The organism is Leucobacter faecis, assembly GCF_054456695.2.
Genome location: NZ_JBTJER020000007.1, coordinates 57,672 through 115,342, shown reverse-complemented (window position 1 = coordinate 115,342; position 57,671 = coordinate 57,672). Strand labels below are relative to the sequence as shown.

Sequence of the window (57,671 nt, the reverse complement as noted above, 5' to 3'; positions counted from 1 at the left end):
GAGTGAACGATGCAGCAAACAAGGTCTGCGCAGGAAAGCTGAAGGCCGACTGGTGGAGTGCTCCCTGCGCGCTGGAGAATTCGTGAGGCAGTGAATCCGCCCGGCAGGAGTCGTATCGAACTCTGAGGTTGCTCATGTCTTCCGTCTCTTCGACGATTAAATCTTCAATTCATTTGTGGACGGTGGTATCTCGATCTCATCCTGTGACCGTCGTGTACTCACGGACGTCTTCTGTGCTGTCTTTGCTGGGTATTCCGGTGGCACACCATGGGGCACACGACCGGCTCGCAAACATCTACTCCACGGTGGGCGAAACCGTCGGGGCTCCTCCAGGGTGAGCGTGAGGGTGAGCCGGCAGGCAAGTGCCCGGGCGCCGGCACGTACCCTGATCCGGCACTGCCTCGAATCTGGGCCAGCCGCGGGCGTGGCCTCACCCAAGACGAGTAGGCTTGAAGCGTGGCAGCACGAGGCGCAAGCACCAAGACACCGGCAATTTCGTGGCACGAGGCGCGACCCGCGCCGGTCGTGCTCGTGAGCGGCCCCGAAACCTTTCTCGCCGATCGCGCGGTGCAGGCCATCCGCGAGACGCTCGCGAGTGAGCGCAGTGACCTCGAGTTGCACGACCTCGACGCTGCGAGCTATGCGGGCGGGGAGCTGTTCACGATCGCGAGCCCGTCGCTGTTCGCCGAGCCGCGCCTCATTCGCGTGGTGAACGTGGAGCGCTGCTCCGACGCTTTCCTGGCAGACGCGCGGCGCTACGTCACCGAACCGGCAGACGATGCGACCCTCGTGCTGCGCCACTCGGGCGGGCAGCGGGGCAAAGCGTTGCTCGACCTGGTGCGTGGCGGGGCGGGCATTGAAGTCGCCTGCCCCGAGATGAAGAAGGACCAAGACCGGGCAGCGTTCGCGCAGGCAGAGTTTCGCAGACTCGGCGCACGCATCACTCCGGGGGGCGTGCGGCAACTGCTCGCCGCCTACGCGGGCGATCTCGGCGAGCTCGCTGGGGCGTGCGCGCAGCTCGTTGAGGTGAGCGGCAAAGACCTCAACGAAGACCACGTGACCCGCGCCACCGAAGGTCGCGTGGAGACGAACGGCTTTAAGGTCGCAGACGCTGCGACGGGCGGCCGAGCGGCCGAGGCGCTCGTGTTACTGAGGCAGGCGTATGCGGGCGGCATCGACCCGATTCCGCTGTTGGCGGCGCTCAACATGAAGGTGCGCGGCATGGCGCGCGTGTTTGGAGCACGCGGCTCAGCGGGTCAGCTCGCTAAAGAGCTCAGCATGGCGCCCTGGCAGGTCGAGCGAGCGATCAAAGACACGCGTGGCTGGCGTGAAGAAGACCTGGCCAGGGCAATCGACCTGGCCGCCGAGACCGAGTGGCTCCTGAAGGGCGGCACCCGCGACCCGCACTTCGCCCTCGAGAAGTACGTGCTCTTTGTGGCGCGGCGCGGACGGGCCTAACCTCACCCGCCGGGCCCTGCGCCACGCCGTCGGGTGTGACGCGCACCGCACAGGCAACAAAAAAGCCCCGCCGAAGCGGGGCCTTTTTGTTAGCCGAAAGGCTACCAGCTGCGAAGCTTAGAGTGCTGCGACCTGGGTAGCGAGAGCCGACTTGCGGTTCGCTGCCTGGTTCTTGTGGATAACACCCTTCGACACTGCCTTGTCGAGCTTGCGCGTAGCGAGCTGGAGCTTCTCCTGCGCAACAGCCTTGTCACCTGCGGCGATAGCGGTGCGGGTTGCACGAATCGCGGTGCGCAGCTCGCTCTTGTACGCACGGTTGCGCTCGGTTGCCTTCAGGTTGGTCTTGATGCGCTTGATCTGCGACTTGATGTTTGCCACGTTAAGTAGTGTCCTTAAAAACGTAAAAATTGACGGATTGTCCGGTTGGCGAGAGAGGGCACCTTCCGGGGTGTGTGGTTTTAGCCACACGCAAGTCAAGCACCAACACTACCAGACTCTGTGGCACGTTGGGTGCGCGCGTTAGCCGGTCACGGTGACTTCGTCTCCGATCCGGATCACGCCACCGGCAAAGCCGGTGTCGGTGGCGCCGGGCCTCGCCCCAAAAAGATCGAGGCCCGCGGGCAGCAGCAGCCTGCCGAGACTCGGCTCGCTCATGCCGAGTGTGCCGGTGAGCGTTTTCAGTACGGGGGCGTCTCGTTCGCCCGAGTCGGGGTTCGCGTGGGTGGCGAGGCAGCGCACGATCGGCCCGCGAGCTACAAAGTCAACGTCGCCAATGCGTACGCCGCCAGCCCACGCGAGTTCCTCGCGCGCAGTAAGGCCCTCGACCACAATGTTCGAACGAAATCTGCGGTCGTCGATGGGAGTGCCGAGCGCCCCTTCGAGTTCGGCAACGCTCGCCTCACCGTGCAGCGAGACATAACCGCGTGGGCGGTCTTGAAACCGTGAGCGCTCACCGTCCCCCACAAGCACGAGGGGCAACCTCCCCGGGCGCGCGAGTTTGCGGCCCTCGGGGGAGGCAAGTACGAACTCGGTGATCGCGGCACAAAACTTCGCGCGGCCGGCGGCGTCCGCGAGCAATGCGTCGACGAGCAGCGTTTCGCCCTCGTGCACGGTCACACGCCCGGTCGAGTGCGAAAACGAAACGTGCAGTCGCGCGAGCGCGGGAAAGTCCTGCAGCGAAAGGCCCAGCGCCTTGGGCCAATAGTCGAGCCCGTCCTGCTCCTCGGCAGTTGCCGCGTCGCCAAACCGAAACGCAAAAAGCCTGTCGCCCGCGACCCGACCATCGGGCAGTATCGTGAGTGATCTGGCGGGCTCGGGAGTAAAACCCTTCACCGGGTATTTGTAGAGCGCTACGACTTTGGGCATGGGTACATACTGGCAGGCCGGCGCGAGTGCGCAAGCCTGCGACACCCGGGCGGGAAGCACACACCTCCAATTGGGTGTGCTCGTGCGATAATGACCGGTAATGTCTCCTCGCAGTGTGAACCCCCCAGTCCCGGCCTCGACCGAGCCCGCGATGATCCGCAACTTCTGCATCATCGCGCACATCGATCATGGCAAGTCAACGCTTGCTGACCGCATGCTGCAGGTAACGGGCACTGTCCCGGACCGAGAGATGCGCGCTCAGTACCTCGATCGCATGGATATCGAGCGCGAGCGTGGCATCACGATCAAGTCGCAGGCCGTGCGTATGCACTGGGACGCAGACGGCGGATCGTATGCCCTCAATATGATCGATACGCCCGGTCACGTCGACTTCAGCTATGAGGTGTCACGCTCGCTCGCCGCGTGCGAGGGCGCCATCTTGCTCGTTGACGCCGCGCAGGGCATCGAGGCGCAAACGCTTGCGAACCTCTACCTTGCTATGGAGAACGATCTTGAGATCATTCCCGTACTCAACAAGATTGACCTGCCCGCGGCAGACCCCGAGCGTGTAGCGCGCGAGATCACCGACCTCATCGGCGGTAACCCCGACGACATTCTGAAGGTGTCGGGCAAAACCGGTGCCGGCGTCGAGGAGCTGCTCGACCTCGTCGTCAAGCGTATTCCCGCTCCGGTGGGTAACGCTGATGCCCCCGCCCGCGCCATGATCTTCGACTCGGTCTACGACGCGTATCGCGGTGTGGTCACCTATGTGCGCATGATCGATGGCAAGCTGAACCCGCGCGAGAAGATTCAGATGATGTCGACGGGCACCGACCTCGAAGCGCTCGAGATTGGTGTGTCTTCGCCCGGCCCGACTCCCACGAAGGGACTCGCAGTCGGTGAGGTCGGGTACCTCATTACCGGTGTGAAAGACGTGCGCCAGTCGAAGGTCGGCGATACGGTCACCTCCAAGATCGGCGGCGCTACCGATGCTCTACCCGGTTACACCGATCCGAAGCCGATGGTGTTCTCAGGGCTCTACCCGCTCGACGGCAGTGATTTTCCGGTGCTGCGCGAGGCGCTTGACAAGCTCAAGCTCGAAGATGCGGCGCTGCAGTACGAGCCCGAGACGTCGGTCGCGCTCGGCTTCGGATTCCGTTGCGGGTTCCTGGGCCTGTTGCACCTCGAGATTATCTCTGAGCGCCTGCGCCGCGAGTTTGACCTTGACCTCATTGCCACCGCGCCCAGCGTGGTCTACGAGGTCGTGACCGACGACGGCAGCGAGGTCACGGTCACCAACCCGTCAGAGTACCCCGACGGCAAGATCAAGACCGTGAGCGAGCCTGTTGTGCGTGTCGCGATCCTTACGCCCAAGGACTACGTCGGTGCGATCATGGAGCTGTGCCAGTCGCGCCGCGGCAGCCTGCTCGGCATGGAGTACCTTGGTGAGCGTGTCGAGCTACGCTACAGCATGCCGCTCGGCGAGATCGTGTTCGATTTCTTCGATCATTTGAAGAGCCGCACGCAGGGCTACGCGAGCCTCGACTACGAACCGATGGGCCAGCAAGAGGCAGACCTGGTGAAGGTCGACATTCTGCTGCAGGGCGAGCAGGTTGACGCCTTTAGCGCGATCGTGCACCGCGACAGCGCCTACGCCTACGGCACACTCATGACCGAGCGGCTGCGCAAACTGATTCCGCGCCAGCAGTTCGAGGTGCCCATTCAGGCCGCCATCGGCTCGCGCATCATTGCGCGTGAGAACATTCGCGCGATCCGCAAGGACGTGCTCGCCAAGTGCTATGGCGGCGATATTAGCCGTAAGCGCAAGCTGCTTGAAAAGCAGAAGGAGGGCAAGAAACGCATGAAGATGGTAGGACGCGTCGAGGTGCCTCAGGAGGCGTTTATCGCCGCGCTCTCGGGCGATGTCGAAGGCAAGGAAAGCGGCAAGAAGTGACCGAGGGAACGCCAGCCCGCCGCGGCAGTCACGTGCAGATGCCCGCGGCCTACGCCGCGGTGGGCGCGTCCAAGCAAGCCGATGTCGTGCGGTTTCCGCCCGCTGGCTCGACTGCGTATGAAGAAAGTTTGCGCCTGGGCAGTGGCCAACCGAGATTTTTGATCGCATCGAGTGCCCTCATGACGTGGGCGGCGCAGCTCGGCGCTGGCATGCAGGTTGAACACCTCGGCGGCGCTGACGCGCAAACCTATGCCGGCCCAGAGTTTGGCGCCGACGGCACACCAGTGGCCCCCGCCCATCCCGAAGAAAAGTTCGCGGCCGACGGCACGCCCTATATCGCAGCGGGAAACCGCGTGCGCGTCACCTTTGAAAAGAACGCCACACGCGAACTTCTCGTGGTGTACACGGTCGATGAGCCCCGACGTGCTGGGTTCGCCTGGGGCACGGTCGACACTAACGGACCCGTGGGCGAGCAGCTGTTTGTGGTGGAGCATCGCGACGATGACTCGGTGTGGGCCGTCGCACGAGGTTTTCTTGAAGCGTCAAAGGACGGCCTGTTTGGTCGTAAGGGCAAGCAGGACCTGCAGGCTGCGCTGAACTCGATCGTTCCGCAGCTCCGGGGCCTCCTGCCGGGAGCTGCACAGTCCCGTTCCGGAGACGAGTCTGACCCGACGCCCGAGGCCGGCTAGGTGGGCGCCGCGCTCCCCGAGGGCGATCCGGCACCCGAAGATGGCCTGCTGCCCGCGAGCGCCGCGATTGGCAGCGACGATCGCCGCTTTGGCGTCTACGTGCACGTGCCGTACTGCCGCGTGCGCTGCGGCTACTGTGACTTCAACACCTACACGGCGCAGGAGCTGGGCGGCGCGCGCCAAGACTCCTACGCCGAAGAGGCTGCCTGGGAGCTGAGCTTTGGCGCCGAGGTGCTGCGGCGCTCGGGTGTCGCCGAACGCCAGGTCTCCACGGTCTTTTTTGGGGGCGGCACCCCCACGCTGCTGCCCGCAAGCGACTTGGCGCTCATGCTGCGCCGGATCAAGGACGAGTGGGGGCTGGCACCAGGTGCCGAGGTGACCACAGAGGCGAACCCCGACTCGGTGGATGCTGCCTACCTGCAGACGCTCGCTGACGCGGGCTTTACCCGCGCTAGTTTCGGCATGCAGTCGGCCGTGCCGAGCGTGCTCAAAACCCTCGACCGCACGCACACGCCCGAGCGGGTGCCCGTGGTTACGCGCCAGGCGCGCGACGCGGGCTTGCAAGTGAGTGTCGACCTGATCTACGGCACGCCGGGGGAGACACTGAGTGACTGGGAGCGCTCGATCGATGCTGCGCTCGCCACTGATCCGGATCATATTTCGGCGTACGCCCTGATTGTTGAACGCGGTACGAAGTTGGCCGCGCAGATTCGTCGCGGCGAGGTCGCGGCTCCCGACGAAGATCTGCACGCTGAGATGTACGAGCTCGCCGAGCAGCGGTTTCGCGAGGCGGGGCTTGCGTGGTACGAGATTAGCAACTGGTCGCGTACGCCCGAGACCCGGTCTCGCCACAACCTTGCGTATTGGACGGGCGAGGATTGGTGGGCCGCTGGGCCCGGCGCGCACAGTCACGTCGGCGGCGTGCGATGGTGGAACGTGAAGCATCCGGGGGCGTATGCGCAGCGTGTCGCCGCAGGCGTGTCGCCGGCTCACTCACGCGAACTGTTGACGGCCGACGCCCGCCGCGAGGAGCGCGTGCTGCTTGAGACCCGCATCGCCGACGGATTGCCCGTCGACGTACTCGAAGCTGCCGGTCGGCGGGCCGTGCCCGAGCTGATCGCCGAGGGGCTGATCGATGGCCGCGCTGCGATTAAGGGCAGAGTTGTGCCCACCCTGCGCGGCAGGCTGCTGGCGGACACCGTCGTGCACCGTTTGTTGACATAGGGTACAAATAACGTTTATCTATCTTTTTTTGCAGCGCCGAATATTAAACACTGTTTGAAAAAAGTTGCAGAACAGGCTTTGGCAAGCTAACTTCTTGGTGGAGCCACTAGCAGCATTCGTTGCGGCTCCTATCCATTGGATATCCCTGAACCAAAGACGTAAGGATGTTCTGCATGTCTGTAAAGAAACCACTAGCCGTTGTCGCGACAGCGGCCATGGTTGTGTCGGGCGCCGCGTTCGGTGCCTCTGCCGCCCAGGCAGAGCCGGTCGCCCCGACGACCGTGTATGTGCCCGCGGCCGACATCGCTGGCCCAGTCGAGGCTGACGAGTCTGCCGTCTACAATCAGTGGCACTTTGGCCCCAAGGACAGCGAGCCACAGCGCGTCAAAACTGCCGATCAGGCACGCAACGGCCTTGTCGTCAAGGCTGGCACAGAAGCCCAGATCATCAAGGGCAACGGTAACGACCTCGCGGTGCCCACGGAGGCAGAGAATGTAGCTGCCCTGCTCGGCTCACTGGGTGTTGTGGCCTCTGACAATGCGGCCATCACCTACCAGGTGGGCGTGCGCGTAAAGGATGACGTGGAGGAGAAGGGTTGGAAGGGCTGGAGCACGCTTCGCGCAGATGCTTCGAACCCGGCCCTGTGGACCTCGAGCAAGCCCATTTGTGACGTCGCCGCTGGCACGCCGACTGACCTGCAGGCATTCATCGACGGCTGCGGCGAAGACCTCTACACGATTAGCACCGGGGTGCTCGTATACCGCCCGGCGGCCGACGTGCTCGTCTCGTCGTTCACCGATGGCGCCACGACGACCAAGTTCTACGCTGAGCCGGCGGCTGCGGCGGCGGGTGCCGAGTCGTCTGCGTATGTCGAGGCCAAGGACATTCGCGCGAACGAAGAGACGTATCCTGGCTGGCACAATGGCGATAAGTCGGGCGCTGAGGCGTATGAAACGGTCGCCGGCGAGAAGGATGCGACCATCGGCCTGAAGGTGACAGGCAAGACTCAGATTCTCAACGGCTTTGCCGATGAGGATTTCCAGGCGAACGCCGCGGAGTTCGCCGCTGCGATGCAGATCGATGTCGTCGAGGGCGAGGTCTGGGCTCAGGTGCCGGTCTTTGCGTACCCCGAAGGTGCTCAGAAGGAAGTCTTTACGACGCTGCGTGCACTCGTGCCCGAGAGTGGCAAGCTCTCTGAGGCCACCGAGTGGGTTTCGTCGAAGCAGGTCGGCTCGCTCGCAGCGAACACACCCGCACCGTTTGCTGACGTGCTCGCTGCCCTCGGCGATCACGACGTGATCGGCTACGGCTTCTTTGTTGACACGGGCAAGGTCGCGACCGTCAAGTCGATCTCGTTCAACGGCGCAACCACCACGTTTGCGAAGGACGCGACGCCGGAGGAGCCCGTCGTTCCCCCCAAGACGGGTGTTGAGCTGAGCGACATCACTCCGACCACGAAGTTCTCCAAGGAGATCACCTGGCTCGCAGAGACCGGCGTGACCACCGGGTACAAGCAGAACGACGGCACGTTCAAGTTCATGCCCAAGGAGAAGGTCACGCGTGAAGCCATGGCGGCCTTCCTGTACCGCCTCGCACCGGCCGAGGACAAAGCTGGCTTCAAGGCGCCGACTAAGTCGCCGTTCGCTGACCTAAAGCTCGGCGACAAGTTCTACAAGGAGATCACCTGGGCGCACAAGCAGGGCCTCGTTACTGGCTGGGCTCAGAACACCGGCCTGCCGAAGTTCCAGCCGAAGTCGAACGTCGATCGCGATGCCGTGGCCGCGTTCATGTTCCGCCAGCACGCCCCTAAGGGCTACAAGGCCGCCGGTGAATCACCATTCGCTGACATGAAGAAGAGCGACAAGTTCTACAAGGAGATCCACTGGATGGGCACCACGGGTCTCTCGACCGGCAACAAGCAGTCGTCGGGCAAGCCCACCTACAAGCCCAAGGACAACACCACGCGTGAGGCAATGGCAGCATTCCTCTACCGTGCAGATGGTCTTCTCGGCTAGGGTGTAACACTGCGCGGCGCGGGCACCGGCTTCGGCCGGTGCCCGCGCTTCGTCGTTCTCGCGCAAACCTCGGGTGCACCTGCGCCGACCATTACTCCCATAATTTCGCCCGCAGTGAAGCTCAGCGAGCTCGTGGCGAGGCGCGGGTGCTCTGCGATAGACTTAGCAGTCGGAATAGGCGAGTGCTAGGGGAGGGCGACATGGTCTCGGAACGCAGCCTGGCGGTGCTGCACGCGATCGTGGGCGACTTTGTCTCCTCGAACGAACCCGTTGGCTCAAAGGCCATCGTTGAGCGGCACCAGTTCGGCGTTTCAGCCGCCACCATTCGCAATGACATGGCACTGCTCGAAGAAGACGAGCTGATCGCCCAACCGCACACCTCCTCTGGGCGGGTGCCCACCGACAAAGGGTACCGACTCTACGTTGACACCCTCGCCAAAATCAGGCCACTCTCAGGCTCCCAGCGCTCAGCGATCGAGCGTTTTCTGGGCGAGTCAAGCGACCTTGACGATGTGATGGCGCGCACGGTGCGCATGCTTGCGCAGCTCACCAACCAGGTCGCCGTGGTGCAGTACCCCACTCTGGGCGGCACCACCGTACGCCACATTGACCTCGTCGCACTCGGCGAAGATCGTGTGCTGTGCGTTTTAATCTTGGGCTCGGGTGTTGTCGAACAACAGCTCGCCTGGCTTCCTGCGGCGCGGGTGACCGAAGCGTGGGTGCACGGACTGCGCGACCGCATCGCCACAGCGGTCGTTGGCGCCGATGTCGAATCGGGCGTCGCTCAGATCGCGGCACTGTCAGACACCGCAGGCGAGTGGGCAGATGCGGCCGAAGCGCCGGTCGTTGACCGCGTGCTCGAGGTGGTACGTAGCCAGCTGCAAGCAAACCGTAGCGAACGCATCGCGTTTGCTGGAGCCGCGAACCTCACCCGCGGCGACGCGTTCGCGGGCTCTCTGCCCGGTGTGCTCGATGCGATCGAAGAGCAGGTTACGCTGCTGCGACTGTTTGGAGAACTCGTACAAGAAGGGCGCACTGTCGCGGCCTCCATTGGACGAGAGAACGAGCCCTACGGGTTACCGACCGCCTCGATCATCGCCTCCCGCTACGAAGACGGCGGAGCCTCATCGAAGCTCGGCGTGCTCGGCCCCACCCGCATGGACTACGCCGGCAACATCGCGGCAGTGCGTGCCGTCGCCAGATACTTGAACCAAATCTTGGGTGAGGGGTCAGCGTGACCCCTCCAGCCCATGACCGTCACAACCACTGAGGAGCCAGGCCTGTGGCCGACCACTACGAAACCCTCGGAGTCTCGCGCGAAGCGACCCCAGAAGAAATCAAGAAGGCGTACCGCAAGCTGGCCCGTCAGCTGCACCCCGACGTCAACCCCAGCGAAGAGGCGTCTGAGCGCTTTAAGAGCGTGACGCACGCCTACGACGTGCTCAGCGACCCCGAGCAGCGCCAGAACTATGACATGGGTGGCGGCCAAAACGGTGCGGGCGGCTTCGGTGACATCTTCGAGACGTTCTTCGGTGGCGGTGGTTTTGGTGGCGGCCAGCGTGGCCCTCGGCCGCGCGCCGAGCGTGGTGAAGACGCGATGATCCGGGTCGATGTGACCCTCGAAGACGTGATGTTCGGCGTGCAGCGTGACGTCACCGTCAACACGGCGGTGCTGTGTGACCTGTGTCAGGGCAGTTGCTGCCAGCCGGGCACCCACCCCGTCACCTGTGACGTGTGCAACGGTCAGGGGCAGGTGCAGCGCCAGGTGCGCTCACTGTTTGGCAACGTGGTGACCATGCACCCGTGTGGTAGCTGCCAGGGGTACGGCACCGTCATCGAGAACCCCTGCGTCGAGTGTGGCGGCAAGGGCCGCGTGCGTGAGCGGCGCACCATTCCCATCGATATTCCCTCGGGCATCGACACGGGCACCCGCCTGCAGCTGCGCGGCGGCGGTGAAGTGGGCCCGGGCGGTGGCCCCAACGGTGACCTTTTTATCGAGTTCCGCGTCATGCACCACGACATTTTCAGCCGCGACGGCAACGACCTCCTGTGCACCATGCAGGTGTCGATGACCGACGCTATTCTTGGCGCGAGCGCGAGCCTCGCTGGCATCGACGGCGCCATCGAGACCGAGGTGCCTGCCGGTACTCAGTCGGGCGATATCATCACGATTCGCGGTCGCGGTATTCAGGGGCTGCGCTCAACCAACCGTGGTGACGTGAAGATCGCCGTGCAGGTGTCGACGCCCACCAAGCTTTCGGGCCGCGAAAAGGACCTGGTGCGCCAGCTCGCCACCCTGCGGGGCGAAGAGAAGCCGCACCTGGGCGAGTTTCAGCAGGGCTTCTTCGGCAAGATGCGCGACCGGTTCTTTAGGGGTAACTAGCCGCATGGCTAACCTGTACTACGCCGAGCAGCTCGCCCGGGCCGACTTCGCGCCCGGCGAGCTGATTACGGTGATCGGCGACGAAGCGCACCACGCAGTGCGGGTGAGTAGGCTGCGTGTCGGCGAACGCATTCTGGTCGGTGACGGCCAGGGCACGCTCGGTGAGGGCACCGTCGAAACGGCCGACCGCGAGCGCTTCACCGTGCGTCTCGACTCCGTGAGCCTGCCCGGCGAAACTCCCGGCGCCCAGGCCACCGAGCTCGTGCTGGTGCAGGCCCTCGCCAAGGGCGACCGCGACGAGCGCGCGGTCGAACAGGCCACCGAATTTGGCGTCGACGCCATCGTGCCTTGGCAGGCCGAACGCTCGGTCTCGCGCTGGAGCGGCAGCGGAGACAAAGCTGAAAAGGGCCGCGATAAGTGGCAGCGCGTCGCGCGTGAGGCCGCCAAACAGTCACTGCGCCCCCGGATCCCCGGGGTACGGCCGCTCGCCACCCTCGGCGAGCTGTGTGAGCTCGCCGCGCGCGCAGACAGCGCCGTCGTAGCGCTGCACCCGCGCGGCAACAACCCGCTGAGCGGGTGGGCCGCGCAGCTTGCTGCGCGAACAGCCGCGACCGCGGGCGACGGGATCCGGCATATTTATCTCGTCGTGGGGCCCGAAGGGGGTTTTTCTGACGGCGAGCTCGATCGCCTTGAGGCGGCGGGCGCGCAGGTCGCGGTGCTCGGTGAGACGGTGCTGCGCACGTCGTCAGCGGGACCCGCCGCGCTCGCGGTGCTGAACCTCGCGTTGGCACGCTGGTAGCCGGGCCCTAAACAGCTGCCCTAAACTAGAGTCATGGCTGAAGAAACCGTGTTCGGTAAGATCGTGTCGGGCGAGATTCCCGTGAAGATTCTCGCAGAGACGGAGCGCGTGATCGCGTTTCCAGACATCGCCCCGCAGGCACCCGTGCACATTCTGGTGATTCCCAAAACCACCGCGTACAAGAACGTCACCGAGCTTGCCGCGGCCGAGCCCGAGACGCTCGCCGAGATGGTTCAGGTGGCGCAACAGCTCGCCACCGAACACGCCAGCGGCGAGTATCGACTCATTTTTAACACGGGCGCTGGCGCTGGCCAGACAGTATTTCACGTGCACGCCCACCTGCTCGCAGGCAACCTTGAGGAGCGTACGCTCGTTGGATCCTGATATGCGGGCGACCACGCCCGAAGCGCCCGCGCTGCAGCGCACAGTGCTGCTCGAGGGCGTCGACCTGGGGTCACTCCTCGGGCATCGCGACCGGCTCGTGGGTGACCTCGAACGCAACCACCCCGGCGTCGATTTTCACGTACGCGACCAGGTGCTCACGATGCGCGGTCCGGTCGCGCTCGTGCGTGCGGCCGAACAGGCCGTCGGCGAGATCTTGAAGCTTGCCAAAGCGAGCGGCGCGGTCTCGGCGAACGACGTCTCCGAAATTACCCGCATGGTGCGCGACGGCAACGGCCCGACCGCGGCCCAGCTCTTGAGCGAGCCGATCGTGACCGTACGCGGGCACGCGGTACGCCCGCAAACGCGGGGGCAACGGGCGTATGTCGACGCGATTGCAGACAACACGATCGTGTTTGGCCTGGGGCCCGCCGGTACGGGCAAGACGTACCTCGCGATGGCGAAGGCCGTGCAGGCGCTGCAGCGCCGCGAGGTGGCAAAGATTATTCTCACGCGGCCAGCGGTCGAAGCAGGCGAACGGCTGGGATACCTGCCCGGATCCCTCGAAGACAAGATTGACCCATACTTGCGGCCGCTATTTGACGCGATCGGTTCGCTCATGGACGTCGATGTCGTGCCCAAGCTGCTCGCGAGCGGCACGATCGAGGTAGCCCCGCTCGCCTACATGCGCGGCCGCACCCTCAACGAGGCCTTCGTGGTGCTCGATGAGGCACAAAACACGACGCCCGAGCAGATGAAAATGTTTCTCACTCGCTTGGGCTACGGCTCGAAGATGGTGGTCACGGGCGACCTCACACAGGTAGATCTGCCTGTCGCTTCGAGTGGATTGCGGGTCGTGAGCCAGATTCTCGACGGCGTCGAAGACGTTCATTTTGCGCACCTGGGCGCCGACGACATTGTGCGGCACAGCCTCGTGGGGCGCATCGTCGACGCATACACCGCCTACGACGAACGCCGGGCAGCACTCAAATCTGTGCATGCAAACACGCAGCAGCAAACACACACCACACCACAGGGAGGGTCGCGATGACCGTCGAGATCAACAACGAGTCGGGCGCGCAGATTGAAGAGGCACGCATGCTGCGCCTCGCGGCCTTTGTGCTCGAGTCACTGCACGTACACCCAGACACCGAACTCGGCGTGATGCTCGTCGCCGAGGACGCGATGGAGCAGCTGCACGTGCAGTGGATGAACGAGCCGGGCACGACCGATGTGCTCAGCTTTCCCATGGACGAGCTGCGTCCCGGCCGCGTTGACGCCATGACCCCGGCCGGCCTCCTCGGTGACGTAGTGATCTGCCCGCAGGTGGCCGAAGTGCAGGCGCAGGCGGCAGGCCATGATCTCGCCCAAGAAATCTCGGTGCTGCTCACCCACGGCATGCTGCACCTGCTCGGTTTCGACCACGCAACGCCCGACGAAGAAACTGAAATGTTTGGGCTGCAGCGCGATCTGCTGCTCTCGTTCGCAATGCGCGAGCGGTCGCGATGAATCTAGCCCTCATCGTTCTGCTGCTGGGCGCCGCACTCGTGCTGCTGAGCCTCGGCGGCACGCTCGCCGCGGCAGACGCCGCGCTCGGCGTGCGCTCGCGTGCAGAGCTCATGGCGCTCGCAGACGAATCGCCGCGCACCGGCCGCGCGATTCGCGCGATCGCGGCAGACGAGGGGAGCCACCTCGATGCGCTCGGATTTGCGCGCGTGTTCGCCGAGACCGTATCGGCCGTGCTCATCACCCTCGTGCTCGCATACTCACTTGAAGAGTTGTGGCTCGAGCTCGTGCTCGCCACACTCGTGATGACGGCCACGACGTTCGTGCTCGTGGGATCGAGCCCCCGCACAGTCGGTACGCACCACCCTGACGCCGTAATTCGCTTCGCCGCGCCCGCGGTGCGCGCGGTACGCGTGCTGCTCGGCCCGATCGCCACGGGTCTCATGCGCTTTGGCGACCGGGTCACCCCGGGTCGCGCCGCGGGGCGGGCCCGGATCAGGGATGAACAACAGCTCTTATCGATGGTTGACCAGGCGGCAGAGCAGGCCCTGCTTGAAGACGATGACCGTGAGTACATTCACTCGCTCGTCGAATTTGGGGGCACCCTCGTGCGCGAGGTGATGGTGCCCCGCATCGACATGGTGACGTTGCCGGCCGACCTGCCGGTGCGTGAGTCGCTCGAGCAGATGCTGGCATCACGTCACTCGCGTATTCCCGTCATCGCCGACGACGTCGACGACATCGTGGGTGTGGTCTATCTGCGCGACGTGAGTGGTTTCGTGCTGCGCCGCCCAGACGAAGCAGAGACCAAGCCGGTGACGCGCATCGCGAAGCCAGCGATCTTTGTGCCAGAGCTACAGAGGGCCGATAGCCTGCTGCGGCAGATGCAGCGCGAAGCCAACCACCTCGCGATCGTCGTCGACGAATACGGCGGAGTGTCTGGTCTCGTCACGCTCGAAGACCTCATCGAAGAGCTGCTGGGCGAGATAAACGACGAGCACGATCGCGAACAGGCCGAGGTGCAGCCCCAAGCCGACGGCTCGTTTCTGGTGAGCGCCCGCCTGGGGGTTGACGAATTGGGCGAGCTGTTTAGTATCGAGCTCGAAGATGACGAGGTGGACACCGTGGGTGGACTCGTCGCGAAGGGGCTCGGTAGGCTGCCCGACGAGGGCGACACCGTCACCGTGTCGGGTATTGAACTTGAAGCGGTGAGCGTTATGCGCAAACTGCAGCGCCTCACAACCGTGCGGGCGAGCTGGGTGGGAGAACCCGAGGAGAAGGACACAGAATGACCGAACATATCGAACAGGCCGCACAGGCCGAAGACCAACCCACACGAGCGGGATTTGTATCGTTTGTGGGCCGACCCAACGTCGGCAAATCGACACTTACGAACGCTCTCGTGGGCGAAAAGATCGCGATCACGAGCCCCAAACCGCAGACGACGAGGCGCGCGATTCGTGGCATCGCGCACCGTGAGAACGGTCAACTTATCATCGTCGATACCCCCGGTATCCACCGCCCGCGCACCCTGCTTGGCGAGCGCCTGAACGCGCTTGTTGAAGACACGCTTGGCGATGTCGACGTGATCGGGTTCTGCGTGCCCGCGAACGAGAAGCTCGGCCCGGGCGACCGGTTCATTAACGACCGGCTCGACGACTTTCCGCGCGCCAAGAAGGTGGCCGTCTTGACGAAGGTTGACGAGGCTTCGAAGTCTGAGATCATCGACCAGCTCACGCGCCTCGGTGAGCTGCGCGAGTGGGACGCCGTCGTGCCAATCTCGTCGGTGACGCGCGAACAGCTCGACGTGCTCTCTGACGTGCTGCTCGACCTGATGCCCGAGTCACCGCTGCTGTATGAGAGTGACCGCACAACAGACGAGAGCGAAGACGACCGCATCGCCGAACTAATTCGTGAGGCGACGCTGCAGAGCGCGCGCGAAGAGCTGCCGCACTCGCTGGCAGCGACGGTCGACGACCGCGAGGAACGCGAAGACGGGCTGCTCGAGATCTACGCATCGATCTACGTCGAGCGCGACAGCCAGAAAGGTATCGTGATTGGCAAGGGCGGTTCACAGTTGCGCGCCTCCGGCGAGCGCGCCCGTAAGGGCATCGAAGAGCTGCTGGGGCGCCGCGTTTACCTGTCGCTGCGCGTTAAGGTTCTGAAAGAGTGGCAGCGCGACCCCAAGGCCTTGGGTAAGCTCGGTTTCTAACGGAGCCCAAAGATGGGTTGCCAGACAGGGGGAACCAACATGTTCGCGCTAGAAACCATCACAGATTCGACATCACTGGCTGCTTTGAACGGCACGACCACCGTGATCGCACTGATCTGGTACGTGATTATTGTGATCGCGCTGTGGCGGGTGTTCTCGAAGGCGGGGTACCCCGGCATTCTCGCCATCATTCCAATTGTCAACGTCTTCTTCTTGGTGAAGATTGCGGGCTATTCGGCCTGGATGACCCTTTTGCTGTTCGTCCCCATCGTGAACTTCATTTTCGCGATCTTTGTGGCGCTGCGCACCGGTGAACGCTTTGGCAAGGGAGGGGTGTTCTCGATCTTCTTGCTCTGGCTGTTCTCGGCCATCGGGTACCTGATTCTCGGGTTCGGTAGCGCCACCTACAGCCCGCGCAGGCGCTAACGCCCGCCCGAGAACCCGCCACCGCCGCCACCGCCGGCGAACCCGCCGCCAGATGAACCTCCCGAGCTGCTCGAGGTGTAGCTCACCGCAGACGTAAACGACGAAGTGAACGACGAGATCGTACTTTCGATCCCGACGATCCCCGCCGCACTATGGCCGAGGGCAGAGCCAACGACCCACAACGGCACATACCCCGTCGTCTCTTCGTAGCGCACCTCGAGCACTCGACCCCATCGCTTCTGCAGCCCAAACAGCATGGCGTAGGGCAGCAGCCGCTCGTACAGGTGCACAACTGCGACACCGTCGACGTCACGCCGCTCGGCGCCCGCGTATGACTGCAGCACCTCGAGCCGGTCGGCCTCTGCCACCCGAATGAACTCGCGCACACCCAGCAGATGTTCGCGGGCCTCGGCGCCCGCGCGCGTGTGCAGCCAGCGGGGTACCGTGCCCAACACACTGCCGGCGAGCGCGCACCCGCCCACCGCGATCGCAATCAGCGGCCACGGTGTTTCGCGTGTGACAAGTGCGGTAAACCCGAGCGCTATCGCGGCGGCCGAGAACACGATTCCCACGATGCCGATGACGCGGCCAGCGGGGGAGTACGCCTGCTCGAAATACCCGCGCGACCGTGCCTCACTGATGCCCGTCCCTTTGAGTTTCTCCATCGCACGCGCAAACTTCACGTCGCTGCGCGGCACTTCGCGAGCGGCCCCGGGGGTGACGCTCGCGAACACGCGCGCAAGCGTGCGCTGGTCAAGCGGGTCTACCGCACGTGAGGGGTCAACAATACGCAGGGTCGGCCGCGGCTCTTTGCCGAAGATACCCGGGCGGGCTTCGCCCGCTTCGATCCGAAGAGCGCCCCTAACCGCCAGGTGCACGAACTCCGCGGGCACCGGATGCGGCGAGGCTCCCACGATGCTTGCGGCTACGAGCGGTGGCAGCGCCTCAGGTACCTCGTACTGCGCGACGATCGTGCCGCGCATGGTGCGACGTTTACGGCGCAGCTGCGCTGCGAACGCAAACGATGTTCCGCCGATCACGAGTGCCGTGCCCGCCAGTACGAGCGGCAACGTGTCGAGCACCGGATCGGGGAGCCGCGTGGCAGGCTGCACGACCGCACCCGGCGCGAGGCCGATCGCCACCGTCACACCCTCGTAGGGCGCGAGCTGTCCCGCTTCGACACTCCAAGAAGTCCTTCCGGCCTGAGCTTCAACCGCGGTTTCAGGCTCAGGCTCGGTGCCGAGTTCGATCATGCACTCTGTGCCCGTGCCAGCGGCGCCTGCATAGCAGCGGGCATCGCCGGTGAGCTCCTGGGCGAGCTGCTCATCGAACGAGATGTGCGCCGTAAAGCTCGCGACGGGTTGCGCATGTTCGAAGTCCATCAGATCCCAGTAGAACTCGTCTGCGGCCCCGTCATCGCGGGCGAGCACCACGTCGCTCAACGTGTACGAGATCACGTATGTCGTTACACCGTGTACGAAATCGTCGCCTCCCGTGAGAACCGCCGTGAAGCCGTCGTCGCTTTCGAGCTCGAAGGGCACCGCACGCCCCGCTTCGTCGGTGACGCTGAAGTCGCGCGGGTCGAGACTTGCGCCTTGATATCGCTCGGGTACGCCGCGCACAATGCCACGGTTCTGGTCGTGGTCAGGGAACACGGCGGTGATCGTTTCGGTGACGTGCGCGACCGCTCTCCCCGCCTCATCAACACCCACCTCATACTCGACGGCCCAGCTGTCGTACCGGTAATCCTGCACGTCGGCGTGCGCGCCTGCCCCAGCAAACGAGAGCAGAATGAGCGCGATGAAGAGCGCCACGGCGGTGCAAAGGGTGCCCCTGAAGGCACGGCGGGCAGGGTGGAAGGAGGAAGCGCGCATGCCTTCTAGGCTAGCGAGGCGACTCGATCCGGATCTCGCTACACGCGCGCAAACCGCGCTTGGAGCTGTGATAGATTGAGCACATGCTGTTCGGCTCGCTCCTCCTTAGCTGCCGCGACGAGGCCTAATTCATCGGCCTTCCTCGTCGCGGTGTTCGTGTTTGGCTGAAGCCCTAGCTAGATGAGAAAGACGAGTCAATGAAGAACACTCAGCAGCCCTCTGGAATGCCGATTCACCGGTACCGCCCCTTCCACGAAATCATCAACGTGGAGCTGCCTGACCGCACGTGGCCCACGAAGCGCATCACCGAAGCGCCGCGCTGGTGCGCGGTCGACCTGCGCGACGGCAACCAGGCGCTCATCGATCCGATGAGCCCCGAGCGCAAGCGCATCATGTTCGATCTGCTCGTGAAGATGGGCTACAAAGAGATCGAGGTCGGGTTTCCGTCTGCCAGCCAGACCGACTTTGACTTTGTGCGCCAGCTAATCGAAGAAGATGCGATCCCGGGCGATGTCACGATTCAGGTACTGACCCAGGCACGCGAGCACCTGATCAAGCGCACCTACGAGTCGCTGATCGGTGCGAAGCAGGCGATCGTGCACCTGTACAACTCGACGAGCATTCTGCAGCGCGACGTCGTGTTTCAAAAGGACCGCGAGGGCATTAAGCAGATGGCCGTCGACGGCGCAAACATGTGCCGATCGTTTGAGCACATCTGCGAGGGCACCGAGGTGTTCTACGAATACTCACCCGAGTCGTACACGGGCACCGAGCTCGAGTATGCGCTCGAGGTGTCAAACGCTGTGCTCGAGGTGTTCGAGCCGACGCCCGAGCGCAAGGTGATCATAAACCTCCCGGCGACCGTCGAAATGGCGACCCCCAACGTGTACGCCGACTCGATCGAGTGGATGAGCCGGCACCTGAACCACCGCGAGAACGTGATCCTGTCGCTGCACCCGCACAATGACCGCGGCACCGCCGTGGCCGCCGCTGAGCTCGGGTATCTCGCCGGCGCAGACCGCATCGAGGGTTGCCTCTTCGGGAACGGTGAGCGCACGGGTAACGTCGACCTTGTCGCGCTCGGCATCAACATGTTTACGCAGGGCATCGACCCGCAGATCGACTTCTCGCGCCTCGACGAGGTGCGCCGCACCGCTGAGTATTGCAACCAGCTGCGCGTGCCCGAGCGTAGTCCGTGGGCGGGCGACCTCGTATACACCGCGTTCTCGGGCTCGCACCAAGACGCGATCAAAAAGGGTTTCGAGCGCATGGCGCAAGACGCTGAGGCTGCCGGGGTCTCGATCGACGACATCGAGTGGGCCGTGCCCTACCTGCCGGTCGATCCGAAGGACCTGGGGCGTTCGTACGAGGCCGTGATTCGCGTGAACTCGCAATCGGGTAAGGGTGGTGTCGCGTACCTGCTGAAGACCGATCACGCTCTCGACCTGCCGCGCAGGCTGCAGATCGAGTTCAGCGCGGTCGTGCAGAATGTGACCGATTCTGAGGGTGGCGAAGTCTCGAGCGAGTCGATCTGGAGCATCTTCCAAGACGAGTATCTGCCCGTCGCGCTGGCAGACGGCGACGCTGCGGGCGAGCAGTGGGGCCAGTACGAACTGTTTCGCACGCAGACGACGAGCGCGGGCGACGGCGTCACCGAGCTCTCGGCCGACTACCGCGACGGCTCTGAACGCAAGCAGCTCACCGCTCGCGGCAATGGCCCCGTTGACGCGTTTATTAACGCCCTCAACGATGACGGCCACGCGGTCACGCTGTTTGACTACGTCGAGCACGCCATGAGCTCGGGTGGCGACGCCGTCGCCGCCGCCTATGTCGACCTCGAGGTTGACGGCCAGCGCCTGTGGGGCGTCGGTATCGACGCCGACACGAGCCGCGCGACGCTCAAGGCTATTGTGAGCTCGGTGAACCGCGCTGTGCGCAACGCCTCGGCCAAGGAGCCCGTCGCCGCCACGGCGTAGCGACTCTTGCACCGGCATGACGCCGCGCCGTGCGTTCGGATTTTTGTTCGAACACGCGGCGCGGCGTCGCTGCATATGTCGGGGATGCAACATAGGGTAGGCGTGTGATTGCATCGTTGTCTGGGCCCGTACTGTCGTCGGGCGCCGGTTGGGCCGTGGTTGGTGTGGGCGGTATTGGCATGCGCGTTGAGCTGCCCAGTGGGCGCGTGTCGCAGGCCACAGTGGGGGAGCCGCTCACCGTGCACACCTCGCTCGTGGTGCGCGAGGACTCGCTCACACTCTTCGGTTTTCACACTCAAGATGAGCTCGAAGTGTTTGGCCACCTCATTGGCGTCACCGGTGTCGGCCCGCGCAGCGCACTCGGTGTGATCTCTGCCCTCACGCCAGCCGAGATCTCACGCGCGGTCGCCGCAGAGGACGAGAAGGTGTTTCGTAAGGTCTCGGGCATCGGCCCCAAAACCTCAAAGCTCATCGTGATCTCACTTGCCGGCAAACTCGAAGGCCTCGCCCTCGAGGGTGAGGCTGCGGCGGCCGTCGATGATGCCACCGCACACGTCGCGGCGGTGCAGGAGGGCCTCATGGGGCTCGGCTGGAATGAGAACGCGGCCAAGGCGGCTGTCGAAGACGCCGTCGCGGCGGGCGCCCCCAGTGACAGTGCCGGCCTACTTCGCGCGGCCCTCGCCCTGCTTCAGGCCGCTAAGGGCGGCACGCGATGACGGGCGAACTGTCGGCACAGGCTACGCCCTCAGAGCAGGGTTATGAGGGCGCGCTGCGCCCTGCGACGCTGTCTGAGTTTGTGGGCCAGGCGAAGGTGCGCAAGCAGCTGGGCCTGCTGCTCAATGCCGCTTCCATGCGCAATCACACGCCGGATCACATCTTGCTTGCGGGCCCGCCCGGGCTCGGGAAGACCACGCTGTCAATGATCGTCGCCGCCGAGGTCGATAAGCCGCTGCACCAAACTTCTGGGCCCGCTATTCAGCACGCTGGAGATCTCGCGGCCGTGCTCTCTGCGCTCACCCCCGGGGAGGTGCTGTTCATTGACGAGATACACCGCATGGCCCGCAGTGCCGAGGAGATGCTCTACCTCGCGATGGAGGACTTCAAGGTCGACATCATGGTGGGCAAAGGCGCGGGCGCGACCTCAGTGCCGCTCGAGCTGTCGCCGTTCACTCTTGTGGGGGCGACAACCCGCGCGGGACTTCTGCCGAACCCACTGCGCGATCGGTTTGGTTTCACAGCTCACCTCGAGTTCTACTCAGACGACGAGCTCACGAGCGTGGTGACACGGGCGTCACGCCTGCTTGGCTTTGAGGTGTCTGAGGTGGGGCTTGAAGAGATTGCCAGGCGCTCACGCGGTACACCGCGTATTGCGAACAGGCTGCTGCGCCGCGTGCGCGACTACAGCCTCGTACACGACCTGCCGGGCGACACCGCCGCGGTGCAAGCGGCGCTTGCGCTCTATGACGTTGACGCGCACGGCCTCGATCGCCTCGACCGTGAAGTGCTCAAAGCCGTCGTTGAACGGTTCGAGGGAGGCCCGGTGGGCCTCTCGACCCTCGCGGTGTCTGTTGGAGAAGAAGCCGAGACCATCGAAGCGGTGGTAGAGCCGTTTCTCGTGCGCGCTGGATTGCTCACGCGCACACCGCGAGGCAGGGTAGCAACGAGGCTCGGATTCGAGCACGTCTTGGGTCACGCAGCTTAACGCGGGGTGGCTGCGGCGAGCTGCCAGCTAAATCACGATAGGCTGGGGAAATCTGTGCCCCGCGTGCGTGCACGCTCACTGGAAGGACCTCCCTTGGACCCGATTACCCTCATGATGTTCGCGCTCATCGCAGTGATGATCTTCTTCATGTTCCGCAACAGCAAGAAGCGTCAGCGTACGATGCAGGAGCTGCAGAACAACATGCGCCCGGGAGCCGAGGTGATGCTCCAGTCGGGTATCTACGGCACGCTCGAGGACATTGACGAAGAGACCAACCGCGCCACGATTCGCAGCGGTACCACGACGCTCGTGGTGCACCGCAACGCGATCTCACAGGTCGTTACCCCCGTTGAAGGGGCCGACGCCCAGGCCGAGACCGGCAGCCTCGCCCCCGACGATGACCCTGCATTTGGCGAGCACATTGCCGACACTAAGTCTGATGCCGATCAGAGCGCCGACGCTGGCGACGACTCGAACGAGAAGCCCGGCGACGAGCCCGGCGAAGAGACAAACCCCAAGGCGTAAGCCTCGGGGCGATCTCGGCATCCCCTCATTCCCTCATAGAAAGCAGTCACTGTGGCGTCGTCTCCCGCTGTGCGCAGGGCCCGTAAGTCCCTGATTTTCCTCCTTGTCCTTATAGTCGGTCTCGCCGGTCTCATCACCTACGGTGTGTTTCGCAGCGACGCGACATGGACACCTAAACTCGCCCTCGACCTGCAGGGCGGCACCCAGATTCTGCTTGCCGCAGAACAAACCGATGGCAAGGCCATTGCGGGTGAGCAGTTGCAGCAGGCCGTTTCGATCATTCGTCAGCGTGTTGACGCTGCTGGTGTCTCTGAAGCAGAGATCACCACGCAGGGCAGCCAGCACATCTCGGTTTCAATTCCCGGCAAGGCCGACGAGGCGACGCTGCAGCGCATTGAAGCGTCGGCGAAGCTCGACTTCCGCCCCGTGCTCGCGGTGGGTGTTGGTATCGACCTGACGAGCCTCGGGCAGTCGGGCGAAGACGCCGAAGGTGAAGACGCTGAAGCTGCGGCCGCTGAGAAGGCGGCGCAGGAGAAGGCCGCAGAGGGCCCCCTCGATCCGAGCCCGCTGCCGAAGGAGGCCGGTGACCTCGCGTGGGTGACCCCGGCCCTCCAAGCCAAGTTCGATACGTTCACCTGTGCGTCTGACGAAGCACTCGATGCGCGTGACTCGAAGGCGGACCGCCCGCTCATCACGTGTGATGACACTGGCACAGCGAAGTACCTGCTCGGCCCTGTTGAACTGAACGGTGCAGTCATCACCGACGCGACCGCGCAGATGGGTACCACCTCGACGGGCGCAACGACCGGTGAGTGGGTCGTGCAGATCACCATGAACAAGAAGGGCGCCGACAAGTTCGGCAAGATTAGCACGCGCCTGTTCGGTGCTCCCGAACCGCAGAACCAGTTCGCGTTCGTGCTTGACGGCAGCGTGCTTTCAGCCCCGATGATGCAGGGCCAGATTCTCGACGGCCGCCCTTCAATCAGCGGCTCGTTTACCCAGGACTCAGCTCAGGCACTCGCTGATCAGCTGAAGTTCGGTGCGCTGCCGATGGACTTCACCGTGCAGAGCCAGGAAGACATTTCGGCGACGCTCGGCACGAACCAGCTGTGGGCCGGCCTGCTGGCTGGTCTTATCGGTCTGGGCCTCGTGGTGATCTACTCGATCTTCCAGTACCGCGCGCTCGGCTCGCTGACGATCGCCTCGCTCGCGGTGGCCGGTGTGCTCACCTACCTGCTGCTCACGTTCTTCTCGTGGCGCGAGGGGTACCGACTCTCGCTCGCGGGCGTCGCCGGTATTATCGTGGCCGTCGGCTTCACGGCCGACTCGTTTATCGTCTACTTCGAACGTATTCGAGACGCGCTGCGCGATGGCTTCTCGATTGAGAACGCGGTTGAAAACGGATGGAAGAAGGCGTTCCGTACCGTTCTTGCTTCTGACGGTGTGAACTTCTTGGCGGCAGCCATCTTGTTCGTGCTCGCCGTGGGTAGTGTGAAGGGCTTCGCGTTTACGCTCGGCCTCACCACCCTCGTCGACATCATTGTTGTCGCGCTCTTCACACACCCGATGATGACGCTTCTTGCGCGCACCAAGTTCTACCAGTCGGGGCACAAATTCTCGGGCCTCGACCCGCAGGGCTTGGGTGCCGTCTACCGCGGCCGCGCCGCCTTCCGTGAGCCCGCCGCCGCGGGCAAGAAGAAGAACCAGAAGAGCGCCCGCGAAGCAGAACGCCGGCAGACCATCGCGGAGCGCAAGGCCGCCGCTGGAAAGGAGAGCTAACCATGGCTCGTTCATTCGCACAGTTTGGCAACGCGCTCTACACCGGTGAGAAGTCAATCAACTTCATCGGTAAGCGCCGCGTCTGGTACGTCGTCTCGACCGTGCTCATCGTGCTGTCACTCGTGGGCGTGCTCGCCCGCGGTGGCTTCGCCTTCGGCATCGAGTTCACAGGCGGCAGTCAGTTCCAGGTACACCTCACCGAGGGTCAAGATCGGGATCCGGCGCTCGCTCAGAAGGCCGTAGAAAAGGTACTGCCGCAGAGCGCACCGCGTGTGAGCCAGGTGGGCCCCACAGACCTGCGCGTGCAGACGGAGGCGCTCAGCGAAGCCGATAACCGCGCGGTTACCGATGCGCTCGCAAAGCAGTACGACATTCAGCCCGACGAGGTCACGTACTCGTTCATTGGGCCGGCCTGGGGTCAAGACATCACCAAGCAGGCGGTCATCGCTCTGTTCGTGTTCTTGATTTTTGCGGCGCTCGTGATGGCGCTGTACTTCCGCACCTGGAAGATGTCGCTCGCCGCGATCATCGCACTGCTACACGACCTCGTGATCACTGCAGGCATCTACGGAGCCTCTGGTTTCGAGATTACCCCCGCCGCGATGATCGGGTTCCTCACGATTCTGGGCTACTCCCTCTATGACACCGTGGTGGTGTTCGACAAGATTCGCGAAAACACGACGAGCGACGCACTCAGTGAGCGCCAGACGTTTGGTGAGGCCGTGAACCTCGGCGTCAACCAGACCCTGGTGCGTTCGATCAACACCTCGGTGGTCGCGCTCTTGCCCGTCGGATCGATTCTCTTCATCGGTGCGTTTGTGTTGGGAGCGGGGACGCTGCGCGACATCTCGCTCGCACTGTTCATCGGTATCCTCGTGGGCGCTTACTCGACGATCTTCATTGCATCGCCTGTGTACGCGCACCTGCGCGAAAGCGAGCCGAGTGTGAAGCGTCACGATGAGAAGGCGTTGAAGCTGCGGGCGCAGGAGCAGGAGGCCGAAGAACCGGCCACCAGCGCGTCGTAGCCCGACAGTTCGCCCGAATTGCCGGGCGTGGTGTAGCGTTCAATCATCGCAAGGAGGTCTCAAGTGGTTTCAGACGTATCGCATGGCGGCACAGCCGCGCTGCGTCGACTTGTGCCCCGGATTTTTTCACGCGGCACCGCGCCCGGCGCGGTAGATCAACTCGTGCGCACTGTGCGCACGAACTATCCGCGCTCAGACCTGAGTGTTATCGAGCGCGCATATACGGTGGCGGAGCGCGCTCACCGCGGCCAGAAGCGGCGCAGCGGTGAGCCCTACATCACGCACCCGATCGCGGTCGCCCAGATTCTCGCAGAACTGGGCGTCGCACCGGTCGCCATAGCGGCCGCCCTGCTCCACGACACGGTAGAAGACACCGATTACACCCTCGACCAACTCACAGAAGAGTTTGGCGAAGAGATCGCGATGCTCGTCGACGGCGTCACGAAGCTCGACAAGGTGAAGTACGGCGACTCGGCCCAGGCTGAGACCGTGCGTAAGATGGTCGTCGCAATGTCAAAAGACATTCGCGTGCTCGTCATTAAACTCTCTGACCGACTGCACAATGCCCGCACCTGGGGATTCGTGCCGAGCGACTCGGCGAAACGCAAAGCGCAAGAGACGATCGAAATTTTCGCGCCGCTCGCGCACAGGTTGGGCATTCAATCCATCAAGTCAGAGCTCGAAGATCTCTCGTTCGCGGTGCTCAAGCCCAAGCTGTACGCCGAGATCGAAAACCTGGTCACTCAGCGCAACCCCGAACGCGAGAAAATCGTGGGCGAGGTGATCGCATCGATCGAAACAGATCTGCGCGACAGCAAGATCCGGGGCGAGGTTACGGGCCGCCCGAAAGAGCTGTATTCGATCTATCAGAAGATGATCGTGCGCGGTCGCGACTTCGACGACATCTATGACCTCGTGGGTATTCGCGTGCTCGTGAACTCAATTCGCGACTGCTATGGCGTGCTCGGTGCCGTGCACGCCCGCTGGACCCCCATTCCGGGCCGGTTCAAGGACTACATCGCGACCCCCAAATTTAACCTGTATCAGTCACTCCACACGACCGTGATCGGGCCAGATGGTCGCGCGGTCGAGATACAGATTCGTACCGTCGAGATGCACCAGCGCGCCGAGTACGGTGTTGCAGCGCACTGGAAATACAAGCAACGGCAGCAGGGCGCGCCCGGGCCAAGCTCCAATGACATGGCGTGGCTCGCGCACATTTCAGACTGGCAGGCAGAAACCGAAGACCCGAGCGAATTTCTCGATGCGCTGCGCTACGAAATCGGCGCGAAAGAGGTATACGTTTTCACCCCCAAGGGCCGAGTGATCGGGCTGCCCGCGGGCGGCACGACAGTCGACTTCGCCTACGCTGTGCACACTGAAGTGGGGCACCGCACGATGGGTGCGCGGGTGAACGGCAGGCTGGTGCCGCTCGAGACGCCGCTGCAAAACGGCGATGTCGTTGAGGTGTTCACCTCGAAGGATCAGGCTGCTGGCCCGAACCAGAGCTGGCTCACGTTCGTCAAGAGCAAGCGGGCGCAGAACAAGATCCGGCAGTGGTTTACCAAGGAGCGCCGTGACGAGGCCGTCGAGGCCGGCAAGATGGACATCGCCAAGGCACTGCGTAAGCAGGGCCTGCCGCTGCACCGAGTGATGAATTCTGAGTCGCTGCAGCAGGTGGCGTTGCAATTGCGCTACGCCGACGTGGCCGCGTTGTACGCGGCAGTGGGCGAGGGGCATGTCTCGGCCCAGTCTGTCGTGGAGAAGGTGACCGCGCTTGTGCTCGACGAGCAGACCTCGTCGGAGCCAGCGCTCGCGGCGCTGCCCATCATTGAGGCACCCCGCGTGTCGAAGGCCGCCGACTCCAGCGGCGTGGTGGTGAAGGGTGCGAGTGACGTACTCGCAAAGCTCGCCAAGTGCTGCACTCCCGTGCCGGGCGACGAGATTCGTGGGTTCGTGACCAAGGGGCAGGGCGTCTCGGTGCACCGCGTCGACTGCCACAATTTCAAGAACCTCGAAGCGCAGCCTGATCGGGTCGTTGACGTCGAGTGGGCGCCCACCGCGAAGAGCGTGTTCCTCGTGCAAATACAGGTTGAGGCGCTCGATCGCTCGGGGCTGCTGTCGGACGTCACGCGTACATTGTCAGAGCACCACGTCAATATCCTCTCGGCGTCTGTCAATACCTCAACGTCTCGACTTGCGATCAGCAAGTTTGTGTTCGAAATGGCCAACGCTACCCACCTCGACCACGTGCTCAACGCGGTGCGCCGCATTGAGGGCGTATACGACGTCTACCGCATCACGAGCTGAGCTCGGCCACTCGCCTGAGCGCTCGCACCCGATTACGTCCGGGGCCGGCCTGGATCGCGCGTTCCCAGCTCTCACGCGATATGCCCTCTCGCAGCACGAGCAGTCTGGTTGCAGCGCGCAGCGGGGCGCCGAATTCGGCTGGGATCCGCACGAGGTCACAGGCGGTGCGCAGTGGACTGGGCAGCAGCAGATTGCTGCAGTGCACCAGGTCGTGGGCCGGGTACCTGTACTCGTGCACCTGAAACAGCGGCTGATGTTTCAGCTTGGGGCGAGCGCCCGCGCGTAGCGCACACACGATGGGGGAGCCCGTGCTGCGCGCTGAGCCCCACACCCAGGCTGCTGCGAGCAGCACGGGCATTAACTGCCCGCCGATCACGCGCAGTAGCGCCTCGGCCCGCGCTTCGCGGGTCTCGGGCCATGCGGCTAGGCGCACCCCCGGCCCGCAGCGCACGAGGGTGCCGCGCGCGAGCTCGGCAGACACCACCGCGGGCGCCCAAGAGTCGATGCACACGCGCTCCGCGGGGCCGCTCATGTTGGCCTGCGCGGGCTCCGTCGTCGCCGCGTCCGCCGGCGGCAGCGGACCCGAGAGCGAGGGGACGTGTGACATACCAGCAATCATGCGTCATCACAACGCTCCGCGCTACCCGCCGCCGCCAACGCTGTGGATAACTCGAACAGCGGGCATAGAACAGCCGCGCTGCGGAAACTTCCCACAGCGCGGCTGTTCTATCGCTGGGCTGACGCCAAGCTGCTTCGAATTGTTAGCCCTCGATCGCGGCGAGCCATGACTGCTGCGTGGCGAGTGCCTCTTCGGCGGCGGCCTTGGCCTTCGCGTCACCCGCCGCGGTCGCCTCAGCGATCTCAGCGGTGAGCTCGGCAATCGACGCCTCAAGCTGCCCGCGCAGACCCTCGCTGCGCGCCTGCGTCTCAGGGTTCGTCTTACGCCAGTGCTCGTCCTCGAGGCCCTTCACGTGGTCCTCGATCTTGCGCAGGCGGCCTTCAATGTCGCGCAGTGACTCGCGGGGCACACGACCCACTTCGTCCCAGCGCAGCTGGATCGCAGTGAGCTGCTTGCGCGCCGCGCCATGATCCTGCACTTCGAGAATGGGGGTCGCCTCGGCAAGAATCTCTTCCTTCGCGGCGAGGTTCGCGGTGTACTCCTCGTTGGTCACCGCAACCTCAGCGGCCTTCGCGGCGTAGAGCACATCGCCTGCGGCCTTAAAGCGCGCCCACAGCTGGTCGTCGAGCTTGCGGCTCGCGCGCCCGGCAACCTTCCAGTCATCGAGCAGCGCGCGGTATGAAGGGATCCCTTCGATACCGCGAGGCGCGAGTGCCTCGGCAGCGGCGATGATGCGCTCCTTGCGCTGCTTTACGTCCTTGTTATTGGCGTCAAGCTGAGCAAAGTGAGCGCGGCGTGCCGCGTCGAATGAGTGGCGGGCCGCACGAAACCGCTTCCAGAGCGCATCTGCCTGTGACTTAGGAATCTGCGGCCCGCTGCGCTGGGCGGCCTGCCAGTCGGTGAAGAGCTGCTCGAATGCCTGGCTCGTGTCCTTCCACCGAATCGAGGTCTCAGGCTGAGCGGCGAGCGCCTCGGCCTCGACCACAATTGCTTCGCGCTTCGCGGCGGCGGCCTGCTTCGCGGCCTCGCGTTCGGCGTGTTGCGCCTCGGTGAGGGCAGCAGTCTTCTCGGTGAGGGCGGCGACGCGCGCGCGCAGCCCCTCGATATCGCCCACCGCAGCGGGCTCGACGAGGTGCTCTTGCAGCTTCGAGACAGTATCGGCGGCCGAGGCGTCGGCGACACCGCGGGCGATGCGCGCTTCGAGCAGGGTCACCTGCCCTTCAAGATCGGCGTACTTGCGCTCGAAGTACGCGAGTGCCTCCTCGGCGGTGCCATCGGGGAAAGAGCCGACGGCGCGTTCGCCCTCGCCCTCGCGCACGTAAACCGTGCGGTCCTCATCGACGCGTCCCCAGGGCTTTGGGCCTGTAGCTTCAGTCACGGTTTTGCTCACCTGTCATGTGGAAGGGGCGGTCGGCTTGCCGACCGTACGGATAGACCACTCCACTATGCCACAGCTTGAGCGTTAAGTAGCATGGCAGAGTGACATCCCAGACACCCGCCGCGCATACTGCGCCGCTCGCAGTGCGCATGCGACCCCAATCTCTCGACGAGGTCGTGGGGCAGCAGCACCTCCTCTCTGCCGGGTCACCGCTGCGCACGCTCGCTCAAGATGGCGGCAGCGGAGTCGTGTCGGTGATTTTGTGGGGCCCACCCGGAACGGGCAAGACGACCCTCGCGCAAGCCATCGCGCACACGAGCGGCCGCAGATTTGTTGAGCTCTCAGCGATCACCGCTGGCATTAAAGACGTGCGCGCGGTGATGGAGCGCGCGCTCAACGACCGCGACCTGTACGACATTCCCACGGTGCTCTTTCTCGACGAGATTCATCGCTTCACCAAGGCTCAGCAAGATGCGCTGTTGCCCGGTGTCGAGAACGGCTGGGTAACGCTCATTGCTGCAACGACCGAAAACCCCTCGTTCTCGGTGATCAGCCCGCTGCTGTCGCGCTCGCTGCTCCTCACGCTCCAACCGCTCGAGGAAACCGACTTGCGGGCGCTGCTCGAGCGCGCCATCACCGACCCGCGCGGCTTTGGCGCGACCCTCGACATCGACGATGAAGCGTACGACGCGCTCGTGCAGCTCGCCTCGGGCGACGCGCGCCGGGCCCTTACCGGGCTCGAGGCCGCGGCGTCCTCCGCGCTCGCGCTCGACCTGGGCGAGGACGAGCGCCCGCGTGTCACGGCCGAGCTCGTCTCGCGCGCGGTCAATCGAGCCCTTCTGCGCTACGACAAGAAAGGCGATCAGCACTACGACGTCATCAGCGCATTCATTAAATCGATGCGTGGCTCCGACCCCGACGCGGCAGTGCACTACCTCGCCCGCATGATTGAGGCGGGCGAAGATCCGCGCTTCATCGCCCGCCGGCTGATGGTGCACGCGGCTGAAGACGTAGGTATTGCAGATCCGCAGGCGCTCGTGGTGGCGGTCGCGGCCGCCGAAGCTACGCAATTGATCGGGCTACCCGAGGCGCGCATCCCGCTCGCGCAAGCGACGATCTACATCGCCACGGCTCCTAAATCGGGGGCCGTGATCTCTGCGATCGACGCGGCGATCTCAGATGTTCGGGCGGGCCGGATCGGTCTGGTTCCGAAGCACCTGCGCGACGGGCACTATCCGGGGGCCAAACGCATGGGCCACGGCCAGGGGTACAAGTTTCCGCACCACGACCCGCGCGGCGTGCTGGCCCAGCAGTACCTGCCAGACGAACTCGTGGGGCGCGAATATTATTCGCCGACCCAGCACGGGCACGAGCGGGAAGTGTCAGAGCGGCTGGAGAAGATCCGGCGCATTACCCGGGGCCAGTAGTCGCCGCGGCCACTAGGCTAGTGGGCATCTTGGATTGTGCTGCGCCCCGAGCGCGGTCGTGGTAGGGTAGTCGTTGGCCAACATCGCGATCATGCACGGCTGCGCATGACACGTACGATGGCAGGTGCCCCGTAGCCGGGTTTCTGCACTGGTCGTTCCCTCACCGAAAACGGTTCGCTACGTCGCGTGCATTAGAGCGGCGGCTTTAGTTTCGACTAGAGCTCGTCCAGTTGATGCGGGCGCAGCACAGCCGAGAGAACGCGTGGCTCATCAGAGTCACGAAATTGAAACCGAAAGGACACACGTGTCGACTACGTCGCGTACGCGTTCACAGACGCGCCTCTCCCGCTCGCTCGGGATTGCACTGACCCCCAAGGCCGCTCGTTACCTCGAGAAGCGCCCCTACGGCCCCGGCCAGCACGGCCGCACCAAGCGTAAGAGCGACAGCGACTACGCCGTTCGTCTGCGCGAGAAGCAGCGTCTCCGCGCCCAGTACGGCATCCGCGAGAAGCAGCTCACCATTGCGTTCAAGGAAGCCCGTCGCCAGGACGGCCTGACCGGTGAGAACCTGGTCGAGATCCTCGAGATGCGCCTTGACGCCCTCGTGCTGCGTGCAGGCTTCGCCCGCACCACCGCACAGGCGCGCCAGATGGTTGTGCACCGCCACATCCTCGTCGACGGCAAGATCGTTGACCGCCCCTCGTTCCGCGTAAAGCCCGGCCAGCTGATCCACGTGAAGCAGCGCTCAGAGGGCACCGAGCCCTTCCAGGTCGCCGCTGCCGGTGGCCACGCAGAGGTGCTTCCCCCCGTTCCCGGTTACCTCGAGGTTGAGCTCGACAAGCTGCAGGCACGTCTGCTGCGTCGTCCGAAGCGCGCCGAGGTTCCCGTGACCTGTGAAGTTCAGCTCGTGGTCGAGTACTACTCGGGCCGCTAAGCATTTCCCAAGACGAGGGGTGACGGAGAGATCCGGCACCCCTCGTTTTGCATATACGCCCCCAGATTGTATGCATCGGCACTCGCCATGCCCGCTAAGCTGGGGTGATGCTTTTGCGCGCGGCGTCGCCGCGCCGGTTCGTTGCAGGAAGGGAGAGCCATGCGCAAGCTGCTCTGGCTATTCAACGGCGTAGTGCTCGGCTTCATCGCCGCACACTTCGTTAATCAAACCCCTGAGGGACGCAGGTTCTTTGACCGCGTCGGCCGCGGGGTCGAAGAATTTGGGCGAGCGTTTTCAAACGGCTACCACGACGCCGAACAAGACGACGCCGAGTTTGAGGCCGCGCTGCGCGATCTCACGTCAAAGAACTAGCGCCCACGCGCTACGCCAGCATTTCACGCACACCCAGAAAGAACATGACACGGATGCAGACCGCCGAAATTCACCGCCGTTGGCTCGACTTCTTCGAAAAGCGAGGGCACACGGTCGTGCCGTCGGCGTCGCTCGTCAGCGACGACCCGAGCCTCATGTTCACCGTGGCCGGCATGGTGCCGTTTGTGCCGTACCTCTCGGGCATGGTGCCCGCACCGTACCCGCGCGCAACGAGCGTGCAAAAGTGCATTCGCACGAACGATATTGAAGAGGTCGGCAAGACCCCGCGCCACGGCACCTTCTTCCAGATGTGTGGCAACTTCTCGTTCGGCGATTACTTCAAAGAGGGTGCCATTAAGTTCGCTTGGGAGCTGTTGACGACGAGCGAGGCAGACGGCGGCCTCGGGTTCGACGCGAAAGACCTGTGGGTCACCGTGTACGAAGAAGACGAAGAAGCGATCGCGCTGTGGCGCGAGCACTCCACGCTGCCAGATGATCGCATTCAGCGCCTCGGCAAAGATACGAACTACTGGTCAACCGGGCAGCCCGGTCCTGCGGGTCCCTGCTCTGAGATTTTCTTCGACCTCGGCCCCGAGCACGGCATCGACGGCGGCCCCGCCACCGACGATGACCGCTACGTCGAGATCTGGAACCTCGTCTTTATGCAGTACCAGGTTGCCGATGTGAAGTCGAAAACCGACTTTACGATTCTGGGTGAACTGCCCAAGAAGAACATTGACACGGGCCTGGGCCTTGAGCGAGTTGCGTTCATCAAGCAGGGCGTGAACAACATGTACGAGATCGACCAAGTGCGCCCCGTACTTGATCGTGCGGCCGTGCTCGCCGGCAAGACGTACGGCGCAGATCACGGGGCAGATGTGCGCCTGCGCATCATCGCCGACCACGTGCGCAGCGGCCTGATGCTGATCGCCGACGGAGTCACCCCGTCGAACGAGGGTCGCGGCTACATCTTGCGCCGCCTGCTGCGTCGCGTAGTGCTGCAGATGCGGCTGCTCGGCGTGACAGGTGCGAGCTTCCCCGAGCTTTTCCCTGCTTCGCGCGACGCCATGAAGGGCGCATACCCCGCAGTCGAGGCGGACTTCGACTTCATCTCGCGTATCGCGTACGCCGAGGAGAAGACGTTCTTGCGCACGCTCGCCTCGGGCATTCAGATTCTCGATACCGCCGTCGCCGACGCGACCGCCCAGAAGGCTGCCGTCGCGGGGGACACCGCGTTCTTGCTGCACGACACCCACGGCTTCCCGATCGAGCTGACGCTCGAAATTGCGGGCGAAGCTGGCGTGAGCGTTGACGAGCAAGTGTTTGTGTCGCTGATGCAAGAGCAGCGCGACCGTGCAAAGGCCGACGCGAAAGCCAAGAAGGGGCAGCGCGCAGACCTATCGGTCTACAAGGAGCTGCGCAGCCTCGGTGAGACCGTGTTCACCGGCTACACCGAGCTCAACCACGAGAGCCGCGTGCTCGGCGTCGTGGTCGATGGGGTTCCCGCCCGCGAAGCACACGAGGGGCAGATCGCCGAGATCGTGCTCGCCGAGACGTCACTCTGGGCTGAGGCTGGCGGCCAGGACTCTGACCAGGGCCTCATTGTGGGCGATGGCTTCGAGGCCGAGGTGCTCGATGTGCAGAAGGCCGTGCCCGGCCTCGTTGTGCACACCGTGAAGGTAACCGTCGGCACGATTACCGTCGATGCGCGGGCTGAGACTCGAGTGGACGCAGAGTACCGCCGCGGGGCGACCCAGGCCCACTCGGCCACCCACCTCGTGCACGCGGCGCTGCGCGATGTGCTCGGCGACACGGCCCACCAGGCGGGCTCCTACAACAAGGCCGGTTACATGCGTCTCGACTTCTCGCACAGCGAGGCACTGTCGACCGCGACGAAGAGCGAGATCGAAGAGATCTCTAACCTCGCGATTCGTTCTAGCTATGACGTCGTGACGCGTGAAATGCCCATCGATGAGGCAAAGGCGATGGGCGCTATGGCGCTGTTTGGCGAGAAGTATGGCGATACGGTGCGCGTCGTCGATATCGGCGGCCCCTGGTCGCGCGAGCTGTGCGCGGGTACTCACGTGTCGAACTCGGCTGAGATTGGCCTCATTAGCCTCGTATCAGAATCGAGCGTCGGCTCCACCAACCGGCGTATCGAGTCGCTCGTCGGCATGGACGCGTTTCGTAACTTCGCCGCCGAGCGCGCGATTGTGCAGCAACTTACGAGCGGCCTCAAAGTACCGCGCGCCGAGCTCATCACGAAGGTGCAAGACCTGGGCGCCCAGCTGCGCCAGGCCGAAAAGAAGGTCGCGGCGCTTGAAGCTGAGAAGCTCGCCGCCCGCGTGCCCGAGCTGCTGGCTCAGGCAGAGACCGTCGCGGGCCACCGCACCGTGCTCGCGCACCTCGGCACCGTCGGATCCGCAGACGACCTGCGCGGCCTCGCGCTGCAGCTGCGCGAGCGCGTAGCGAGCGAAGACGGTGTGATCGTGCTCGCGGGCGCGATCTCGGGCGGCGACGGGCCGGCAAAGCCCGTACTCATCGCCGCGACGACACCGCTGGCACGCGAGAACGGCGTCAAAGCCGGTGAACTCGCAAAGCTCGGCTCCAAGGTGCTCGGCGGTGGTGGTGGCGGCAAGCCCGACCTCGCTCAGGGCGGCGGCACCGACACCGGCAAAATCGGTGACGCTCTCGCCGAGATTCGCCGGAGCCTGGGAGCCTAATGCGCGCGGGAGTACGCCTCGGCATCGATGTTGGCAAGGCCCGAGTGGGGGTCGCACGCTGCGACCCCCACGCCATGCTCGCGACGCCGGTCGAAACTGTGCCGCGCGATCTAGGCGGCGATGCAGACCTGATCCGGATCGAGCAGATCGCGACCGAGCTTGGCGCGATGGAGACAGTCGTGGGGCTGCCGCTTAACATGCGCGGTGAGCGCACCCTGTCGACCGATGACGCGGTTGAATTTGCCGAGCGGCTCGCGGTGCGGCTCGCACCCGCGGGCATCACCGTGCGGCTCGTCGATGAGCGACTGTCGACCGTCTCGGCGCAGGGCCAGCTGCGGCAGGCAGGCAAGAAAACGAAACAGAGCCGCGGCATCATTGACCAGGCTGCGGCGGTCGTCATTTTGCAGCACGCGCTCGATACTGAGCGTGCGCGGGGCACCGCGCCGGGCGAGGCCGTTGAGGTAATCGAAACTGGCGACGGAGCCGAAGCAGGTGACGCTGCCGTGGCAGCCGAAGCTGCACAACGCAGCGAAGGGACCCCCGCGTGAACGCACGTCATACAGAGGCCTCGGGCAGGCAAGGCAGGGCGGGCAGAGTCGTCAAGCGGCTTTTGATCACGCTGCTCGTGGCTGGGGTGCTGCTCGGTGGTCTGGCCGTGGCGGGCACCTACCTGTGGTCGCAGTACGGCCCCAGGATCTCGCTGGCCATGGGCTGGACCACGAACGACTACGAGGGCGACGGCACCGGTGAGACCGTGGTCGTCGTGACCGAGGGCGAGATCGGTGAAGACGTTGCTTTGGCGTTGGCTGAGGCCGATGTGGTGAAGACGAGCGAGGCGTTCTACGAACTGCTGCTCGAGCAAGAGCCAGCGGTCGAGTTTTTGCCCGGGTCGTACCGGGTCAAACTGCAGATGAGCGCGCAGGCGGCGCTTGATGCGCTGCAGGATCCCGAGAACAGGCTCGCTTTTACCGCGATGATCCCCGAGGGTAAGACGGTCGCTCAGACCCTCGAGATCGTGTCGGCGGGCGCAGACATTCCGCTCGAAGAGCTCCAGGAGGCCGCCAAAGATCCTGCGGCCTATGGCCTTCCTCAGGGCGTCGACTCGCTCGAAGGGTGGCTGTTCCCGGCGACCTACGAGTTCGAAGAGACGACGACGGGCCAAGAAGCAATCGCGCGCATGGTGGACCGCCAGCGCGAGGTGCTCGACGAGCTTGGCGTTGCAGAAGGCGACCGCGAGCGCGTGCTCACGATCGCCGCGATGGTGCAGCGCGAGGGCGGCCGCATCGAAGACTTCGGCAAGGTTGCTCGCGTGATCGACAATCGTCTCGCCGACGACATGCTGCTGCAGATGGATTCGACCGCGCAGTACGGCATGGGTCAGCACGAAGACGGTAGCGTGTGGTCGACTGACGAAGCGCTCACCGACGACAACCCCTGGAACACATACGTGCACAAGGGGCTGCCGAAGGGGCCGATTGCGAACCCGGGCGCCGATGCGATCGAGGCGACCCTGAACCCCACACCGGGGGACTGGCTGTACTTTGTTGCGATCAATCTGGACACGCGTGAGTCGCTGTTTAGTGCGACCCTCGAAGAGCACGATGCCGCTGTGGCACAGCTCAATGAGTGGTGTGTCGCAAACCCGGGCAAGGGCTGCTAACGGTGCCTGCCACGCAGCTCGCGGTGCTCGGGCACCCCATCGCGCACTCGAAGTCGCCGGTCATTCACCGGGCCGCCTACCGTGAGCTCGGTCTTGACTGGCGCTACAGCGCGATTCGGTGCGCCGAGGCGTCGCTGCGTGCGCTGCTGGCGGGCCGCGGCCCCGAGTGGCGCGGCTTCTCGCTCACAATGCCGCTGAAGGACGAGGCCCACGCTCTCGCGCACACGCTCGATGCGTCGGCGCGCGAGAGCGGCGTCGCCAACACGCTGCTGCGCGTAGCGGGTGGCTGGGCCGCATTTAACACCGATGTCGAGGGCCTCGCCCGCGCGATCTCTCGGACGGGGCTCGACGCGACCCGCACGGTCGTGCTCGGCGCGGGCGCCACCGCGGGCTCCGCGGTGCTGGCGGCCCGCAGCCTCGGCGCCCGCCGGGTCACTGTTCTCGCGCGCCGGATCGAGGCCGCGCGCGCCCTCGCCGAGCGCTTTGACGGCGGTGCGGGGCCGGCAGGTTCGCTCACGGTCTCTGCGGGCGTGCTCACAGCAGATCACCCGGGTTCTGCTGGTGCTGCTGTTGCCGCGCCATTGGCGGGGGAGCCGCCCACCCTGGTGATCTCAACGCTGCCCGGGCACGGTGTCGACTGGTCCGAGCTGGCGGTGCCCGCGGGCAGCGCCCCCCTGTTCGACGTCGCTTACAACCCCTGGCCCTCTGCCGGCGCTCGAGTGTGGCGCGCCGCGGGCGGCGCTGCGCACAGCGGCATCGACATGCTCGTTGAACAAGCACTCATTCAGGTACGAATTTTTGTGCACGGGTCGCCCGACACGCCGTTGCCCAACGAAGATCGCGTGCTGGCTGCCATGCGTGAGGCCGCCGCGTAATCATACGGCGTCATCTGCGACGCCCTCGAATATGTTTGAGGGCGCCTGGTATGGGAAGATGGTCGGTATGCTGCGTTGGCTCACTGCCGGAGAATCTCACGGCCCAGAATTGATTGCTGTCCTCGAGGGCCTACCCGCGGGCGTGCCCGTTTCGCTTGACGAGATCCGTGCCGATCTCGCGCGGCGCAAGCTCGGGTATGGTCGCGGCTCGCGGATGAAGTTCGAACAAGACGAGCTGAACCTGTCGGGCGGTGTCGTGCAGGGTGTCTCGATCGGCGGCCCCGTCGCGATTCGCATCGGCAACACCGAGTGGCCCAAGTGGACCGAGGTGATGTCGGCTGAGAAGACAGAGCTGTCTGAAAAGAGCCGTGGCCGAGGCGCTCCGCTCACTCGGCCTCGCCCCGGTCACGCCGACCTTACGGGCATGCAGAAGTACGGCTTCAATGAGGCTCGCCCCGTGCTCGAGCGCGCGAGCGCACGCGAAACCGCCGCGCGCGTGGCGCTCGGCGCTGTTGCGCGCGCGTTCCTTGCTGAGCTCGGTATTCGCCTCGTCAGCCACACCGTGTCGATCGGTGACGTTGAAGCACCCGCGGGTACGGCTCTGCCGCGCCCCGAGGACGTGGCGACGCTTGATGCTGATCCGCTGCGCTGCTTTGATAAGGCCACGAGTGATCTCATGGTCGCCGAGGTTGACGACACGAAGAAGTCGGGTGACACGATCGGCGGTATCGTCGAGGTGCTCGCGTACGGCCTGCCCCCCGGGCTGGGTTCATACGTGCACTGGGACCGCCGCCTCGACTCGCGCCTCGCCGGGGCGCTTATGGGCATTCAGGCGATCAAGGGCGTCGAGGTGGGCGATGGCTTCGAGACCACGCGCCGCCGCGGCTCTGTGGCACACGACGAGTTGCACATCAACGACGGTCAGATTGCTCGCGAAACGGGTCGTGCTGGCGGCATCGAGGGGGGCATGACTACCGGTCAGGTGCTGCGCGTTCGTGCGGGCATGAAGCCGATCGCGACGGTGCCACACGCCCTGCCCACGATCGACACCGAAACCGGTGAAGAGGCGAAAGCTCACCACCAGCGCAGTGATGTCTCGGCAGTTCCCGCTGCTGGTGTCGTTGCTGAGGCGATGGTGGCGCTCGTGCTGGCAGACGCGGTCACCGAGAAGTTCGGGGGCGACAGCGTCAGCGAAACGCGCCGCAACCTCGAGTCTTATGTCGCGGCGATTCCTGAACGGCTTTCGACCGTCATCGAATCGTGATCGCGTCGCGGCGGGCCTGGCGTCAGGCGGGCCCGCCCAGCCAACAGCCCAAACCGGCGCCGCCCACGGCGCCGGTCACTCTGCCACGCGTGGCCGCTGCGGCCGCGGCTGCCCCAGCGGCAGATGCTGCGCCCCCGCGCGCGCCTCGCCCGCGGCGCAGGCGACGCAAGCGGGCGGCGCCACGGGCCGAGCACAGGGTGCTCGTGTTCGTTGGCCCTATGGCGGCGGGTAAAACGAGCCTCGGTAAGCGGGTTGCTCGAGAGCTCGGTGTGCCATTTGTCGACAGTGACGCCGTGTTTGTGCGCAGGCACGGCGCTATTACCGAGTTCTTTGCGGTGCACGGCGAGGCTGAGTTTCGCCGCATTGAGGCCGAGGTCATCGCAGAAGAGCTCGCAGCTGGCGGCGGAAAAGTGCTGGCGCTCGGCGGGGGAGCAGTGCTCACCGCTTCGACACGGGAGCTGCTCGCGGCTCACCCTGTCGTGCTGCTCATGACGACGCAAGAGGCCGTACTGCGCACCGCGAACCTGTCGCGAAGGCCACTCTTGCGCGATGACCCCAATGCCTGGGGCCGCATTCTTAAGGAGCGCAAGCCGCTCTACGACGAGGTGGCCGACGTTACTTACCGCACCGACCGTGCGACGAAGGAGCAGCTCGCCCGCCGCGTCGCCAGCTGGGCGCGATCCTATCGCGGCCGCCGCTAACTACTTTCCACTTCAGCATTGCATAGAAAAACGGGGTACCCCATGGACCAGGCCATCACCGAGATTCAGATCACCGGCGAGACGAACTACACCGTCTCTGTGGGGCGCGGTGTGCTTGAACGTGTGCCCGAGGCACTAGGGGATCGTGTCTCCAAGGTGCTCATTGTGCACACGCCCACCGTGGGCAAGGTGGCGTCTGAGCTGCGCGAGTCGCTGCAGGGCCGGTATGAGCAGGTGTTGCTGGCCGAGGTGCCCGATGCAGAATCGGCGAAGCGTATCGAAGTGGCGGCATTCTGCTGGCAGATCATGGGCCAGTCTGATTTCACTCGCACTGACGCCGTCATCGGTCTTGGCGGCGGCGCCGTCACCGATCTCGCAGGTTTTGTTGCGGCGACCTGGCTGCGCGGGGTGAAGCTGGTGCAGGTGCCCACGAGCGTGCTCGGCATGGTTGACGCCGCCGTGGGCGGCAAGACGGGCATCAACACGTCTGAGGGTAAGAACCTCGTCGGGGCGTTCTATGCCCCCGCCGCGGTACTCTGCGACCTTGACCTGCTCGCAACGCTGCCGCGCAACGAACTGCTGGCGGGCTTTGCCGAGGTCGCTAAGTGCGGCTTCATCGCAGAGCCCGAGATTCTCGATCTGATCGAGGCGAACGTGGCAGTAGCTACTGACCCATCGAGCCCCGAGTTTAAGCGGATCATTGAACTGGCGATCGGAGTGAAGGCGCGGGTCGTTTCTGAGGACTTCAAGGAGGGTGGCCTGCGCGAGATTCTCAACTACGGCCACACCCTGGGGCACGCCATCGAGCACGCAGAGCGTTACCAGTGGCGCCACGGTGTCGCGATCTCCATCGGCATGATGTACGCGGCAGAGCTCGGTCGCATGGCAGGCGCGCTCTCAGACGAAGCCGTCGAGCGTCACCGCCGGGTGCTCACGCTGCTCACGCTGCCGCTCACGTACCCGGGCGGCCGTTGGCCGAGCCTGCTCGCCGCTATGCAGCGCGATAAGAAGGCACGCGCCGGCATGCTGCGCTTTGTCGTGCTCGACGAGATCGGCAAGCCCCGCGTACTCGCGGGCGTCGACGACTCAGTACTGCAGTTCGCGTACCAAGAGATCTCGAGCTAACCTAACGCCCCCTGGGATGCGTTCGATCGTTGCGCCCAGGGGAGCCCGCCGCCGCGGGGCTAAAGCCCGCGGCGGCGGTACAACATCGTCGCGACCGCAAACGCGGCTACGAGTATGCCCGCACACCAGGCGAGCGCCACCCAAATCTCGGTGTCCACCGTGCCGGAGGTCAGGAGCCCGCGCACACTATTGACGATGGGCGTGACCGGCTGGTTTTCAGCGAACCAGCGCACCGGACCGGGCATCGTGTCCGCGGGCACGAACGCCGAGCTAATAAACGGGAGAAAAATCAGCGGGTAGGCGAATGCGCTGGCGCCGTCGATGGTCTTCGCAGTGAGGCCGGGGATCACCGCGAGCCAGGTGAGCGCGAGGGTGAAGAGCCCGAGGATTCCCGCGACGGCGAGCCAATCAGGTAGGGAAGCGCTCGATCGGAAGCCCATGATCAACGCGACTCCCACGACCACCGTGAGTGCGATCGCGTTGGCCACGAGCGAGGTGAGTACGTGCGCCCAGAGTACTGCGGAGCGGGCCACGGGCATCGACTGGAATCGCTCGAGGATGCCTGACTGCAGGTCGGTGAAGAGCCGAAACGCCGTGTACGAGATGCCCGAGGCGATCGTGATGAGCAAGATGCCGGGCAGGAGGTAGCTGACGTAGGGGCCCTCGTAGCTGCCGGTGTTGATCGCGCCTCCCAGTACGTACACGAACAGGAGCAGCATCGCGATCGGCGTGATGGCTGTCGTGATGATGGTGTCGGGGCTGCGGAACACGTGCTTGAGTGAGCGGCCAGTTAGCGTGGCCGTGTCACCCAGAATGTGGTTCGTCATGATCGTTCTCCTCGTGAGAGGTGTCGGGGTGGGGGCTCGTCGTGACCGCCAGGTAGATCTCTTCGAGTGTGGGCTGCTGCTCGACGTACCGCTTCTGAGCCTGGGGCAACAGTCGCTTCAGCTCGGGCAATGTACCCGAGGTGATGATGCGGCCAGTGTGCAGGATCGCGATGCGATCGGCCAGGTGCTCCGCCTCGTCGAGGTACTGCGTCGTGAGGAGTACGGTCGTGCCGTGGGTCGACAGTGCATTGATCGTGGCCCACACGGAGCGCCGGGCCTCGGGGTCGAGGCCCGTGGTGGGCTCGTCGAGGAAGATCACTGGTGGGTTGCCAACGAGGCCGAGGGCGATGTCGAGGCGGCGGCGCATGCCACCCGAGTAGGTAGCGACTTTGCGGTGGGCGGCCTCGGTGAGAGTGAACTCTTCGAGTAACCGGTCGGCCACGTCTCGCGGTTGCGCGAGGTGGCGTAACCGAGCCATGAGCACAAGGTTCTCGCGCGCAGTCAGGGCGTCATCGACGGCTGCAAACTGGCCGGTCAGACTGATGAGGGAACGGACCCGGGCGGGGGAGCCCGTCACATCGTGCCCCAGTACCTCCGCAGTGCCCGCGTCGGGGGAGGTGAGGGTCGATAGGATGCGCACGACCGTGGTCTTACCCGCACCATTTGCGCCGAGGAGTGCGAAGATCTCTCCGCGCTGCACCTCAAAGTCCACACCCCGAAGCACTTCGACCTTGCCGAACGACTTCTGTAACCCGACGAGCCTGAGTGCGGGGGTCGACGTCAATTGCGCGTTCATTGGGGTGGCTCACTCTCGCGCTGTTCGCTCGCCTCTGCTCGCTCAATAGCGGCCGTGAGGCGGGCACGTTCCTTGCTGATCCAGCGGGCCTCCGCGTAGTTTTCGAGGAAGGCCTCGACGAACTCCACGGGATCCTCGCCTACGATCTGCCGCACGGGGAGTCCGTCTGCCGCGCTCGTCTCAAACAGTGCGAGCAAATCCTCCAACATCTGGATCAGCACCTCACCCGAGGAGATCGCGCCGAAATAATTGAGGTATCGCTCGATCGCGGTGATGGCTTCGAGCGAGGGGGCCGGCAGTGCCGCCTTGCGCGCCTGGTATTGCCGGTATTGCTTCTTCTGTTCGAGGGATCCCGTGACCTTCTCGATCCAATTGGTAGCCATTGTGTTACTTCCCTTCGTGAACTTCGTCGTACAGTGCTTCGATGCGGCCCGACAGGGCACGCCAGGTGTCCCAGAACTCCGCGAGCTGAGCGCGGCCGAGGTGGTTGAGGCTGTACACCTTGCGGGGAGGGCCCTTCTCTGAAGGCACCTTCTTGACGTCGACGAGCCTTCTCTTTTCGATCCGAATGAGCAGCGCGTACACCGTGCCCTCGGCGATATCAGCGAAGCCCTGCTCACGTAACCGCGCAGTGATGTCATACCCGTGGGCGGGCCCCGAGCGTAAAGTTGCCAGCACGATTCCCTCAAGCGTGCCCTTGAGCATCTCGGTCATTTGCTTACTCATACCAGCCCATTCTCACTACTTAGCAGTGTTAAATACCAGTACATAGTAACGCTGGGTACCAGTCTTACGCAAGGGTGCTTTGGTTCCACAAAATGGCGCGCCAAAACCGGGCACCCCGGAGTGGAGCGCCCGGCCTGTGCGGCGGCGGGTCCTAGCTGATCCGGAACCCCTGGCCAGAGATGATGAGCGCGAGCACCCTGCGATCCTCGGCGTGCATCACGCCCTCGACGAAGCGCGACAGTGCGTGGTCGAGGGTGATGGAGCCGGCGCTTGCGGCGACCTTGTGCAGAATCGCGACGAGCGTGCGCGGCGCGAGTACGGTTTCCTCGAGCCCGGGGCGGCCATCGATGTCGCGCTCTGTCGAGACGTAGTCGCCGAAGCCCTCACCGTGCGCGCCCGCAAAGACCTGCTGGCTGACAAACGCGGCGCGGGCCGCGCGCGTGAGTTCATCGGGCGTGATGTGGTGTGGCAGCTCGCCGCGGGCATCGACCACAGCCGCGGCGGCGAGCAGCGCGTTCTCGCGCGGAAACTCGTCATAGCTGCGCCCCGCGTCGGGGTAGTGCACCCGGTAACTCCCAGCTCCAAACCGGTTGACGAGCTCGGCGCTCAAGCGATCAAGCCCGCGATACCGGTGGGGTGTCTGCTCGTTTGCGGTCGCGAGGATCGCAAAGCCCGGCGCAATCGTCACAGGCCGCCCCGCATTCTCCTGTACGTGCAGGGTGTCGCCCGGCCGCAGCTGCAGAATGCGGTTGAGCCGCTTCAGAAACTCCGCGGGCATCGCGTTCACCTCGTCGAGAATCACGGGCCGTCCTTCGACCATCGCACGCAAAAGTGGCCCCGGCGCAAACTCGGTGACGGTTGCCCCGCCCTCTGCGCGCAGCTCGTGTGACCCGATCAGCTGCGCACTCGTGATGTCTCCGTAGCCCGACACGAGCTCGGGCTCGCGCCCGGTCGCCGCGGTCGCCAGATGCTCGGCGAGCGCGGTTTTAGCGCCGCCGGTCTCACCCAAGAGCAGCACGGGCTCACCCCGCAGCAGCGCGGGCGTTGCCTCTGCAATGATGCCGCGCATCTGTGCGGTGCGCAGCAGCCCCTCACGCAGCTGCGTGCGCGCTTCACGCAACCGCATCGTCCCCACCGCCGCAAGCACCTGGTCACGAATGCCGTCACGCACGTCGCCCGTATCGAGCCCGCTCGTCGGGGCGAGCGCTTCAACCCCGAGCGCTTCAACCCCGCGCGCTGTCACCTCACGCAAGCTTGCCACGCGCGACCGCTCTCGCGTCGTGAGCGCACGCCCGCTCCGGATCGCGCGCGCCACAATCGCCTCGGCGGCTTCGGCGCGCGCGCGATCATCTAGCTCGGCCCGCCGCAACTGCACCGCGTATCTGAGGGTCGCGGCACGCCTGGTGAGCGCACGGCTCACGAGCGCCGCCGTCGCATCGTCTCGCAGCAGCTCCGCGACCTGCGCGTTGATCTCGGCAAGATCTGCCCGGTGTTCTGCCTCTCGCGCCACCCAGGCATCATCAGCGCCGCCAGGACGAGGAGCGTCGGCGGTGTCACTGACTTCTGCGCCATAGCGAGCGCCGTCGCACCGCAGCGCGAGCCGCACCGCGCGAGCTTCACGCTGCAGGTAACGCAGCTGCGCGAGCACCGGGTGCGACAGTGTGTCGTGCGAGAACAGCGTGTCGTGCTCGAACTCTTCGAGTCGCAGAGCGTCCTGCGTCTGAGTCTCGTGCGCTGAGGGGCCGTGTGCGTCAAAGCTCTGCATGCTCGCCACGTTAGCACCGGCCCGGCGTGCACCCGGGCGAACACCCGGCAGCGCGACGCGCTGGCTGTCGCAGGAGCCCGATAGTGTGAGAAGTATGAGCGGTCGAACGGACGAACAGGCAGCGAGCGATGCGCTGCGAGGGGTCGCCGCGATCGTGGGCATACCGGTGACGGTCACAGACGGCGACGAGTGGCAGCTCGATGAGCGCGGGCTGCGCGCGGGGCTTGGATGGTACACCGTGCGTGGCCACAGCCCGGCAGAGGCTGCCGCCCTCGCGCTCTTGCAGCTCTGGGAGGGCGTGCGTGGCGTTCGCCTCGCCCCCGAGCGTGCTGCCCGGTCACAGCTACTCACTGCGGCCAGGCCAGAGCTTGCGCCGCTCGTGACCGCCATCGGGCGTGCGCAGGCCGCTGCCGAGGTCATCGCCGTGTTTCCGGGCATGCGCGGGCCGCTGATCGCCGCCCTCCGTCGAGGCATACCCCGTGATCTCGCCCCCAACCCGCTGGGCGACCAACTGCTCGCGCTCGTGCTGAGCTGCGGGTTCGGTGACCATGCTGGCCAGTACTTCACGGGCGTCGCTGCCGAGGTGCAGCGAGAATGGCAGCTCGCCTCGCACTTCGGTGGAGCCGCGGGCCTGGCTGTACAGCGGGTGCTGTGGCCGGATCCGGAGCGGGCGGCCCTTGAGCGATTTGAGCGGGCGCTCGCGCTGCTCACCCCCGGGTACGAGCGCTTGCTGGCCTTGGCGCGTGCCGGGCTCGGATCAGACGGCGCCGCGGCCCCACCCCACGAGGGTGGGGCCGCGAGCGATGATTCGGGGGCCGCAGCCGACAACGCTGCGGCCGAGCCAGACGCTACGAACGAGGGAGAATCGGGGGACGACGCGGCGCGAGACCAGGGCGCGACCGCCGACGAGCCGCCAGCTCATGCCCGCCCGGGCGGCGGCGATATCGCCGAGGGCGCAGACCTGTTTCAGGCTGAACAAGCGGGCGATGTGACCCAGTTTCTCGATACGCCGCTGCCCGCCGAGGGCGCGCTCACCGCGGCGTTTGCGGCGCTCGAAGCCGAAGCGGGCGACAGCGACGGGAGCGACGTGCGCGCCGGCGCAGGCGGCAGCCTGGGCGTGCGGGGCAGCGACTATGAGGCCCGCACGAGCGCGCTCGCGTCAAGCATCGAAGACATGCGGGGCGTGTGGCACGAGGTCACCGCTGAGCGTGTCGCCAGCGTAGCGGCCCTCGGCAGGACTCCGCAGGCCGAGGGTGAGACGCTCGATACCCGCGCGCTCGCAACTGGGCTCGCTGCTGTGCGCGCCGGCGTCTCCCACCCACGAGTGTTTCTGCAGCGTGAGCACCACACGCGCCGCACTCACCGCGCTGGCAACACCGACTATGTGCTGCTGATCGATCGCTCGTCGTCGATGCAGGGGCGGCCAGCGCGCGCCGCGGCAGACGCCGCCATCGTGATGCTCGAGGGACTCGCCGCGGCCGCACGCGACATCGCGCAGGCAGAGGCCACGAGCGGGCTCGATCTCGAGCTGCAGCTGCGCACCGCGCTGATCGTGTTCGACGCGCGCGCCCACGTGGTGAAATCGCTCTCGGCAGGTGTGAGCGACGACGTGCGCCACAGATTACTCGCGGCCGTTTCGGCGCCCCAGGGGTCAACCAACGACGCCGCGGCGCTCGATGCTGCGGCGGCTCAGCTGCGGGGAGGCAGCAGCGGCAACGGTGCAGGCGGGGCCTGGGCTGGGAGCGCTCTGGGCGCGAAGCAGCGACGCCGGATCGCGTTTGTGCTCAGCGACGGCGGAACGAACGACCCGGTCGCGGCCGCCCACGCACTGCGCAGGCTGCGCGCGCTGGGCACCACTGTGTTTGGCATTGGGCTCGGCAGCGACGACCTGCGTGAGCGGTACGCTCCGCACGGTGCGCGCATCGATAAGCCCGAACTGCTCGCGACAGCGGTGAGCGATCTGATTGCGCGCCACCTGCCCTGGGCATGACGGCAGGCACCAGCGCAAGCACAAACGCAGGCGTAAACGTGGGCTACGGTAACAGCGTGGGGCGCACGAGAAGAAGGCACAGAAGAGAGTCGAGACATCATGCATGACGAGCAGCAGTACGAACGGCAGCGCACGGCGCTTATGCGCGGTCTGTTTCCGGTGCTCGCGCGTGACCTCGATGCGGTGTTCGATGCGCCCCGTCACGGGGGGCCCGGCGAGACGGGAGCGGCAGCAGACTTTGAAACGCAGCTGGGAGCCGAGGTGCATCAGTTTCAGCAGCGGCATGCCGCACTCGCCTGGCACAGCGTCACCGATACTGGTGCACGCACGCAAGTTCTAGACGCGTTCAAGGCCGCACGCGAGGCGCTGCGCGGCAGCAGTATCGAGCTGCCCGCCCCAGAGTCGTTTGCGGCGCTCGTCAGCTTCGATCGCGTCACCGAACTGCTGGGGGCAGACGCCGAGGCCGGTGCTGGGATGGCCGTGGTGCCAGCGCCGCACGGCCTCGGCATCGAGGGCTGGCGAGACCTGTTTCGGCTCGTCGCGCAGCGACAGCCGCACAGGCTCAACCCGAGCGAGCCGCTCATCGTTTCCTCTGAAGCAGAGCGAGAGTTCGAGCGGCTCGACGGGGTGTGCGCTGTCGGCGCCGAAGGTCTCACAGCTGTGGCTGGCACCGCCGGGCCTGATTCAGGTGTGCAGTGGAGCCTGCGGCTCGTACCTGCGGCACCCGCACCGGCGCTGCTCGGACTGAACTTTGAGCACGGGCCGCATGTGACGTTGCCCGAGATGCTCATGCTGCAGCTCATGCGCATTACGACGGGTGACGAGCCCCTCGACCAGGCGAGTTTCACTTGGATCGCGGGTGAACTCGCGGCAGGCAAGCTGGCGGCCCGTCACGTGTACGACGTCGCAGACCGTGCGGTGCGAGTGAGCTGCCGCGAGATCGGCAATCAGGGCCCGCACCTTGGTGCGCGTACACCGGTAGCGCTCGTCTAACTCACTGTTGTTACAGACTGTAAGCAAACAGTGTGTAACGACACTCGCGACTACCAGGCACTCACGGCTTCATCGCGCAGCGACGGCAAACGGGTTTGCTGGCCCCACGCGAGAATTTCTTGTGGCACGACGAGCTCTTCTGGGCGAGCACCCGCCTTCTCGATGACTTCATTCACCGGCACGACGCCACCCGTGCGTCGCAGAATGCGGGCGCGCACAATTGCGCGCGCGTAGACCTCGGGGCGCCGCTTCGCGTCGGGGCGCACGAAGCGCTGCTCCATGTACACGGCCTGCTCATCGAAGCCGAGGATCTTCGATTCGATCCAAAACCGCTGCCACGGGTTCAGTGATTTGCGATACGAGATGGTCTGCCCAACGACCACCGGATACCAGCCCTCACGGCGAAACAGCTCCATGACGCCGTTGCGCTGAATGAGGTCGAAGCGCGCCACGTCCATGATCGAGAGGTACTTGCCGTTATTGAGGTGATTCAGCAGGTCCAGGTCCGTCGGCCACACGCGAAACCGCGACCTCCCCACCGCAGTGAAGCCAAGCTTCGACCCTCGCCTGCCTACGAACAAGAAGTGCCAGAGGGTGCGAAAGAACATGTGCATGGCCGGGAGTTTAGTCGGTGTGAGGGCTCGCAGCCAGATTGTGCAAGACGGGCGTATACTTGATCGGCGCTGAATTCGCGCTCGAACCTTATAGAACCCGGAGAAACCCGCATGGCAACCTCGAACGACATCAAGAACGGCACCGTCATCAAGGAGGCCGGCCAGCTCTGGAGCGTGGTCGAGTTTCAGCACGTGAAGCCCGGCAAGGGTGGCGCCTTTGTGCGCACCAAGCAGAAGAACGTGGTCTCGGGCAAGATCATCGATAAGACCTACAACGCTGGCGCAAAGATCGAAACCGCCAACGTCGATCGCCGCGATTTCCAGTACCTGTACCAGGACGGTGCAGACTTCGTGTTCATGGACCAGTCTGACTACGATCAGATCACCGTTTCGGGCACCGTCGTGGGCGATGCCTCGAAGTACATGCTCGAGAACCAGAAGGTGCAGATCGCACTGCACGAGGGCGAGCCCCTCTATGTCGAGATGCCGGCCTCGGTCGTGCTCGAGGTCACCTACACTGAGCCGGGCCTGCAGGGCGACCGCTCCACCGGTGGCACCAAGCCCGCGACGGTCGAAACCGGCGCTGAGATCCAGGTACCCCTCTTCCTCAACACCGGCACCAAGGTCAAGGTCGATACCCGCACGGGTGACTACCTCGGCCGCGTCAACGACTAAGCCCGGTGTCAGCACGTACCAAGGCGCGCAAGCGCGCCCTTGACATGCTTTTTCAGGCCGATGTGCGCGCGGAGCCCATCGCCCTGATCGTCGCGGCCGAATCGAAGCGCGCCGCCAGCGAGCCGGATCGTGCGGCCTCCTGGCTGTACGCGCGTGAGATCGTTGACGGCGTCACCGATCACCGCGAAGAAATTGACGAGCTGATCGTGAGCTATGCGCAGGGCTGGGCCCTCGACCGCATGCCGCACGTCGACCGTTCGCTTTTGCGTATCGCATCGTGGGAGATCCTCTTCAACGACGAGGTACCCGCCGCCGTCGCTATTGACGAGGCGATCGAGCTGGCCAAGGAGTACTCGACAGAGGACTCGAGCCGGTTCGTGAACGGTGTACTCGGCAAGATCGCCGATCACGGCCAGAAGTAACACGGCAATACCGCATTGAAACGGGCACGTGGCGCATGAGCGCGGCGTGCCCGTTTCAATGCGACTCCATCCTGCGCTAAGATGGCAGGGTTATAGCTTTTCTTTAAGAGTCGTCCAGTGAGGCGAAGAAGGGGGGCTCGAATAATGGGTACGCGAACTGTGCTAGAAAGCGCTGATATCTCGCGCGCGCTGACTCGAATCTCGCACGAAATCATTGAGGCCAACAAGGGTGTTGAGGGCCTCGTTCTCGTGGGTATCCCCACGCGGGGCAGCCTGTTGGCGCAGCGCATCGCCGCCACGATCTCCCGCATCTCTGGCACTGAGATTCCTGCCTGCAGCCTCGACGTGACGATGTACCGCGACGACCTTGCGAGTAAGCCCACGCTCACCCCGCAACCGACTGACATGCCCGTCGCTGGAATCGATGACGCCACGGTCGTGCTGGTCGACGACGTGCTCTACTCGGGTCGCACCGTACGCGCTGCTCTCGATGCGCTGCGCGACCATGGCCGCCCGCGCGCCGTGCGCCTTGCTGCACTCATCGACCGGGGCCACCGCGAGTTGCCCATTCGCGCCGACTACATCGGCAAGAACCTGCCGAGTGCCAAGCACGAGCGCATCTCGGTGCGTCTGACCGGGCACGACGGCATCGACGAAGTCACGATCTCTTCGGGTGACGCACAGGCCACGGAGGCAACAGCGTGAGGCACCTGCTCGACACCCGTACGCTCAGCCGTGACGACGCGATTCTCATCCTCGATACGGCCGAAGACATGTCGGCCACTCAGCAGCGCGAGGTGAAGAAGCTGCCCACGCTGCGTGGCAAGTCGGTCGTCAACCTGTTTTTCGAGGACTCAACCCGCACCCGCATCTCGTTTGAAGCCGCCGCAAAGCGCCTCAGCGCCGATGTCATTAACTTCAGCGCCAAGGGGTCGTCGGTATCGAAGGGTGAAAGCCTCAAAGATACTGCCCAAACCCTCCAGGCGATCGGCGCAGATGGCGTCGTGATCCGGCACCCAGCCTCTGGCGCCCCGGCCCGCCTCGCGAGCAGCGAGTGGATTGATGCCGGCGTTTTGAACGCTGGTGACGGTACGCACGAACATCCCACGCAGGCGCTGCTCGACGCTTTCACGATGCGCCGCCGCATTCACGGCGACGCAAGCCGCGGCCGCGGACTCGACGGTGTCTCAGTCGTGATCGTGGGCGATATTGCGCACTCGCGCGTGGCTCGCTCGAACCTGTGGCTGCTGCGTACTCTGGGCGCGCGCGTGAGCTTCGTGGCCCCTGAGACGCTGCTACCTTTCGGTGCGCGCGGCTGGCCCGTCGAGATTTATCACTCGCTCGATGAGGCGCTGCGCGTCGAACAGCCCGACGTCGTCATGATGCTGCGCATTCAAACCGAACGCATGCACGCCGCGTTTTTCCCGAACGAACGCGAGTACGCTCGCAACTGGGGCCTCGATAACGCACGGCTCGCGCGGCTCACCGAGCGCGCCATCGTGATGCATCCCGGCCCCATGAACCGCGGGCTTGAAATATCTTCTGCCGCCGCCGATTCGCCGCGCTCGACCGTGCTCGAGCAGGTCGCCAACGGTGTATCGGTGCGCATGGCCGCCCTGTATCTACTTCTTTCTGGAGAGCGAGGAACCGCCGCATGAGCGCTGCAGCACCTACCAACCCCGACCTGTTGATTCGCGGTGTGCGCATCGCCGCAGACCTCACGAACCGCCAGGCAGGTGACACCGCGCCCGAGGGCGAGGCGGTCGACCTGCGCATCGTAGACGGTGTCATCGCAGAGCGCGGCGCAAACCTTGCTGGCCGCGGCGAACGTGAGATCGACGCGGCGGGTCTCGTCGCCATGACGGGCCTTGTCGACCTGCACACGCACCTGCGCGAGCCCGGGTTCGAGCAGTCAGAGACGGTTCTCACCGGATCACGGGCCGCGGCCGCCGGCGGGTTCACGACCGTGTTTGCCATGGCCAATACGCTGCCCGTGCAAGACACCGCCGGTGTCGTCGAGCAGGTGCAGGCCCTCGGTGACGCCGCGGGCTACGCGACAGTGCGGCCTATTGGCGCCGTCACCGAAGATCTTGCGGGAGCAAAGCTCTCCGAAATCGGCGCCATGGCACAGTCGCGTGCTGCAGTGCGCGTCTTTTCTGACGACGGCAAGTGCGTGCACGACGCGCTGCTGATGCGTCGTGCGCTCGAGTACGTGAAGACCTTCGACGGTGTCGTAGCGCAGCACGCACAAGACCCGCGGCTCACCGAAGATGCGCAGATGAACGAGGGCGCACTCTCGAGCGAGCTCGGGCTTAAGGGCTGGCCCGCCGTCGCCGAGGAATCGATCATCGCGCGCGACGTGCTGCTCGCCGAGCACACCGGCTCCAGGCTGCACATCTGCCACCTCTCGACCGCCGGTTCGGTTGAGGTTGTGCGCTGGGCGAAGGCCCGCGGCATCGACGTTACGGCTGAGGTCACGCCGCACCACCTGATCCTCACCGAGGACCTTGCTCGGAGCTACGACCCGCGTTACAAAGTCAACCCGCCGCTGCGGCGTGAGGAAGACGTGCACGCACTGCGCCGCGCGGTCGCCGAGGGTGTCATCGACATCGTCGCGACCGACCACGCGCCGCACCCCACCGAAGCGAAGGAGTGCGAGTGGGCCGCGGCCGCATTCGGCATGGTTGGCCTGGAGTCGGCCCTGCCGATCGCACTGCTCACCCTGGTGCGTGAGGGGCACGCGAGCTTCGCTGAGATTGAGCAGCTGCTGTCGCAGCGCCCCGCTCAGATCGGCCGCCTCGAGGGGCACCCGACCGCGCTCGAAGTGGGTCAGCCCGCCGACCTCGTACTCTTCGACCCCGCGGGCGCGAGCGAGTTCGACGTCGCGCGCCTCGAGGGGCTCAGCGTGAACTCACCGTTCCTCGGCATGCAGCTACCCGGTCGGGTCGCCTACACGGTGCGTCGCGGCTACGTGACGCTCGATGCGGGCGAGCTCGTCGCGCCCGAGCAGGTGTCGCAGGCCGCTCGGGCCGCCGGGGCGGTGCAGGCGTGAGCCGCTTAGGCTTTGCACTTTTGATGGCGGGCGTTGCAGCTGCGCTGCTCGCCATCATGTGGCTGGGGTGGCGAAACCGCACCAGGCGCGACGCCGGGGTAGCGGCGGCGTCTCACGCGCTTACGGGGGCGGTGCTCGCGGAGTTTGGTGGCGTGCAATACGTCTCGACCACACTGCTCGGCCACGCGTTTGAGCGAGTAGCCGTCGCGGGACTGCGATACAAGGGGCTCGCCGATCTCACGGTGCGCACCGATGGTGTCTCGATCGCGGTGACGGGGGAGACCCCGGTCACGATTGGCAGCCAAGACCTGCTGGGCACCTCGCGCTCCAGTGGCCGTGTCGGTAAAGCTGTCGAGGCGGGCGGTATCTCGGTACTCGAATGGCGCAGCGCAGACGGTCGCGAACTCGAATCGGGCTTTAGGTTTGGCGGCCCTGCCGAACAGCGTGCCTTCGAAGACGCCATTGCCCAGGCCACCACTCATATTTCCAACAATCTCTCAGATACGACCCAGGAGGACGCGTGACTACGCAGACGACCGAAGTAACGGCGCCGCCGGCAGGTGCGGTGGCCGAAGGCCCCGCAGTGCTGGTGCTTGAAGACGGCACACGATTCACCGGTCGAGCGTACGGCGCAACGGGCCAGACCCTCGGCGAAATCGTGTTCTCCACCGGCATGACCGGCTACCAGGAGACACTTACTGACCCGTCATACGCGGGCCAGATTGTGCTGATGACGGCACCGCACATCGGCAACACCGGCGTGAACGACACCGACAAGGAGTCGCGTCAGATGTGGGCCGCAGGGTTCATCGTGCGCGACCCGGCACGCCGCATCTCGAACTTCCGGGCCGAGCGCTCGCTTGACGAGGACCTCGTCGCCGATGGCGTCGTGGGCATTTCGGGTGTTGACACCCGCGCCATCACGCGCCGCATCCGCTCGGCGGGCGCTATGCGCTCGGGCATTTTCTCGGGCGAAGCGTTCCACCTGAGTGACGACGAGCAGCTCGCGCTCGTCATCGAGCAGGCCGGCATGGACGGTAAGAACCTGTCAGAGCTGGTGACGACCCCTGCGCGGTATGACGTGGCTGTGGCCGAGGGTGTCGACCGGATCGGCACCATCGCGGTGCTTGATCTCGGCATCAAGCAGCAGTCGGTCACCTACCTGTCTGAGCACGGCTTTGACGTGGCCGTGCTGCCCGCATCGACCACGGCCGCCCAGTTGCGAGAGATCGCCCCTGATGCCCTGTTCTTCTCAAACGGCCCCGGGGACCCGGCCGCGAGCGACGCTCAGGTTGAGCTGCTTACCGAGATGCTGCGCGACGGCGTGCCCTACTTTGGCATCTGCTTTGGCAACCAGCTGCTCGGTCGCGCGCTTGGCCTCGCCACCTACAAGCTCCCGTTTGGTCATCGCGGCATCAACCAGCCCGTGCTCGATAAGACCACCGGCAAGGTTGAGATCACGGCCCAAAACCATGGCTTCGCAGTGGAAGCGCCCATTGAGGGCGAGTTCGACTCACCCGCGGGCTTCGGTCGCGTGCAGGTGAGCCACTACAGCCTCAACGACCAGGTGGTCGAGGGGCTCGAGTGCCTCGACATTCCAGCTTTCTCGGTGCAGTTTCACCCCGAGGCAGCCGCAGGCCCGCACGACGCCTTCTACCTTTTTGAACGCTTTGCAGATTCGGTTCGCGCGCACCAGCAGCGCGCAAACGCCGGCACCGAGGAGACCAACTAATGCCTAAGCGCACAGACATCAATTCCGTTCTCGTCATCGGCTCTGGCCCGATCGTCATTGGCCAGGCCTGCGAGTTTGACTACTCGGGCACCCAGGCCTGCCGCGTGCTGCGTGAGGAGGGCGTACGCGTCATTCTCGTGAACTCGAACCCGGCCACGATTATGACCGACCCCGACTTCGCCGACGCCACCTACGTCGAGCCCATCACCACCGAGGTGATCGAGTCGATCATCGCGAAAGAGAAGCCCGACGCAATTCTGCCGACGCTCGGTGGCCAGACCGCGCTCAACGCCGCCATGGCGCTGCACGAGCAGGGGATCCTCGAGAAGTACAACGTCGAGCTCATCGGCGCTAAGCCCGAGGCAATTCAGCGCGGCGAAGACCGCCAGATCTTCAAGGACCTCGTCATCGAGTGCGGCGCAGACGTCGCAAAGTCCTATATCGTGCACACGGTAGAGGACGCCGTCGAGTACGCCAAGGACCTCGGCTACCCGCTCGTTGTACGCCCGTCCTTCACCATGGGTGGTCTCGGCTCGGGCTTCGCGTACACCGAGGAAGAGCTGATCCGCATTGTGCGCGACGGCCTGCACTACAGCACCACCACCGAGGTGCTGCTCGAGGAGTCGATTCTTGGGTGGAAGGAATACGAGCTCGAGCTGATGCGTGACAACGCGGGCAACTCGGTCGTCGTGTGCTCCATCGAAAACTTCGACGCCGTGGGCGTGCACACGGGTGACGCGATCACGCTCGCCCCCGCGCTGACCCTCACCGACCGTGAGTACCAGAAGCTGCGCGACATCTCGATCGACATCATCCGCTCAGTGGGTGTTGACACCGGCGGCTGCAACATTCAGTTTGCAATCGACCCCAAGACGGGCCGCGTCATCGTCATCGAGATGAACCCCCGCGTCTCGCGTTCATCGGCGCTCGCCTCAAAGGCGACCGGCTTCCCGATCGCTAAGATCGCCGCGAAGCTCGCCCTTGGCTACCGCCTCGACGAGATCACGAACGACATCACGCAGAAGACTCCCGCAAGCTTCGAGCCGTCAATCGACTACGTCGTGGTGAAGACACCGCGCTTCGCGTTCGAGAAGTTCCCGGCCGCAGACGACACCCTCACGACCACCATGAAGTCGGTGGGCGAGGCGATGGCGATCGGCCGCAACTTCACAACGGCTCTGCAGAAGTCGCTGCGCTCGCTTGAGAAGCGCGGCAGCTCGTTCCACTGGGGCGAAGAGACCCGTACGGCTGACGAGCTGCTTGCTTCGATGAAGCGCCCCACCGACGGCCGCATCATCGATATTCAGCAGGCGCTGCGCCTGGGGGCATCGATCGAGCAGGTGTTCGCCGCGACCGATATTGACCCCTGGTTCCTCGACCAGATCGCTCTGATCAACGAGGTCGCAGACCGCGTGAAGGCGGCCGCACAGCTGTCGATTGAGCTGCTCACCGAGGCGAAGAACCACGGCTTCTCAGACGCACAGCTGTCGCAGCTGCGCGGAGTCAGCGAGTCTGAGATTCGGGGGCTCCGTCACGGCCTGGGACTGCGCCCCGTGTTCAAGACCGTTGACACCTGTGCCGGCGAGTTCCCCGCGCTCACGCCGTACCACTACTCGTCATACGACCTCGAAACCGAGGTGACCCCCTCTGATCGCAAGAAGGTCGTCATCTTGGGCTCAGGCCCCAACCGCATCGGTCAGGGCGTCGAGTTCGACTACTCGTGTGTGCACGCGTCGTTTGCTCTGTCTGAGGCGGGCTTCGAGACGATCATGATCAACTGCAACCCCGAGACGGTTTCGACCGACTACGATACGAGCGACCGGCTGTACTTTGAGCCGCTCACGCTCGAGGACGTGCTCGAGGTCATTCACGCTGAGAGCCAGACCGGCGAGCTTGTGGGCGTCGTCGTGCAGCTCGGTGGCCAGACGGCACTCGGCCTCGCACAGCCGCTCAAGGACGCGGGCGTTCCGATCCTCGGCACGACCCCCGAAGCGATCGACCTCGCAGAAGAGCGTGGCGCGTTCGCCGAGATCCTCGACCGCGCCGGCATCCTCGCTCCGCGCAACGGTACCGCCATCGACAAGGAGGGCGCGATTCGCGTCGCCGAAGAGATCGGCTACCCCGTGCTGGTGCGCCCGTCGTTCGTACTCGGCGGCCGCGGCATGGAGATCGTGTACGACACCGAGTCGTTGCACGGCTACTTTGAGCGCATCGCAGGTCACGCCCTTGTCGGCCCCGGCCACCCGCTGCTCATCGACCGGTTCCTCGACGACGCGATCGAGATCGATGTTGACGCCCTCTACGACGGTGAGCAGCTGTACGTGGGCGGCGTGATGGAGCACATCGAGGAGGCCGGCGTGCACTCGGGCGACTCCAGCTGCACCCTGCCGCCCGTTACGCTCGGCCATGCCGAGATCGCTCGTGTGCGTGAAGCGACTCAGGGCATCGCCGAGGGTATCGGCGTGCGCGGCCTGCTGAACGTGCAGTTCGCGATCGCTCAGGGCGTGCTCTACGTGCTCGAGGCGAACCCGCGCGCGAGCCGCACCGTGCCCTTCGTCTCAAAGGCACTCGGCATTCCGCTCGCCAAGGCCGCTTCGCGCGTGATGGCGGGCGAGACGATCGCCGAGCTGATCGACTCGGGGCTGCTGCCCGAGCGTGACGGCTCGCGTGTGCCCATCGATGCCCCCATCGCGGTGAAGGAGGCCGTGCTGCCGTTCCAGCGTTTCCACACGAAGGACGGCCAGGTCGTCGATTCGCTGCTCGGACCCGAGATGCGTTCGACCGGTGAGGTCATGGGCATGGACCGCGACTTCCCGACCGCATTCGCAAAGAGCCAGGCCGCCGCGGGCAGCGAGCTGCCCACCGAGGGCACCGTGTTCCTGTCGGTCGCCGACCGCGACAAGCGCTCGGTAGTGCTGCCTGCGCTGCGTCTGCAGGAGCTCGGTTACACGATCCTCGCGACGCAGGGCACCCAGGTGGTGCTCGCGCGCAACGGCATCAAGTCGCAGACCGTGCTCAAGCACTCGGCCCGCGCCGAGGGCGAGACGATCGTTGATCTCATCAACGGCGCACGCGTCGACATGATCATCAACACCCCTTCGGGTGGCTCGGCGCGCGCCGATGGCTACGAGATTCGCGCGGCCGCCGTGGCCGCAGGGATCCCGATCTTCACGACGATCTCTGAGCTGTCTGCAGCAGTGGGCGCACTGTCGGCCGCCGCTGTGAAGTTCGATGTGAAATCGCTGCAGGAGTACGAGGCTGACCGCGTGGCAGCCAAGGCCGCTCAGGCGGCACTGTGACCCACACCGTCACGTTTGGGGGGAGGCTCGCCGCGCAGTTCGCGGCGGGCCGCCACCTGTGCGCGGGCATCGACCCGCACACCGCGCTGCTCACTGAGT

General features: G+C 64.9%; 53 protein-coding genes (1 of these 53 only partly in view). 42 read left to right on the top strand and 11 right to left on the bottom strand.

Translation table 11 applies throughout. The features are described 5' to 3' along the window. Positions 1 to 456 precede the first annotated feature (456 nt). Positions 457 to 1,458 (top strand): DNA polymerase III subunit delta, encoded by a 1,002-nt coding sequence (holA, locus tag ACXR2W_RS09400; RefSeq protein ID WP_458812921.1) that lies wholly within the window; start codon positions 457 to 459, stop codon positions 1,456 to 1,458. Positions 1,459 to 1,575: 117 nt separating this feature from the next. Here holA and rpsT read toward each other — a convergent pair whose 3' ends face one another. Together rpsT and ACXR2W_RS09390 are read right to left on the bottom strand one after the other, a co-directional pair. Continuing rightward, positions 1,576 to 1,836, bottom strand: coding sequence for a 30S ribosomal protein S20 (rpsT, locus tag ACXR2W_RS09395; RefSeq protein WP_458812919.1), 261 nt, complete (start codon positions 1,834 to 1,836; stop codon positions 1,576 to 1,578). A gap of 141 nt (positions 1,837 to 1,977) precedes the next feature. Then, entirely contained in the window at positions 1,978 to 2,823 is an 846-nt protein-coding gene (locus ACXR2W_RS09390) for an MOSC domain-containing protein (RefSeq protein WP_458812917.1), read from the bottom strand. Between the two features lie 100 nt (positions 2,824 to 2,923). On the opposite strand from ACXR2W_RS09390, the gene lepA reads away from it, so the two are divergent. The 13 genes from lepA to ACXR2W_RS09325 all read left to right on the top strand — a co-directional run bounded on the left by lepA (position 2,924) and on the right by ACXR2W_RS09325 (position 16,412). Further along, on the top strand, positions 2,924 to 4,777 hold the full coding sequence (lepA, locus tag ACXR2W_RS09385) for a translation elongation factor 4 (RefSeq protein WP_458812915.1): 1,854 nt from the start codon (positions 2,924 to 2,926) through the stop codon (positions 4,775 to 4,777). After that, a complete protein-coding gene (locus tag ACXR2W_RS09380) occupies positions 4,774 to 5,466 on the top strand; it encodes a DUF1990 family protein (RefSeq protein WP_458812913.1) in 693 nt (230 codons plus the stop codon). The genes lepA and ACXR2W_RS09380 overlap by 4 nt, the downstream gene beginning before the upstream one ends. After that, a complete protein-coding gene (gene hemW, locus ACXR2W_RS09375; RefSeq protein ID WP_458812911.1) occupies positions 5,467 to 6,690 on the top strand; it encodes a radical SAM family heme chaperone HemW in 1,224 nt (407 codons plus the stop codon). Between the two features lie 173 nt (positions 6,691 to 6,863). Then, positions 6,864 to 8,705 carry an S-layer homology domain-containing protein gene (locus ACXR2W_RS09370; RefSeq protein WP_458812909.1) on the top strand — a complete coding sequence of 614 codons (1,842 nt, stop codon included), beginning with the start codon at positions 6,864 to 6,866 and terminating at the stop codon, positions 8,703 to 8,705. Between the two features lie 200 nt (positions 8,706 to 8,905). Beyond that, positions 8,906 to 9,943, top strand: coding sequence for a heat-inducible transcriptional repressor HrcA (gene hrcA, locus ACXR2W_RS09365; RefSeq protein ID WP_458812896.1), 1,038 nt, complete (start codon positions 8,906 to 8,908; stop codon positions 9,941 to 9,943). 44 nt (positions 9,944 to 9,987) lie between these two features. Further along, positions 9,988 to 11,088, top strand: a complete 1,101-nt coding sequence (gene dnaJ / locus ACXR2W_RS09360; protein WP_458812894.1) for a molecular chaperone DnaJ — start codon at positions 9,988 to 9,990, stop codon at positions 11,086 to 11,088. 4 nt (positions 11,089 to 11,092) lie between these two features. Continuing rightward, positions 11,093 to 11,887 (top strand): 16S rRNA (uracil(1498)-N(3))-methyltransferase, encoded by a 795-nt coding sequence (locus ACXR2W_RS09355; RefSeq protein ID WP_458812892.1) that lies wholly within the window; start codon positions 11,093 to 11,095, stop codon positions 11,885 to 11,887. Between the two features lie 33 nt (positions 11,888 to 11,920). After that, on the top strand, positions 11,921 to 12,271 hold the full coding sequence (locus ACXR2W_RS09350) for a histidine triad nucleotide-binding protein (RefSeq protein ID WP_458812890.1): 351 nt from the start codon (positions 11,921 to 11,923) through the stop codon (positions 12,269 to 12,271). 1 nt (position 12,272) lies between these two features. Then, on the top strand, positions 12,273 to 13,319 hold the full coding sequence (locus ACXR2W_RS09345) for a PhoH family protein (RefSeq protein ID WP_458812888.1): 1,047 nt from the start codon (positions 12,273 to 12,275) through the stop codon (positions 13,317 to 13,319). Continuing rightward, complete coding sequence (ybeY, locus tag ACXR2W_RS09340; protein ID WP_458812886.1) at positions 13,316 to 13,777, top strand: rRNA maturation RNase YbeY; 462 nt, start codon at positions 13,316 to 13,318, stop codon at positions 13,775 to 13,777. Before ACXR2W_RS09345 ends, ybeY begins: the two co-directional genes overlap by 4 nt. Then, complete coding sequence (locus ACXR2W_RS09335) at positions 13,774 to 15,066, top strand: hemolysin family protein (RefSeq protein ID WP_458812884.1); 1,293 nt, start codon at positions 13,774 to 13,776, stop codon at positions 15,064 to 15,066. The genes ybeY and ACXR2W_RS09335 overlap by 4 nt, the downstream gene beginning before the upstream one ends. Further along, a complete protein-coding gene (gene era, locus ACXR2W_RS09330; RefSeq protein WP_458812882.1) occupies positions 15,063 to 15,986 on the top strand; it encodes a GTPase Era in 924 nt (307 codons plus the stop codon). The genes ACXR2W_RS09335 and era overlap by 4 nt, the downstream gene beginning before the upstream one ends. A 39-nt stretch (positions 15,987 to 16,025) precedes the next feature. Then, positions 16,026 to 16,412 carry a DUF5684 domain-containing protein gene (locus tag ACXR2W_RS09325; protein ID WP_458812880.1) on the top strand — a complete coding sequence of 129 codons (387 nt, stop codon included), beginning with the start codon at positions 16,026 to 16,028 and terminating at the stop codon, positions 16,410 to 16,412. On the opposite strand, the gene ACXR2W_RS09320 is transcribed toward ACXR2W_RS09325, so the two are convergent. Next, positions 16,409 to 18,226: a DUF2207 domain-containing protein gene (locus ACXR2W_RS09320; RefSeq protein WP_458812878.1), complete on the bottom strand. Its 1,818-nt coding sequence runs from the start codon at positions 18,224 to 18,226 to the stop codon at positions 16,409 to 16,411. The genes ACXR2W_RS09325 and ACXR2W_RS09320 overlap by 4 nt on opposite strands. 257 nt (positions 18,227 to 18,483) lie before the next feature. Between ACXR2W_RS09320 and leuA the strand changes: the two genes are divergently transcribed. The 7 genes from leuA to ACXR2W_RS09285 all read left to right on the top strand — a co-directional run bounded on the left by leuA (position 18,484) and on the right by ACXR2W_RS09285 (position 27,603). Further along, entirely contained in the window at positions 18,484 to 20,262 is a 1,779-nt protein-coding gene (leuA, locus tag ACXR2W_RS09315) for a 2-isopropylmalate synthase (RefSeq protein ID WP_458812876.1), read from the top strand. A gap of 104 nt (positions 20,263 to 20,366) precedes the next feature. Continuing rightward, a complete protein-coding gene (ruvA, locus tag ACXR2W_RS09310; RefSeq protein WP_458812874.1) occupies positions 20,367 to 20,978 on the top strand; it encodes a Holliday junction branch migration protein RuvA in 612 nt (203 codons plus the stop codon). Continuing rightward, on the top strand, positions 20,975 to 21,964 hold the full coding sequence (gene ruvB / locus ACXR2W_RS09305; protein WP_458812872.1) for a Holliday junction branch migration DNA helicase RuvB: 990 nt from the start codon (positions 20,975 to 20,977) through the stop codon (positions 21,962 to 21,964). Before ruvA ends, ruvB begins: the two co-directional genes overlap by 4 nt. Before the next feature lie 93 nt (positions 21,965 to 22,057). Beyond that, positions 22,058 to 22,489 (top strand): preprotein translocase subunit YajC, encoded by a 432-nt coding sequence (gene yajC / locus ACXR2W_RS09300; protein ID WP_458812870.1) that lies wholly within the window; start codon positions 22,058 to 22,060, stop codon positions 22,487 to 22,489. A gap of 51 nt (positions 22,490 to 22,540) precedes the next feature. After that, entirely contained in the window at positions 22,541 to 24,268 is a 1,728-nt protein-coding gene (gene secD, locus ACXR2W_RS09295; RefSeq protein WP_458812868.1) for a protein translocase subunit SecD, read from the top strand. A gap of 2 nt (positions 24,269 to 24,270) precedes the next feature. Next, positions 24,271 to 25,293, top strand: a complete 1,023-nt coding sequence (secF, locus tag ACXR2W_RS09290; RefSeq protein WP_458812866.1) for a protein translocase subunit SecF — start codon at positions 24,271 to 24,273, stop codon at positions 25,291 to 25,293. A gap of 63 nt (positions 25,294 to 25,356) precedes the next feature. Further along, positions 25,357 to 27,603: a RelA/SpoT family protein gene (locus ACXR2W_RS09285; protein ID WP_458812864.1), complete on the top strand. Its 2,247-nt coding sequence runs from the start codon at positions 25,357 to 25,359 to the stop codon at positions 27,601 to 27,603. On the opposite strand, the gene ACXR2W_RS09280 is transcribed toward ACXR2W_RS09285, so the two are convergent. Further along, positions 27,593 to 28,210 carry a hypothetical protein gene (locus ACXR2W_RS09280; protein WP_458812862.1) on the bottom strand — a complete coding sequence of 206 codons (618 nt, stop codon included), beginning with the start codon at positions 28,208 to 28,210 and terminating at the stop codon, positions 27,593 to 27,595. The two genes, ACXR2W_RS09285 and ACXR2W_RS09280, sit on opposite strands and share 11 nt — an antisense overlap. 154 nt (positions 28,211 to 28,364) lie before the next feature. Continuing rightward, complete coding sequence (locus ACXR2W_RS09275) at positions 28,365 to 29,600, bottom strand: DUF349 domain-containing protein (protein ID WP_458812860.1); 1,236 nt, start codon at positions 29,598 to 29,600, stop codon at positions 28,365 to 28,367. Positions 29,601 to 29,749: 149 nt separating this feature from the next. On the opposite strand from ACXR2W_RS09275, the gene ACXR2W_RS09270 reads away from it, so the two are divergent. From ACXR2W_RS09270 to aroB, 10 genes are all read left to right on the top strand, one after another. Next, positions 29,750 to 31,027 (top strand): replication-associated recombination protein A, encoded by a 1,278-nt coding sequence (locus tag ACXR2W_RS09270; protein WP_458812906.1) that lies wholly within the window; start codon positions 29,750 to 29,752, stop codon positions 31,025 to 31,027. 304 nt (positions 31,028 to 31,331) lie between these two features. Then, positions 31,332 to 31,961 (top strand): 30S ribosomal protein S4, encoded by a 630-nt coding sequence (rpsD, locus tag ACXR2W_RS09265; RefSeq protein ID WP_458812858.1) that lies wholly within the window; start codon positions 31,332 to 31,334, stop codon positions 31,959 to 31,961. Positions 31,962 to 32,120: 159 nt separating this feature from the next. After that, on the top strand, positions 32,121 to 32,333 hold the full coding sequence (locus ACXR2W_RS09260) for a hypothetical protein (protein ID WP_458812856.1): 213 nt from the start codon (positions 32,121 to 32,123) through the stop codon (positions 32,331 to 32,333). A 53-nt stretch (positions 32,334 to 32,386) separates the two neighbouring features. Continuing rightward, positions 32,387 to 35,056 carry an alanine--tRNA ligase gene (gene alaS / locus ACXR2W_RS09255; protein WP_458812904.1) on the top strand — a complete coding sequence of 890 codons (2,670 nt, stop codon included), beginning with the start codon at positions 32,387 to 32,389 and terminating at the stop codon, positions 35,054 to 35,056. Then, a complete protein-coding gene (gene ruvX, locus ACXR2W_RS09250) occupies positions 35,056 to 35,604 on the top strand; it encodes a Holliday junction resolvase RuvX (protein WP_458812854.1) in 549 nt (182 codons plus the stop codon). Before alaS ends, ruvX begins: the two co-directional genes overlap by 1 nt. Beyond that, positions 35,601 to 36,716, top strand: a complete 1,116-nt coding sequence (gene mltG, locus ACXR2W_RS09245; RefSeq protein WP_458812852.1) for an endolytic transglycosylase MltG — start codon at positions 35,601 to 35,603, stop codon at positions 36,714 to 36,716. The genes ruvX and mltG overlap by 4 nt, the downstream gene beginning before the upstream one ends. Positions 36,717 to 36,718: 2 nt before the next feature. Further along, on the top strand, positions 36,719 to 37,591 hold the full coding sequence (locus ACXR2W_RS09240) for a shikimate dehydrogenase family protein (RefSeq protein ID WP_458812850.1): 873 nt from the start codon (positions 36,719 to 36,721) through the stop codon (positions 37,589 to 37,591). A 67-nt stretch (positions 37,592 to 37,658) separates the two neighbouring features. Continuing rightward, a complete protein-coding gene (aroC, locus tag ACXR2W_RS09235) occupies positions 37,659 to 38,855 on the top strand; it encodes a chorismate synthase (RefSeq protein ID WP_458812848.1) in 1,197 nt (398 codons plus the stop codon). An 89-nt stretch (positions 38,856 to 38,944) separates the two neighbouring features. Next, positions 38,945 to 39,556: a shikimate kinase gene (locus ACXR2W_RS09230; RefSeq protein ID WP_458812846.1), complete on the top strand. Its 612-nt coding sequence runs from the start codon at positions 38,945 to 38,947 to the stop codon at positions 39,554 to 39,556. A 42-nt stretch (positions 39,557 to 39,598) separates the two neighbouring features. Further along, the gene (gene aroB / locus ACXR2W_RS09225) at positions 39,599 to 40,681 is read left to right on the top strand and encodes a 3-dehydroquinate synthase (RefSeq protein ID WP_458812844.1); all 1,083 of its coding nucleotides are present in this window, start codon (positions 39,599 to 39,601) and stop codon (positions 40,679 to 40,681) included. Positions 40,682 to 40,740: 59 nt separating this feature from the next. On the opposite strand, the gene ACXR2W_RS09220 is transcribed toward aroB, so the two are convergent. The 5 genes from ACXR2W_RS09220 to ACXR2W_RS09200 form a co-directional block, all read right to left on the bottom strand. Continuing rightward, complete coding sequence (locus ACXR2W_RS09220; protein WP_458812842.1) at positions 40,741 to 41,508, bottom strand: ABC transporter permease; 768 nt, start codon at positions 41,506 to 41,508, stop codon at positions 40,741 to 40,743. Next, a complete protein-coding gene (locus ACXR2W_RS09215; RefSeq protein ID WP_458812840.1) occupies positions 41,486 to 42,304 on the bottom strand; it encodes an ABC transporter ATP-binding protein in 819 nt (272 codons plus the stop codon). Before ACXR2W_RS09215 ends, ACXR2W_RS09220 begins: the two co-directional genes overlap by 23 nt. Beyond that, positions 42,301 to 42,687 carry a DUF1048 domain-containing protein gene (locus ACXR2W_RS09210; protein WP_458812838.1) on the bottom strand — a complete coding sequence of 129 codons (387 nt, stop codon included), beginning with the start codon at positions 42,685 to 42,687 and terminating at the stop codon, positions 42,301 to 42,303. The genes ACXR2W_RS09215 and ACXR2W_RS09210 overlap by 4 nt, the downstream gene beginning before the upstream one ends. A 4-nt stretch (positions 42,688 to 42,691) precedes the next feature. Then, positions 42,692 to 43,030 carry a PadR family transcriptional regulator gene (locus tag ACXR2W_RS09205; RefSeq protein ID WP_458812836.1) on the bottom strand — a complete coding sequence of 113 codons (339 nt, stop codon included), beginning with the start codon at positions 43,028 to 43,030 and terminating at the stop codon, positions 42,692 to 42,694. A gap of 151 nt (positions 43,031 to 43,181) precedes the next feature. Continuing rightward, a complete protein-coding gene (locus tag ACXR2W_RS09200; protein ID WP_458812834.1) occupies positions 43,182 to 44,795 on the bottom strand; it encodes an AAA family ATPase in 1,614 nt (537 codons plus the stop codon). Between the two features lie 94 nt (positions 44,796 to 44,889). Here ACXR2W_RS09200 and ACXR2W_RS09195 point away from each other — a divergent pair, with 94 nt between their 5' ends. Together ACXR2W_RS09195 and ACXR2W_RS09190 are read left to right on the top strand one after the other, a co-directional pair. Then, entirely contained in the window at positions 44,890 to 46,785 is a 1,896-nt protein-coding gene (locus ACXR2W_RS09195; RefSeq protein ID WP_458812832.1) for a vWA domain-containing protein, read from the top strand. Between the two features lie 99 nt (positions 46,786 to 46,884). Further along, positions 46,885 to 47,778 (top strand): hypothetical protein, encoded by an 894-nt coding sequence (locus ACXR2W_RS09190; protein ID WP_458812830.1) that lies wholly within the window; start codon positions 46,885 to 46,887, stop codon positions 47,776 to 47,778. Positions 47,779 to 47,828: 50 nt separating this feature from the next. Here the strand turns inward: ACXR2W_RS09190 and ACXR2W_RS09185 are convergent, their stop codons facing one another. Continuing rightward, positions 47,829 to 48,392 carry a thioesterase family protein gene (locus ACXR2W_RS09185; RefSeq protein WP_458812828.1) on the bottom strand — a complete coding sequence of 188 codons (564 nt, stop codon included), beginning with the start codon at positions 48,390 to 48,392 and terminating at the stop codon, positions 47,829 to 47,831. Between the two features lie 111 nt (positions 48,393 to 48,503). On the opposite strand from ACXR2W_RS09185, the gene efp reads away from it, so the two are divergent. The 9 genes from efp to pyrF all read left to right on the top strand — a co-directional run. After that, positions 48,504 to 49,067, top strand: coding sequence for an elongation factor P (gene efp, locus ACXR2W_RS09180; RefSeq protein ID WP_458812826.1), 564 nt, complete (start codon positions 48,504 to 48,506; stop codon positions 49,065 to 49,067). Positions 49,068 to 49,072: 5 nt separating this feature from the next. Further along, a complete protein-coding gene (nusB, locus tag ACXR2W_RS09175; RefSeq protein ID WP_458812824.1) occupies positions 49,073 to 49,489 on the top strand; it encodes a transcription antitermination factor NusB in 417 nt (138 codons plus the stop codon). 144 nt (positions 49,490 to 49,633) lie between these two features. After that, the gene (pyrR, locus tag ACXR2W_RS09170; protein ID WP_458812822.1) at positions 49,634 to 50,194 is read left to right on the top strand and encodes a bifunctional pyr operon transcriptional regulator/uracil phosphoribosyltransferase PyrR; all 561 of its coding nucleotides are present in this window, start codon (positions 49,634 to 49,636) and stop codon (positions 50,192 to 50,194) included. Then, positions 50,191 to 51,147, top strand: coding sequence for an aspartate carbamoyltransferase catalytic subunit (locus tag ACXR2W_RS09165; protein WP_458812821.1), 957 nt, complete (start codon positions 50,191 to 50,193; stop codon positions 51,145 to 51,147). The genes pyrR and ACXR2W_RS09165 overlap by 4 nt, the downstream gene beginning before the upstream one ends. Continuing rightward, the gene (locus ACXR2W_RS09160; protein ID WP_458812819.1) at positions 51,144 to 52,541 is read left to right on the top strand and encodes a dihydroorotase; all 1,398 of its coding nucleotides are present in this window, start codon (positions 51,144 to 51,146) and stop codon (positions 52,539 to 52,541) included. The genes ACXR2W_RS09165 and ACXR2W_RS09160 overlap by 4 nt, the downstream gene beginning before the upstream one ends. Positions 52,542 to 52,564: 23 nt before the next feature. Further along, the gene (locus ACXR2W_RS09155) at positions 52,565 to 53,065 is read left to right on the top strand and encodes a PH-like domain-containing protein (RefSeq protein ID WP_458812817.1); all 501 of its coding nucleotides are present in this window, start codon (positions 52,565 to 52,567) and stop codon (positions 53,063 to 53,065) included. Then, positions 53,062 to 54,273: a glutamine-hydrolyzing carbamoyl-phosphate synthase small subunit gene (gene carA / locus ACXR2W_RS09150; RefSeq protein ID WP_458812815.1), complete on the top strand. Its 1,212-nt coding sequence runs from the start codon at positions 53,062 to 53,064 to the stop codon at positions 54,271 to 54,273. Before ACXR2W_RS09155 ends, carA begins: the two co-directional genes overlap by 4 nt. Continuing rightward, a complete protein-coding gene (carB, locus tag ACXR2W_RS09145; RefSeq protein WP_458812813.1) occupies positions 54,273 to 57,572 on the top strand; it encodes a carbamoyl-phosphate synthase large subunit in 3,300 nt (1,099 codons plus the stop codon). Before carA ends, carB begins: the two co-directional genes overlap by 1 nt. Then, positions 57,569 to 57,671, top strand: the beginning of a protein-coding gene (gene pyrF, locus ACXR2W_RS09140) for an orotidine-5'-phosphate decarboxylase (protein WP_458812811.1). The gene runs 785 nt beyond the window's last position; 103 of the gene's 888 nt are visible here — the first part of the coding sequence; it begins with the start codon at positions 57,569 to 57,571; its stop codon lies off the right edge, out of view. The genes carB and pyrF overlap by 4 nt, the downstream gene beginning before the upstream one ends.

Bases quoted from the DNA above. Each gene is read 5' to 3' on its own strand.
- ybeY (WP_458812886.1), top strand. From the start codon at position 13,316: ATGACCGTCGAGATCAACAACGAGTCGGGCGCGCAGATTGAAGAGGCA.
- hrcA (WP_458812896.1), top strand. From the start codon at position 8,906: ATGGTCTCGGAACGCAGCCTGGCGGTGCTGCACGCGATCGTGGGCGAC.
- aroB (WP_458812844.1), top strand. From the start codon at position 39,599: ATGGACCAGGCCATCACCGAGATTCAGATCACCGGCGAGACGAACTAC.
- ACXR2W_RS09260 (WP_458812856.1), top strand. From the start codon at position 32,121: ATGCGCAAGCTGCTCTGGCTATTCAACGGCGTAGTGCTCGGCTTCATC.
- ACXR2W_RS09200 (WP_458812834.1), bottom strand. From the start codon at position 44,795: ATGCAGAGCTTTGACGCACACGGCCCCTCAGCGCACGAGACTCAGACG.
- ACXR2W_RS09390 (WP_458812917.1), bottom strand. From the start codon at position 2,823: ATGCCCAAAGTCGTAGCGCTCTACAAATACCCGGTGAAGGGTTTTACT.
- ACXR2W_RS09215 (WP_458812840.1), bottom strand. From the start codon at position 42,304: ATGAACGCGCAATTGACGTCGACCCCCGCACTCAGGCTCGTCGGGTTA.
- ACXR2W_RS09160 (WP_458812819.1), top strand. From the start codon at position 51,144: ATGAGCGCTGCAGCACCTACCAACCCCGACCTGTTGATTCGCGGTGTG.
- aroC (WP_458812848.1), top strand. From the start codon at position 37,659: ATGCTGCGTTGGCTCACTGCCGGAGAATCTCACGGCCCAGAATTGATT.
- alaS (WP_458812904.1), top strand. From the start codon at position 32,387: ATGCAGACCGCCGAAATTCACCGCCGTTGGCTCGACTTCTTCGAAAAG.
- ACXR2W_RS09370 (WP_458812909.1), top strand. From the start codon at position 6,864: ATGTCTGTAAAGAAACCACTAGCCGTTGTCGCGACAGCGGCCATGGTT.
- ruvB (WP_458812872.1), top strand. From the start codon at position 20,975: ATGACGGGCGAACTGTCGGCACAGGCTACGCCCTCAGAGCAGGGTTAT.
- ACXR2W_RS09220 (WP_458812842.1), bottom strand. From the start codon at position 41,508: ATGACGAACCACATTCTGGGTGACACGGCCACGCTAACTGGCCGCTCA.
- secF (WP_458812866.1), top strand. From the start codon at position 24,271: ATGGCTCGTTCATTCGCACAGTTTGGCAACGCGCTCTACACCGGTGAG.
- ruvX (WP_458812854.1), top strand. From the start codon at position 35,056: ATGCGCGCGGGAGTACGCCTCGGCATCGATGTTGGCAAGGCCCGAGTG.
- ACXR2W_RS09350 (WP_458812890.1), top strand. From the start codon at position 11,921: ATGGCTGAAGAAACCGTGTTCGGTAAGATCGTGTCGGGCGAGATTCCC.
- ACXR2W_RS09345 (WP_458812888.1), top strand. From the start codon at position 12,273: ATGCGGGCGACCACGCCCGAAGCGCCCGCGCTGCAGCGCACAGTGCTG.
- efp (WP_458812826.1), top strand. From the start codon at position 48,504: ATGGCAACCTCGAACGACATCAAGAACGGCACCGTCATCAAGGAGGCC.
- ACXR2W_RS09205 (WP_458812836.1), bottom strand. From the start codon at position 43,030: ATGAGTAAGCAAATGACCGAGATGCTCAAGGGCACGCTTGAGGGAATC.
- pyrR (WP_458812822.1), top strand. From the start codon at position 49,634: ATGGGTACGCGAACTGTGCTAGAAAGCGCTGATATCTCGCGCGCGCTG.
- ACXR2W_RS09335 (WP_458812884.1), top strand. From the start codon at position 13,774: ATGAATCTAGCCCTCATCGTTCTGCTGCTGGGCGCCGCACTCGTGCTG.
- ACXR2W_RS09270 (WP_458812906.1), top strand. From the start codon at position 29,750: ATGCGACCCCAATCTCTCGACGAGGTCGTGGGGCAGCAGCACCTCCTC.
- ACXR2W_RS09280 (WP_458812862.1), bottom strand. From the start codon at position 28,210: ATGTCACACGTCCCCTCGCTCTCGGGTCCGCTGCCGCCGGCGGACGCG.
- ACXR2W_RS09185 (WP_458812828.1), bottom strand. From the start codon at position 48,392: ATGCACATGTTCTTTCGCACCCTCTGGCACTTCTTGTTCGTAGGCAGG.
- carB (WP_458812813.1), top strand. From the start codon at position 54,273: ATGCCTAAGCGCACAGACATCAATTCCGTTCTCGTCATCGGCTCTGGC.
- era (WP_458812882.1), top strand. From the start codon at position 15,063: ATGACCGAACATATCGAACAGGCCGCACAGGCCGAAGACCAACCCACA.
- ACXR2W_RS09355 (WP_458812892.1), top strand. From the start codon at position 11,093: ATGGCTAACCTGTACTACGCCGAGCAGCTCGCCCGGGCCGACTTCGCG.
- ACXR2W_RS09155 (WP_458812817.1), top strand. From the start codon at position 52,565: ATGGCGGGCGTTGCAGCTGCGCTGCTCGCCATCATGTGGCTGGGGTGG.
- ACXR2W_RS09325 (WP_458812880.1), top strand. From the start codon at position 16,026: ATGTTCGCGCTAGAAACCATCACAGATTCGACATCACTGGCTGCTTTG.
- lepA (WP_458812915.1), top strand. From the start codon at position 2,924: ATGTCTCCTCGCAGTGTGAACCCCCCAGTCCCGGCCTCGACCGAGCCC.
- ACXR2W_RS09210 (WP_458812838.1), bottom strand. From the start codon at position 42,687: ATGGCTACCAATTGGATCGAGAAGGTCACGGGATCCCTCGAACAGAAG.
- ACXR2W_RS09195 (WP_458812832.1), top strand. From the start codon at position 44,890: ATGAGCGGTCGAACGGACGAACAGGCAGCGAGCGATGCGCTGCGAGGG.
- leuA (WP_458812876.1), top strand. From the start codon at position 18,484: ATGAAGAACACTCAGCAGCCCTCTGGAATGCCGATTCACCGGTACCGC.
- ACXR2W_RS09190 (WP_458812830.1), top strand. From the start codon at position 46,885: ATGCATGACGAGCAGCAGTACGAACGGCAGCGCACGGCGCTTATGCGC.